Genomic DNA, 57671 nt, shown 5'->3' with positions numbered 1-57671 from the left:
TCGAGTTCTTCAATTGTGCAAACTGCTTCTGACATATAGCCTAAGCGTGGTTGGTGGATGACCATTCGGACTTGCTTGTAATCACCAATCAAGCCGAATTCGTTTAATGCACCTAGTCCATACAGCTTTAATTGCTCATTGTTTTCTGCGTCGACTTTCACACCGCGACCGTATTTCAAGTCGTGGATCTGGATTTCATCAGCAGTTAAAACAACAGCGTCACTTGTACCGAATGCATTTTCCGAATTGATGTAGTTAGAGAACTCCACACGTTGTTCCACTAACAGCTCATTGCCTTCAGCTTGTGAGCGCACAGCATCAAGATAAACTTGCACGTTCTCTGTCATTTCCAGATCGACAGTGAAGTAAGAGCTGAGCTTTACTTGCTCGTCTAAATCGCTCCAATGTGCTGCACCGTCTTTGATATAGATTTGACGATTCAGAAAATCAGTCGCGTTTTTACCTTGCTCCAAGCTCTCAGATGCAAGGAAATGGGCCGCTGTACCTAAATCCGCATGCTCAGATGTAGAGTCAGGAATATCTTTTTCTAAGATCATGCTGCCTGCGCAATGCATCCAACGGTGTGCAGCTGACGGGCTTAACTTAGCGTGTGAAGTCATGGCAAACCCCTAGTAGCTAATTGCAGCGCAATAGATGATCAGCGCACCAAAAATACTGAATGCTGCAATTGCAATTAGTTTTTCGCGCTGGGTTAATGCTTGTGGTTCTGCGAAATCGTCAGCGTTTAAACGCTTGTCTACGATCTCATCGAAACGTCCTTTTTTCATGCTGCATATCCTTCAACTAATTGCATGATTTTTGGGTAATCAGCCTCTGCAACTGCCGACATGTTTGCTGCACCAACTTGCTCTAAGATGGATGCAATGGCAGTGCGACCATGTACTTTGCCCAAACCGATCAATGCTTTTTGCACTTCGTCTTTGGTGAAGTTGGGTGTGCTTGTTTGAATCACTTCAGTTGCTGTTTCACTGACTTGTTCTGCGCTTTCTGCTTCTGCAACCTTTTCAGCGGATTCATCAGCGGCCTTTTGCGCTTCGACAGGAGCATTGGTTTTTTTGCTAGTAGTTTTTTCAGCTACTGCATTTTTAACTTCAGGTTCAGAAGTTTTTGCTGCGTACTCATCAAGGTTGAATACAAACTTTTCTAGGGCAGCGACCGTTGAAATAATCTGTGCATGTTGCGTTACACCTGCACTGATAAGTGCTGCACAAGTTTGTTGGCGGAATTCTGGAATTGCGGTTGTCATAACATTATCCTTCTTTTGTTGCGTTTGGCTCAACACATAGATAAGTTAAACGCAACCTTTAGTTGCGTCAAGCGCAATTTTTATTAAACATGCATAAAAAAGCCTGCTTAGATAGCAGGCTTTTGATTTTTATATAATTATATTTTTAATTTGGTCTTGAGCGTCTTTTTACTTTGTATGTTCTTCTGAACGAATCAACTACCTGACCAACAAAATGGCAATCTTCGTCTACTGGAATGATATTGGGTTGGAAATTCGGATTGAGTGCTTGTAGATATCTATTTCCATTTGATTCAATGACCAACTTTTTAAAAGTTGCATCATTGCCTTTGCGCACTACGATTAGATCACCTGAAATCATGTCGGAATACCAAACGGTTGGGTCGACCAGGATATAGTCGCCTTCAAAAAAGTCGGGTTCGTTGCTAACTCCTTTTACTTTTAGATAAAAGCAATCGTCGCATGGGTCTTCAGGTGCGGGCATCCACTCCGTAACCTCAGTTAAATCAACAGCCTGAACATTAGTAAAAGTTCCTGCTTGCACCCATGTCAACACAGGTAGCAAATTGTTTCTTTTTAAATGGGTCACGTTATTTTCGAGCTTTGTTTCAGCAGTTTTGAATAGTTCAGAGACAGTAGTACCAAAAGCACGCGCAATTTTTTCAAGTGTTGGAAAATCAGGGTACTGCTTGCCAGATTCGTATCTTGATACGTTGCCTTTATCGACTTCGATCATTTCAGCAAGTGTTTGTTGACTCATCTTTTTAGCACTACGCAATTGTTTAATTGCATTTCCTAGTTCGGCTTTCATAACGTGTCCCAGTTTGCAAATTTTGCATTATTGAGAAATTTTATCGTTAATATTGCGTCAAACGCAATGAATTTGTGCGCAACATGTATTGCTAATTAGTTGCGTTTAATGCAACATAGATGCGGTTATTAGTAAAAAATAAGGCGAAAACGATGACACCACTTCGTCGCATTAGAGAGATTCATAAGTATTCACTGGCAGAAGTTGCTGCTGCGGTTTCATCTGATGCAGGGAACCTTTCAAGGATTGAAAGCGGCGCACAACGTCCTTCATTGGATTTGGCCGAAAAGCTAGCCCAGTTTTTCAACGGTGAAATTAACGAAATGCAACTGCTTTACCCTGAGCGCTTTGATGTTGCGGCCCCTAAAGAGTTCGACGATTTATCTGAATCTAAAGGAACATCAGTATGAAAAAACGCGCCATTCTTTTAGCAAAAATTGACGGGGCTTCGCTTAAAAAAGCTCGATCTTTACATAAACCGCATTGCCCTAAAAATGGTGCGCGATACTTATCATTTTGGGTAGGGCACTGTTCGGGCTGCATTAAAGGGAGGGCTTAAGATGCGTGAAAAATTTGAACAATTTATCCGTGATCAAAGTGGTTTAAATGCAGATTTTGAAATTGGGTGCAATGGGCAATATAAATCTGACTTGATGCATTTCATGTTTTTAACTTGGCAATATCAAGCAAATGGGATAGATGCAGTTGAACAGAAACTTGAACGGGTTGTGCAATTGATTAGTTCTAAGCGACAAAAGTGTTGGTCCACGAGTATTGAATCGGCAAATACCTTGTATGAATTAGAACAAGAGATAGAGCAAGCGCTTAAGGATGGTGCCGAGTGAATTATTTCAAGGAACACGGCAAGAACCTCTTAGCCAATCACTACATGATCATTCCCATCAAGCAGGGCATGAAGCGCCCTGTTATGGACGAGTGGCAGAACGTACGACTCACCGCTATTGATGTACCGAAGTATGCAAATCAGGGTGTGGGCATCTTAACTGGTCAAGGGCCTTTCCCGATCTGTGCGGTTGATATTGATGTAACTGATGTTGAATTGGCAGAGAAGTTTGCAGACTGGTGCCGGGATAATCTTGGAGTGAGCTGTGAGCGAATAGGGCGAGCGCCTAAGATTTTGCTTGTGTATAGAGCAGAGGAACCGAATTGGGGAAAATCAACCTCTGCATGGTTTGCAGACCCTACAGAAGTTGATAAACCTTTTAAACAAATGCAGAAACAGCGTATCGAAATGCTTGGCCGTGGTCAACAATTCGTCGCATATCACGTGCACCCCGATACAAAAAAACCATACGAATGGGTCGATTTCTTCGGGGGTATTGCTGAATTTCCTGCAAACTCGCTGCCTGTTATTACCAAAGAGCAAGTTGCTGAAGCAGTCCAGATGTTTGAGCATATGGCTGAAGAACATGGCTTAATGCGAGTCAAAAACAGCAAGTCGCGTGTAGGTGCTTTGACGTCTAGCGAATTGGATGATGACGAAGACTTTCTGAACAATATAACTGCGACTATCGGATGGTCGCTTGATGACGCTAAAAAATATCTAGGCTATATCGATAATGAAGACTATGAAACTTGGGTTCGTGTGGGCATGTCTTTGCATCACGAGTTCAGTGCCAGTGATGATGCTTTGCAGCTTTGGAACGAGTGGTCAGCAACAGCAAGTAACTATTCTTCGTTTGAAGACATCGAGCGTAAGTGGAACAGTTTTGAGCAAACAGGCTCAAATATCATTACTGCGCATTGGTTACTCAAAGTTGGGCGCGAATCAAAGCAGGAAAAAATACGTTTAGAAAAACGCAAAGTTCTAGCCGATATTAAAAATAAAATCATTGAATGCCAAGAGACACAAGAGCTCTTGCAAGTTGTGGCCAAAGAGGCTGGCAAGATAGCAGGAACTGACGTTGCTTTGCGTGTTGAGCTTTCAGGTTTATTACAACAACGATTCAAGCAACTTTCAAAAGTCTCTATCACACAGCGCGAAATCAATATCGCTATGGGCGGCAAGAAGGTGCAAATCGCACTGGATGACGCTCAAAAGCGCCCAATGACTGAGTTCGGTAATGCTTCCAGAATGCTCGATGCTTATGGCACTGAGATTATGTATGTAGCAGAAACAAGTTGTTGGTATCGGTGGAATAGCGTTTATTGGGAACCATGCGTGAACATGGTGATTGAGCAATACGCTAAGCAATCTGTTTTGGCCTTAGGCGATGAAGCCAAAAAGATCGATGACGATGCCCAGCGTGCTGAGTTCTATCAATTCTGCGCAGCAAGTCAAAAGGCATTCATGGTTAAAAACATGGTATCGCTTGCTCAATCAGATCCGCGTGTACTTGTGCCTTTTAACGAACTAGATAGCGATATTTATTTACTTGGTTGTGCCAATGGTGCTGTTGATTTGCGTACAGGTGATTTGGTCAAGCCTAATCAGGATTTGCTGATTACCAATAGCACAGGTGTTGAGTACAACCACAAAGCGAAATGCCCATTATTTGAAGCCACGGTTCTTGATGCTTTTTTTGGCGATCAAGAAATGGCTGATTTTTTCCGCCGGCTGATGGGTTACTCAATTTTGGGCAATCCAAAAGAAAACTTGATGATCATCCCGTTCGGTGATGGTTCCAATGGTAAATCCACAATCCTTACAACTATTTTCAAGGCGCTTGGTGATTATGCCAAGACTACGCCTGCAGAAACGTTTTTGGGCGCAGGTAAGGGCAGTGCAGGCGGTGCACGTGAAGATTTACTTCGTTTACGTGGTTCGCGCTTTGTCTATGTAAATGAACCTGAAGAAAACCAAGAGTTGAAAGAGGGTCTTGTTAAGTCATTAACAGGTGGTGAGTCGGTCACTGCGCGCGGTCTCTACGCCAAGGGCTCAGTTGAGTTCAAACCAACATGGACCACGATCATGCCAACAAACCATAAACCGATTATTAAAGGCGGTGATCATGGTATTTGGCGGCGATTAATGATGGTGCCTTTTGAACGTAACTATGACGCAGACAAAACCTTAATTAAAGACACGAATAGATCCGAGAAGCTTTTGGCCGAGATTGAGGGGGTCTTAGCTTGGTTGGTGCGCGGTGCACTTGAGTATCAGCAGGACGGGTTGCGGGAACCTGGCAAAACGAAAGCTGCACGTGACGAATATAAAGACGAAATGGATCTGCTCAAAGACTGGATTAATGAGTGCTGTGAGCTTGGCACACCTGAAACAGTCTGGGATCTATCTGCAAATTTATGGGCAAGTTGGCAAGCGTACGCGGTTAAAAATGGCGAATTAAGGTACATACCGACGGCAAGAAGTTTAGGACGTCGTTTAAGTAGTAAGTTTCGAACGGCTAAAGGTGCAAACGGTGCTAGGAAAATGTTGGGCATCCGCGTGCGTGTTTCCGCAGATTTTGCGGATTTGGATACACCTAACAATTAGGTTTATGAGTTTAACAAGTAGTTTTTTGCGTATTCGCAATTTTTTACGTGTTTGTAGTGGTCGGCAGGTGGCGTTAAGGCGTTTAGGGCGTATTTTTCAGGAACTTTCTATTTATATATATAGGACTTTCCATAAAAAACATATTTAAACGCCTTAACGCCACTTTGAAAGACAAAAACGAAAAAATAACGGTTTGGCAGGAGGGCGACATGCCTGTATTAGCTTTTGTTCCTCAGTATTTGGTGAAAGACAAGGTGAAACGTAGCTCTGCGCCAAAAGTAACGGAGGATGATGTGAAAAACATACGAGAATTACATAAATCAGGCCTTTCATTGCGTCAGCTTGGGCACAAGTACGACATATCACATGAAATGGCTAGACGTATCTGCAATGGGTATTGCTATAAGGAGGTTATCTAATGGCTTTACGCGGAAAACAAAAGATATTCGTGCATGAATACCTAAAAGATTTAAATGCAACGCAAGCTGCAGTTCGTGCTGGGTATTCTGCAAAAACTGCAGGTTCAATTGGTGACGAAAACCTAAAAAAACCTGAAATACAAAAAGCCATTACTGAAGCCCAAAATGCACGTATCAAACGATTAGATGTCGATGCAGATTACGTTCTAAATCGCTTAGTGCAAATTGATCAGATGGACGTGATAGACATTATGAACGACGACCTATCACTTAAACCCATTAGCAATTGGCCTCCTATCTGGCGTCAGTACATTTCAGGTTTGGACAACATGGAAGAATTTGACGGGCGAGGAGAGGAACGTTCGCTTATCGGTTATCTGCGCAAAATAAAATGGCCTGACAAAGTTAAGAATCTTGAGTTATTAGGCAAACATATTTCTATTGGCGCATTCAAAGAGCGCATCGAACACGGGAACGATCCTGATAACCCTTTAACAGACACCAAAGCATCAAGCAAAAAGTTATCGGCGCTTGCCAAGTTGCACAAAGCGAATAAGGAGAAGAATGATGCGTGAACAATTTGAACAATCAATTTTGAGCTTTGCTTTAAAAACAATTGGTTGCACGACTGAAATAGAGCAGTGAGCGTGCAGCAAGGAGAATCAGAATGGATAAATACTTTTGGATTTTCTTAATGGTTTTGGTTGTTTGTATGACTGTTGAAAAGATATATGGCGGTTAATCATGAACAAAACCACTGACGAACAGATTCTTGTATTGCTTGCGGATATGAGCGAATCCGATATTGAGAAATATCTGTTATCGCTTGATGAAGATGAACAAGCAGAAATCAGTAAGTTACTTGCCAATGCACCTGTGTGGTTTCCATTGGAAGGCCCACAAATGGCCGCATATCTTTCACAAGCTGATGTGATCGGATACGGCGGTGCAGCTGGTGGCGGCAAGACCGATTTGATTGTGGGTTCATCACTCAATATCCATAAGCGTGTGCTTGTTGTACGGCGTGAAAAAGCACAAACAGATGGCATTGTGCAACGTACAGAGGAAATATTAGGACACAAGAACGGCTACAACTCACAAAAATCATTCTGGAATTTGGGCAATGGCAAGCTAATCGAGTTCGGCGGCTTGGATAACCTCGGCGATGAGAAGCGTTGGCAAGGTCGTGCGCATGATTTGAAAGCACTGGACGAAGCAACAGAGATCCGCGAATCACAAGCACGATTCGTTATGGGTTGGAATCGTTCTTCAGATCCAACTGTTAAATCTAAAGTGCTTATGACTTTTAACCCACCTACAACCGCTGAGGGCAGATGGGTAATTGATTACTTTGCGCCATGGATTAAGAAAGGATACCCAAACCCAGCTGCACCAGGCGAATTACGTTGGTTTGCAATGGTGAAGGGCAAAGAACAGGAAGTTGATAGCTATAAGCCATTTGTACTGATCGATGATCAAATTGTTTATGACTTCAACAAAGATGACTACAAACCTGAGCACATCATCAAACCTAAATCACGCACGTTCATCCCTGCGCGTGTGACAGATAACAAGTACTACATGGAAACAGGCTATATGAGTACTTTGCAATCCTTGCCTGAACCTTTGAGGTCACAAATGTTATACGGCGATTTCGGTGCGGGTATTGAGGATGATCCTTGGCAAGTCATCCCAACGGAATGGGTTGAAGCAGCACAAGCACGTTGGAAACCAGAGGACGAGATGCGCATTCTGTACAAAGGCGACTTTGCAATGGACTCATACGGTCTTGACGTTGCCCGCGGTGGAAAGGACAACACCATTGGATATGCGCGGCATGGGCATTGGTATAACAAAGCGAATGTGCTTGAAGGTATTCAATCCAAAGACGGTCCTGCATCTGCTTCGTTTGCAGTTGGCCATGTGCGTGATGAAGCACCAATTCACGTTGATGTCATTGGTGTTGGTGCAAGTACTTACGATTTCTTAAAGCAATCAGGATTGCACGTCATACCGGTTGATGTACGCCAATCTGCAACGGCGTTCGATCGCTCAGGTCAACTGACATTCCACAACATGCGCACACAACTCTGGTGGCAGTTACGCGAATCATTAGATCCTGCATACGGCAGCATTGTCGCATTGCCACCTGAACCCGAATTGCTTGCAGATTTAACTGCACCACGTTGGTCACTACAAGGCAAGAACATTCAAGTTGAATCACGTGAAGAAATTATTAAGCGTCTTGGTCGCAGTCCCGACTATGGATCAGCAATCATCAATGCGCAGATTGATACTCCAAAACGCAAAGTGCTACAGGCGATTTATGGCAATAACTCACGTAGAAATTACGATCCATATGATTAGTAGTGTCAACAGGAAACGAGGCATTCAGATATTTGCAAAAGCATAATGACTGAATGCAATAGACATGTGGAGAAATGCAATGTGCAGTAGCAACATTACCGATGTGATGTTCGGTGGAAACAGCGTGTTAGATAAAACCGCCAAGATTTTTGGTGTAGCGCCTAAAAAAGCAAAAGTAGAAGCACCGCCACCAACCCCAGTGCGCCAAGATTCTAAAACACCTGACACATCAGCAACGATTGATCGTATTCAGCAATCACAGAATTCAATGTCAGGCGGCATTGCAAATACGCTTTACACAGATCCTGAAGGTGTGAGCGATGAAGATTTGCGCTTAGGTAAAAAAACTCTATTAGGTCGTTAATATGAACGAAGATGCAATCAGAAAGCTAAAAAAGCGTTTTGATAAGATTTGGCAAACACGTGTCAATGACATGGACGACTATTGTGCTGAGATTGCATTGCACGTTTTGCCTGTCGCAATTAAAACAATTAAAAACCAAGAAAAACACGATCGTTCCGCGTGGCGAAAGATTGTAGATAACACAGGCAAAAACTCTTTGAAAGTGCTAGCAGCAGGAATGCTATCTGGTACTTGTTCACCCAGCCGACCATGGTTTGTGATTGAAGCTTCGGACCCTGAACTTAAAAAAGACATCATGGTTAAGCAATGGCTGAAAGAGTTGCAGGATATTTGCTATTCGACATTTGCCAAAAGCAATGTGTATAGAACTGTTCACAATTGCTATCTGCAAGAAGGTGCATTCGGCACTTGTGCTGCACTTGCACCTCGGTCTGAAGATGCTCAATTAATGGACCTTATCCCGATGTCCTTTGGTGAGTATGCAATCACAGTTGATGCATTCAATAAACCTAATGGGATATATCGCAAGTTCAAATTGACTGTAGAAAATATGATTGCGTTTTTTGGTGAAGAAAACGTATCTGATCAAGTCAAATCTGCGTATGAAAATGAAAACATCGAGCAAGAATTTGTTGTGCATCATGCGATTTATCAACGCGTAGGTGCCAAAGGCTTTGGTGCAAAAAACATGAAATATGCATCGGTCTACTATGAAGCCAATTCACAAGACAAGTTACTACGAGAAAGCGGATTACAAAGCTTTGAAGTGATTTGCGGCCGTTGGACGGTCTCAAGCAGCGATGTTTATGGTGAATCACCCGCAACAGATTGTTTTGGTGATATGCGTGCATTGCAGAAAGCACATCTGCAATTTGCAAAGGGCGTTGATTATCAAGTCAATCCGCCAGTGCTAATGCCTGATTATTTGAAAGGTCAAGAAAAAGAAACGTTACCTAATGGCATTGCGTTTTATTCCCCTAATCCAATGAACAACGTGGCGCAAGTTCAACCAATGTTGAATGTGCAGTTTGCAGTTGAAGGTGTATTTACTGAGATTCAGCAATCACAGGAACGTGTTAAACAAGCATTTTTTACGGATTTGTTTTTAATGCTGGATGCATACGACCAAGGCAAGATGACCGCAACAGAAGTATATGAGCGCAAATCAGAAAAAATGCTCATGCTTGGCCCAGTGGTTGAACGTCAGATCGATGAACTATTGCGGCCATTGGTAGAAATCTGCGTGATGCGAGTGTTAGACACTACGCCATATTTACGTGAAACAGCGCCTGAAGCTATCCAAAACTCTGAAATTAAAATTGAGTTCGTGTCAATTTTGGCATTGGCACAGCGTGCTACAGGCGCATCGAATCTGCAACAGATGCTTGCAATGGTTGGACAAATAGCTCAAGTCGATCCGCAGGTTCTCGACAAGTTTGATACTGACAAATTCCTTGATGAGTATGCAGACATCATTGGCGCATCACCAATGATTTTCCGCGACAAGAAAGCGGTTGAGCAAATACGAGCACAACGAGCACAGCAGCAACAAGCACAAATGCAGCAACAAGCGCAGATGCAGCAATCTGCAATTAACAAGCAACAAGCAGAAGCAATCCAAACCGCTAGCCAAGTCGACACGAACACCCTTGCCAATGCTGCAATTGAAGGAGGGTTGATTGATGCCTAAAACTCAATATGAGCTTGATCAAGAGCAGGAAGCGAACGACCTAAAAGAGGTTTTAAAAACTGCTCATGGTAAGCGTTTGCTGATGCGTTTGATTAATCGTGCAGGGGTTCATCAGCCTACGTACGCAACCGGCACACAACCAACAGATTTTGCATTTCTGGAAGGTCGCAGAGAGTTCGGACTGTTTCTACTTGCTGAGATTACAAAGGTCAGCACAGATGCATGGTTAGACATGCAAAAAGAACATTTTAAACAAACCCAATTGAACAATGAAAAGGTGAAACATGAGCGAGAACAACAACGCGCCATCAACAGCGACAACTGATACGACGGCTGCAACACCAAGTACAAACACTGCTACAGGAACACCTGCGGCAACTTCTACCACTGAACAACCAGGCGCGGTGCCTGCTACAGCATCAACAACCGATGGCACAGGGCAACCAGAACTAGAAGTGCTATTAGGAGGCGAACAACCGCCTGCAGCAGATCAGCCGATTTCATATACCGATTTCACAATGCCTGAAGGTTTTGAGCTTCACGGTGATGATGCAAAGGTACTTCAAGAATTGGGGCAACAGTTCAAGATGCCGCAAGAAGCAGTGCAAAAGCTTGTTGATTTAGGCGTACAGCTTCAGCAACGCCAAGCGGTTCAACAACAGCAAATGGTCAAATCATGGATTGATGCAGCACGTGCGGATACCGAATACGGCGGTGAAAAACTGCAACAAAGCCTGTTGACAGCGCAAAAGGCTTTCACCTTACCGCGTGGGGAGAAAATCTCTAAGATTCTATATAACAGCGGACTTGGCAATCATCCTGATGTAATTGGGTTTATGACTGAGGTGGGCAAGTTGCTACAACCAGACAACATTATTTCAGGTAAAGGCAATAACACTTCAACACCAAGTCTCGGACAACTTTGGTACGGCGATAATAACTAGCAGAGGGCTTAATATGTCTTTAGTCGCACAATTACAACCAACGCTCATGGATCTAGCTGCGCGCTACGGACAGACGCCCGAAAGTGCAGTTATCGAGATTCTGACAGCAAGTAACGAATTGCTCGATGACATGGTGTGGGTTGAGGCCAATGATGGCACAGGTCACAAAACAACAATTCGTACAGGCTTGCCGAAAGGTGCTTGGCGTTTACTTAACTACGGTGTGCCGTCTGAGAAATCAGCAACAGCAGCTATCCGTGATACATGCGGGTTGCTTGAATCTTATTCAGAAGTTGATAAGCAACTGTACGATATGGAACAAAACCCGCAAGAATGGCGTGCAAGTGAAGATGCCGCTTTTGTTGAAGGCATGTCGCAAACAATGGGTGAAACACTCATTTATGGCAATGCACGTGACACGCCTGCGGCATTCACAGGTTTTGCACCTCGTTTCAACGACATTGCGCAAACTAACCCCGCAAATAAGCGAAATATCCTTGATGCAGGTGGTACTGGCAATAACAATACTTCAATTTGGTTTGTGGTTTGGCACAAGGATACTGTTCACGGTATTTATCCACGTGGTACCAAAGCTGGTTTGCAAATCCGCAATTTAGGTGAATCAACTAAAGAAGACGGGGGCGGCTTAATGCATCAGGTGTTACGCTCGCACTTTGTTTGGAATGCAGGCGTAACTGTTCGCGATTGGCGTGCGGTTGTTCGTATCGCAAATATCGATGTGACAGCTTTAACAAAAGATGCAAGTGCAGGTGCGGACTTGTTTGACTTATTGGCACAAGCAGCTGAATTGTTGCCACGTAAAACCAGTGGTCGAATTGCAATCTATGCAAACCGTACTATTTCACAATTCTTACGTCGTCAAAGTGTGAATAACAAAAATGTTCGCATCACGGTTGAAGAACAAGGCGGGCGTAGCGTAACCAAGTTTGACGGTATGCCTATTCGTCGTGTTGATGCTTTACTGAACACCGAATCTCGCGTGGTTTAAGGAGTAAGTATGTTAATTGATAAATTACTCGTGCTGTCGATGGATCAAGCCATCACAGCCACTGCAACTTCGACTGACACACTTGATTTGCAGAAAGCATCAACAAGTGCCAATCGTTTGCCCGTTTTGTTGCGTGGCAAAAATCTTTTGCCTACAACTGCAACCGTAACGGTTCAATTGCAGGAATCATCTGACAATTCTTCATGGACCACTATTGAAAGTTCACGCGCTTATACAGGTGCCGAGCTTAATTCAGGGGTAATTGGTGAAGTGATGCTGCCTGTTAAGCCAAAACGATACGTTCGCTTGAACTATGTTGTTGCAAGCGGCCCATTCACTGTGGGTACTGTTTTTGCACATGTCTCAGATCATCGTGACGTGCAAGCAGCTTATCCAGTTTATGCAGGGGCTTAAGCATGGAAGGTTTAAAACAAGTTCGTGCAAACCAAAAAGGTTTCTATAAAGACCGCCTTGTTCAAGATGGTGAAATTTTTGCGGTTGGTGAAGATGAAACAGGGCTTTGGTTCGATGATATTGAACCTGCTGAAAAACCTAAAACATCAGGTCGTAGCACTTCATCGAATAAAACCGCTGAATAAATCAGGGTAAAAACTTATGAGATCAATTACTGATCTTTTCAATCTAGCCCTGTCGCATCTTGCGCAGGGCTATGTTGTTAATGATCCTACTGAAAGAACGCCACATGCAAATTTGTGTAATACCTATTATCCAATTTGCAGGCAAGACATTCTTGATGATGAACATCAATGGTCTTTTGCGGTCGCAAGTTTGCCTTTGAACATTGATGCAGGATACACAGCTGCAACCGCTTATGTGCTACCAAGTGACATGATTCGGACGTTTCAACTTGAATCTGGTACACCATATTATGTGCAAGGTGGACATCTTTTTACATCAGATCCTGCGCCAGTTTTACGATATGTCAAAGATGTAAAAGACTTGGCTTTGCTACCTCAAAAATTCAAAGTGGCTTTGTCGTATCTATTGGCTGGTCGGATTGCAGGCGCATTGATCAATGATCAAGAAAAGCAAACCATGATGTTGCAGATGTACGAGATTGAGAAGGCTAAAGCAATTAGAACTGATCTACAACAACATCGCATCGAGCGCAGACCTGACTTTGAAGGTTCGTTATATTTAGCGAGATAAGCATGCAATTATCATTTAACGGCGGCATTGTATCTTCTGAAATGTTTGGGCGCTTTGATCAAGCAAAGTACCAAACAGGCGTAGCTAAATGCTCAAATTTCGTTGTTGAACTGTATGGCGGTTTAACGTATCGAGCAGGGTTGAGATACGTCCACCACTACCATATTTCACAAGGCAAGATGCGTTTAATACCTTTTGTGTTTAGTGAAGAACAAGCAATAGTTTTGGTAATTCGTGCCGGTGCTGTAAATTTCTTTGCAGATGGCGGAATGCTATTAGATGATGACAATCAACCATTAGAACTTGTTTTGCCTTATAACGAAGAACACTTGATGCAGCTTCGTTATGCCCAGTCAGCAGATGTAATAACAATTACGCACCCGAATTATGTACCACGGAAAATAATTAGAAAAAGCGCAACTGAATGGGCAATTGAGTTCGTCACAGTATCCTTTGGTATTGGACAGCCGCAAAATCTTACAGGTGTGGCAAATAAACCTAATACAACTGGGTATGTAGAACGAGATTATGTTTATCAAGTAACAGCAATTAATGAAGATAATGAATCGCAGGCTTCGGATAAATCCCCAATTCTAAAAAACGATCTGACCCTTGCAGGAAACAACAACGTTCTATCTTGGGATGCAGTACCAGGTGCAACTCGATATAACGTTTTCAAATTGCGTTCTGGACTTGCAAGCTACATTGGTGAAACAACAGAATTAAGTTTTACGGATGATTACATTGAAACAAACGGCGCGATCACACCGCCTTTAATCCGTAGTCCATTTGAATACAACCCAACAGCAGTCGCATACTACGGCCAACGAAAAGTTTATGGCGGGGGGTATCAATCACCACAATGGTTGCGCATGTCTAGAACTGCAACGGATGATAATTTCGGTTATCACATTCCACTGCAAGAAACAGACTCAATCCAGATACGTTTTGCCGCACGCGATGGAAATGGGGTTAAGCATCTAGTACCGATTAGTGACTTGATGATTCTTACAAGCGGAGCAGTATGGAAGTTGTCATCCGATGGGGCAATGACAGCTGCAAGTGTCAGTGTACAACCACAATCGTTTGTTGGTGCAAACGATGTAACTCCTTTACAAATTGGTGGTGCTGCTATTTTTGCTTCGGACCAAACAGGACATATTCACGAGATTTCACTATCACAAGGTTATAACTCGTCTTATCAAGTGATGGATCTATCAATTATGTGTCCTCACTTGTTTGATGGGCATAAAATAATTGACTGTGCGCTTGTGCGAAACCCTCTAAATATCATGTATTTTGTACGTGATGATGGGGTTTTATTGTCATTAACATACGATGCACAACAACAAGTTTGGGCTTGGGCGGAGCAACATACTCAAGGTAAATTTATTTCTGTTGCTGCTATACCTGAAGAAGATCAAACAGCGTTGTATTGCCTTGTTGAACGCGACCAGATACGAACTGTTGAACGTATGCTTATGCGTCAGCCTATTGATATGAAAGATCAATGTTATCTCGATAGTTCTATGCAATACAAAGGCTCACCAACGAAAACAATATCGGGCTTAGATTGGTTGGAAGGGCGCTCTGTTTCAGTGTTTGCCGATGGCGGCGTAAAGCCACCTAAAACAGTAACTGGCGGCTCAATTACATTAGATCGTGAATTATCTAATGTTTGGATTGGCTTGAACTATGAAGGATTGGTCCAGACTTTGCCATTAATACCCCAAGAATCGCATCCAGCTAAACCCAAATTAGCAACACAAGTGCATCTTAGAGTTAAGGCAACACAAAATATTGAGGTCGGATCTGACCCTGAAAAGATATACATGACAGAGTTCAAACCACGAAGCTTAGAACCATATGGACAGCCTTTAAAGTTGCTTGACGGCTATGTGCAAGTACCTGTTGCCAGTACATACAATAAAGACGTACAAATCACTGTAAAACATGATAAACCTTTACCAATGAAGCTCTTGGCAATGGAGGTAGAGTTCAAATGACAATTACAAATATTGAGATTCGAAAACCTACTGACAGAGACATTCGAATCCTTGTAGAAAACATGCGTGAAGCAGACAAAGAAGAATTGCGGGCTTACTTCAGCGACAATTACGACTTTATCGTAAAAACAAGCGTTAAGTATTCACGTGATGCTTGGGCTGTGGTTGTAAACGGTAAACTGCTTTTTATTTGCGGTGTAGGTCTTACAAGCATGATTGGGAGTGTCGGATGCCCTTGGTTGTTAGGCACGGATCATATTGCAAGTTATCCAATTGAGTTTTATAAGCAAAGCAAAAAAATTCTTGATGAAATGATGCTTGATTATGAGACCTTGACCAATCATGTCTACGTAAAAAATGGCAATGCGATTCGCTACTTAAAGCGCTTAGGTTTTAAGTTTAGCGAACCTGAACCACATGGGACAAACGGCGAATTATTCTATCCGTTTGCTATGGTGGCAGCATGATGGGTGGAGGAGGTGGCGGTGGGCAAGGTAACTTGTATGCCGCAATCGCAAAAGCTGCTGTTAAAGGCGGCACAACTTATTTAAAACTGAAGGCTCAAAAACAGGCACTCGAACAGCAAGCCGAATTTGCAGATGCAAACGCAACACTTGCAGATATTCAGGCGCGTGATGCGATTGATTCAGGGCGAGTTGCAGTTACTGATTATCAACGCAATGTTTCAGCATTCAAATCTAGCCAAATCAATGCGCTTGCTGAAAATGGCATTGATGTAACGCAAGGCTCAGCGATCGATATGCTTGCAAGTACAGAAATGATTGCGCAATCCGATATCGACACAATCAAGTACAACGCGGCTATGCAGTCATGGGGTCATCGAGTAGAGCAAACTAATTTCTTGAATCAAAAAAATGTCTTAACAGCCCAAGCGAAATCAATTCGTCCACGTTTAAACGCCGAACTCTCAGCAATGAATGAGTTTGCATCAACAATGTTCGGTGGTGGTAGTGGGGGCAGCCCAATGCAGGGCGGTGAATCAATGACTGCAATGCCAAGCGGCGGAGGGAGCTATTCAAATAATAGTAATTTTGCTATGTCCCTTTATGGCAATAACCAAGGAGCATCTTGGCAAAATTACAACTGGAATTGGATGGGAAATCAATAAATGCGTATTCCACAGTTTAATCAACAAGTAAACGAACAAGGCATGCCGAACGCTCGCATACAAGGCGGCATGTCGCCTGGTGCAGCAGTTGATGTTGTGTCTAACCAGATCGACGGTATTGCTAATCTGGCAAATACTGCTGCTAACGTTTATCAGCAAGAAGTTGATCGAACTGACCGCACTCGGGTAATGGATGCACAAAACCAATTAACTGAGCTTAAATACCATCTACAGAATAATAAGATTGATGGGTACATCCATAAAAAAGGTGCAGACGTTGTTGGGTTTGGCAACGAGGATGGCACAGGCTTTGTTGATTACTACTCAAAAGCCTATCAAGATGGTGTAAGCGAGATCACTGCAAAACTGGGTAACAATCGCCAACGTGCAATGTTTAATCGTGCTGCGACTCAAGATGCCTATGCATTTAGAGGAAATCTACAAAACTATTTTGTTCGTGAAAACGATACATACCAACAAAGCGTTTATTCTGCTTCAGCAGATCGGTACATTCGAAACATTAACGAAAACCCCGCAGACTTTGCATCGATCGATGACAGCCGCGAGAACCTTAAAGCATCGCTTGGGGAGTTAATGCGCTTAGAAGGTAAATCAGCAACAGAAGCTGAAAACCTTTATCTGAAGAATGTTTCAAGTGCGCACATGGCAAATTTAAATGCCTTCATTGAGAACGGCAATTTGAAAGCAGCAACCATGTATCGAAACAAATACAACAACGAAATTTCATTAGCAGACACATTCAAAGTCGATAAAGTAATTCGTCAAAAATTAGAAGATCAACAAGTTGAATCACTTGTGAATTATGCTATTACAGGTTCACAAGAAAATAGTAACCCTGCACTTAATGCCCCCCCACAAGTATCACAGGCGATTGCACAAGAATTAAAAAGCCTTACGCCTCAACAGATGAAAGGCATAAAATACAATGATCAACGGCTTGATGTGTACACAGTACATGCAGCAAAAGAAAAAGGCATGGAGTGGGCTGCGCCTTTATTGTTAGGCATTAGATTATCTGGTGAGAAGTCAAACAACAACGAAGTATCGCCAAGAGGTGCCAAATCTGTAATGCAATTCATGCCGCCAACTTGGTCTGATTTTAATAAAAATGGTCAGCGTGATATTAACAATCCTGCGGATACTATTGACGCTTCATTAGAGTTTGTGGATTGGATTAGTAAGAAGTACAAAACAAAAGATCCTATGGTGATAGCAGCGTATTACAACGGTGGACATCCTGCAGCTGAAGCAGTCAAAAAAGGCCAATTACCACCAGCAAGTGAAACTCGTAATTATTTGGATCGCATTGATAATTGGCTCACCGATGGTTTTGGTAAATATGCCAAACAACCATCTAAAACCCGTGAGCAAGCATTTGATACTGTATGGGGCAGTAATGTATCGCAAGAAGTGAAAGGCAAGGCAGAGGTTTTATTGAATCGCCGATATGCAGCTGAAGACAAGATCAAAAAAGATAAACAAGACGAGTCATATAGCGAAATATTTAATGGCATTACAACAGGTCAATTTACTTTCGAGCAAATTCCAGTAAATGCAATTACTAATCTAGAACCAAATCAAATTAATAGTTTGCGTGCGGTTAGTAAGTCAATTTACGAAAAAGAAGCTAAAACAGATCCGACGATTTACAGCATGATTATGCTGAACAAGGATGAGTTGTTTAAAGGAAAACCGCAATCTGTGCTTCACCAATATGCGGATAAGCTGTCACCTACTGATTATAAGGAAGTGACAAAAATGTATGTCGAGGTGAATAATCCTAAAGAAACCGATAAATCTAAGGACAAGAGATACTTAGCAACTGACAGCACTGTAGCAACAGCATTGAAACCTTATCTTAATATTATTGGTATCACTGATACAAAAAATAAGACGCAACTATTACATTACAATGCTGTTAAATCAGATCTTATGCAAACGTTGTTAGAAGCAGAAGCGAGAAACGGCGGGCATTTGACATGGGATCAAATAAATAGACTGACCCTAAAAAATGTAAATAATAAAGTTCAAATAACAACTACTCGACCCTTCTTTGCTGATCAGATTGAACTGAATCGAGTCTACTCACAAGTGAAAAGTAAGAGCGATATTACCCCAACAATGTTGCAAAAACTGGATAACTTGTTTAAAAAGCAAGGTAGAAACATTAATAACGTTACTGAAGCAGAATATTTAAATGCTTATTACGCCATGATGAGAAGGGGTTTTTAAAATGAATGGTTATAAAAAAACTATTATTTTACAATGGGTTTTTATCTTTGCATTGTTAATACTAACTTTTTTTTCTTTTAAGAAAAGCAATGACCTTGCTGGGCAAATCGATTCACTGAGTAGTCTAATAGAAGATAGTAAAGGACCGACAGAAGCGGATAGCGTTTCAAGTCAAATTGCTGTGTTAGATGATCAAATCTCAGAGCAAAGAGACCAGATAAGCACTTTAAGTTCTCGCATGGATGATGCTGAAAGTGGCATTAAAAAGAATTCTAATAAAATTGATGACTTCTGTTTGATAAAAAATATCTGTATTTAAGCTGTCAACAGCAAAAGCCTTTATCCCATATAACAGCATTTAAGATTACAGAAGTCCGTAGTCTTAAGTGCTTTTATTATGTCTGATCAAAACCAAACAAACCTTACAATTGGTCAATTATTCGAAATCAACCAAGGGAAAAATGCAACACAGATTGCAGATACCGAAGCACGTGCACGAAAGGCTGCAAAGGATTTAGGTTTAGACTATAACAAGATGACTGAAACACCTGAGCAAATCGCATCAGTTGCAGATGAAGTCACAACACAAAAGAAGCTCAACGAAGTTATTTCAAGCGATCCCGTTCTTGGTAAATATGCACTAAATCCTAATCAAGCAGCGGTTTCGCTTGATGACTTTGGTTCACTAAAAAAGATCAGTGATAGCGTTTCGTTGTTTGGTTCAAGTCTTACAGATCCACGTCAACAAGTCACCTATGACGATTTACAAAATGCGATCGTTAAAGGCGCATCTACTGAACAACAAAAGCGTTTGCAAGACCTCGGTGTATTCCAAAAACCTGATACAGTAAAGCCGACAGTTAGTAACCTATTAACTGATCAGCTGAATGCGCCTTTTTTTCCGAAAGCACCTGAACAACAAATCAAAGAAGTACATGACCAAATTTTAAAAGAACAAGGTGCATATGCTGCGGCACGCTTCAATCGTTACATGGAGAATCAAAAGTTTTGGGCCAGCCAAGGCCAATTGCTACCACAGGAAGAACGTGAAGGCAGCACCAATTGGGATGCAACCAAGCGTGGTTATGCATCGCTATGGCAAACCATTGGTGCGGCTAAATATGCAGCCACTGGTGACGATAGTATGTTGCAGCGATTCACTGATTATAAAAAGCGCCTTCCACAATCCCAAGAATTAGTGACTTTACTAGATGATATGGGGCAGGCCGCAAAAACAAATGAATCAGGTTGGCTGGGTGCAACTCAAGAATTTATAAATAAAGCAGACGGCGGAACAATAACTGAATTAGCGCTTGAGCAACTCCCACCAAGCTTGATCGGCTTTGGGCTTGGTGCAGGTGCAGGGAGTGTGTTAAGTCAGACATTGACAAGGAACACTGCAAAATATGCCCCTATTTTCATGTCAATTGAGAAAGCTCAAAACTTAACCCGAGGCGCGGCATTTGTTGGCGGTGCGATTCAGGGCGGTATCGGTGCGGGTACAGCTGACGTTGCGATTTCATATGGTCAAAACATGGCTGAAGCGCGTGAAAAGTTTCTAACACGCCAAGAGCAAATTGATTATGCAGCTGCTAAGACATGGGGGTCTGCTAAATATTCAGCCTTAGGCGGTTTGTTATTGCCTGTTAGTTTTGGCGGTGCATTGCGAACTGTAGGCGGTCAAGCAGTCATCCAATCTGCAGCAGGTGTTTATTCAGTTCAAGGTGCGGCTGATGCAGTGGGTGAAAAGGCAGACCCGGTTGAAATGGCGTTAGAGGGCATGTTGGGCATGATTATGGCTGCCCCTGAAGTTGCCATAGTTTCAGCAGGTAAAGTTAAAAACCAACGTACTGCCGAATTTGCACTGGACCAATTGCGCCAGGATCAACAACAGGATGCGGTGCGGTCTAGCGCTCTTGCTGCAATCCTTAATACCTTAGTAAATCGTAACCGTGAGAGCAAAACCAATCAGCGCGATGAATCTGCAAGCCAAGATTTCTTGCGCCAAGCGATTGCGGAACATGGTGCAATTGATGAAGTCTATATCGATGGGCAGACCTTTAACCAATTATTGCGTGATCGTGATATTGCACCTGAAGATTTGTTTTCACGTGCGCCAAGTCTGCAAGATCAGTTAGGCAATGCCCAAGAATTTGATGGCACAGTGCAGATCCCAATTGATGAGTTTGTGTCGTCCATGTCGGCATTGGATGATGCAACAGATTTCGTAGAAAATGTTCGTTCACGTCCTGATATGCCAACGCTTAAAGAAGCACAAGAGAACCTGGCAAAGACTACAGAACAAATGCGCCAAGAGTCTGAAACTTACTTGGCTGAGCAAGTAAAGTTTGAAGTGGCCGAAGATTCACGGGAAATTGTTGCAACCGAGATCCAGAATCAACTTGGTAAAACAGGAACTTTTAACGCTAAATACAACCGCGCTGCAGGTGAACTGGCTTCAGCATTTTATTCTACGTTGGGGGATAAGTTAGGGATTACTGCTAAAGAAGCGTTTGACCTTCATCCGATTCGAATTGTAGACACGCCCAATAAAGATACGGGCGTTACCTTTAAACAAGCTGATATTCCTGAGCAATCAGAAAGTCTTGAATCTTTAGTTAAATCAATGCGGGAAAACCATGGAATTGAGCTCGGTTTAACTGGTAAAGGTTCAGTTATGTCTTTGCATAAAATCCTAGTGCCTGAGGCACAACGCAACCAAGGCATTGGCACCAAGGCAATGCAGGACATTATTCGATATGCTGATGCTACTAATAGAACAATAGCTTTAACGCCGAGTGCAGATTTTGGTAGTAACAAGAGTCGATTAACAAACTTCTATAAAAGACAGGGTTTTGTTGAAAACAAAGGACGCAATAAAGATTACGAAATATCAGAAACCATGTATCGAGCGCCAATGGGTAAGCGCTTTAACCAAGCCAATGGAGGGGTAAGAGGTTCGATTACATTTAGTGCTGGGCAAGATGGGTCAATAATTGTTTTAAGTAAAAATGCTGACTTCTCTACTTTTGTGCATGAACTTGGACATCATTTCTTAGAAATGAATATGGATATTGCGATGCGTCCTGATGCACCTGCACAAGTCCGTGAAGATATGGAAACAGTATTGAAATGGGCAAAGGCTGATTTCAAAGATATTGGTGAATGGGATTTTTTCACTGACGCTGAAAAAACTGAAGTACATGAAAAATTTGCTGAAACTTTTGAGCAATATGTTTTTACTGGCAAAGCGCCAAGCATTGACTTAAAGCAAGTTTTTAATCGTTTCCGTCAGTTTATGATTGCTGTTTATCGCAATGTGGAAAAATTCTTGGGTATCAATGACCGAGCAGAATTGAACAATGATATTACAGGCGTTATGGATCGTATGCTTGCATCAGAGAGTGCAATCCAAGAGGCACAAGCGGCTGCAAATTTAGAGATGCTGATTCAGCAAGATGATGCGATGCGTATGGGCATTAGTCCAAAAGATTATGACGAAATGCGACAAGACCATGAGGTAGCAACAGAACTGGCAATTAACACTCTTGAGCAGAAAACGCTGCAAAACTTATCCTGGTATCAAAAACAAAAAACTAAGTATTTACGAACACTGCAACGTGAAGCGAATAAAAAGCGTGAGTCAGTAAAACAGGAAATTGCAAAGGACGTAGCACAAGAACCGATCTATCAGGCCATGATGTTTTTGCGTCAACCATTAGATAAAGTTGAAAAGCGCGATTTAAATAATGTTCAATCTGAGAGGGATACATTGTTTGAGGCAATTGCAAAGTTAGGCGGACTCGATGTAAAAGAGATTGAATCGACTTGGGGTATTGATCAAGCTGCAAAAATAAAATCAGGCATAGGTAATAAGCCAGTTGTTCGATCCTCAAAATCTAGAGTAAGAGGCCTTTCAATTGAGGAAATGTCGGAACGTCTTGTCGAGTTTGGTTACTTGGCAAAAGATGAAAACGGCAAGTTTGATACTAGAGAATTGGAAGACCGCTTTGCAGATGAGTTGATCGGCAATAAGCAATACTCTAATGAAGTTGACCCTGCGTTGCTTGAATATGCTCAAGACATGGATATTTTGCAGCGGTATGCCGAAGGCTTGGTCACCAAAGGCAAATTGTCTTTAGATTGGATTGAGGCGAAATACGGTAAAGACAGTGAGGTATTTAACCAAGTTTCAAAAGGTGCTTACGGCATTGCCCAGCGTGGAGGTGAAAACCCCGACTTAATTGCCGAGATGTTTGGTTTTGAAAGCGGCGATTCCTTGATTCGTGACTTAATCAATTCTCCAACGCCTAAACAGCGTATCGACCAATTAACTGATGAACGCATGGCAGCGCAATATTCTGAATTCTATGATCAGCAAAGCATTACTGAAGCAGTTGAAGCTGCATTGCATAATGATATTCGCGCTCGTATGTTGGCTGCAGAAATGGCAGCTTTAAACGGTCTTATGGGGCGTAAATCAGCATTAAATGAAGCAGCCAAGGCGGTTGCTCATGACATGGTCCAAAGACAAAGAATCCGTGATATTCGCCCTCATATGCGAGCACAAGACGATGCTCGTTTAGGGCGTATGGCAAACGAAGCGTTTAAGAAAGGCGAGACAGTAGATGCGGCTCGACACAAGCGCAATCAACTCGTCCAATTCTATGCAACAAAGTACAGCTACGATGCAAAGGACCAAGTGCAACAAAGCCTGAACCTTGTGAAAAAGGTATTTGGCAATAATGAAAAATTAGCCAAGAGTCGTGATTTTGATATGGTCACTGCGGCTCGCGGAATACTGGGCAAATATGGTTTAGGTCGTGATTCATCAAACTATGAACAGCAGCTTGAATTAATCCGAAAATATGATCCGACTACCTATGCTGAAATTCAAAACATTGGTGTATTGCCTGAAAACCAAGATTTTAAAAATCTAACTCTTGAGCAATTCAGCGCAGTAATTGCAGCAGTAGAAACACTTTGGCATCGCTCCCGCGACAATAAGATTTGGCACACCACGAATGAAGCTTTTGAGCGTGAGCAGGTCCGAGAAGAATTAATTCAACAATCCAGCGGTAAGAAAAGTATTGAGAAAATCCAACAAACAATGTTGGGTCGAGATAAGGTTGCAGAATTAAAAGCGAGATTTATGGAGTTGGGTGCATCCGCCAAACGTGTTGATCAAGTTGTAACTTGGTTGGATGGTGGTCCAACAGGTAAATATCGTGAATACATTCTTAATCCGATGCAGGACGCTTTAAGTAAATACCGTATTGAAAAAGCCAAAATGTTAGATCAAGTTGTTAAAACGTATGAAGGTTTTGGCAAATTAGACAATTCAAAAATTGCAGCACCAGAATTAAACAACTACACGTTTATAGGTAAACAATCTTTACTGCACGCAATCATGCATACAGGTAATACAAGCAACAAAGAACGCTTAGTGCTTGGGTATGGTTGGGGCAGTCGCTTGGAAGATGGTTCAGTTGATTTTAGCGGTTGGGACCAATTCTTTAACCGCATGATCACAGAGGGAACTATCACCAAAACAGATATGGATACGATTCAAAAGTTTTGGGATTTGTTTGATAGCTATAAAGAAAAAGCACAAATCACACATAAAAAGATTAATGGCCGCTACTTTGATGAATTGCCAAACTCACCTGTAATGACACCTTTTGGAGAGTATAAAGGGGGCTATGTTCCTGCTGTATATGATCGTTTGCGTTCAAATGAACAAGACCGCATTCAGGACAAGAATCTAGCAGAAAACAACTTACAAGCTTTGGATATCGCCACCACTGGTGCTAATTTCACTAAATCACGTGTTGATCGTTATCACGATCAGCTTGAACTTGATTTGTCACGTTTGCCAAGCCATTTAGACAAAGAATTGCGGTACATCCATTTGGAACAGCAAGTTCGCCAAGTGGGGCGCTTGCTGTTGAATAAAGATTTCAGAAATGAGATTGAGCGCGTATTGCCTTTTGGTGTTAAGCAGATATTTAACCCATGGTTGAAAGCTGTTGCAAATCAATCTGTAGACGAGAGTTCAGGCTCACATGTGTTAGATCGAGTGTTTAGCGTATTGCGCCGAAACACGGGTATCGCAATCATGTCTGCCAACTTAAAGAACGCAGTAGAACAGTTAACTGGCTTTGCACAAGTTACCGTTGCAGTACCGCCTAAACATTTAATCAAAGTCCAAGCGGATTACTTTAGATCGATAGCATCACGCCAAGACATGGCAAGTGACATTATGGATATGTCCGATTTTATGAAAACACGTTGGGATCGAGCAGCTGACGAGTATCGATATGCAATTGATGAAATCGTATTTCAAAAGAATGCATATCAAACAGTGAAAGATTTCACGATGAAGCACGCATATTTCTTACAGACCACGATTCAACGCCCAATGGAGATTGTTACTTGGCAAGCGGCCTTCAATAATTTCACAGAAAAGGGTATGAATCAATATGATGCAGTCCATGCTGCAGATAGCGTTGTGCGTCAGTACATGATGGATATGTCACCTGAAGGCATTTCAAATATAGAACGTGGTACGCCCGCTAAGCGAATGTTCTTGATGTTCTATAACTGGTTCAACATGGTGTGGAACACGGCCAATTCAGAAGCCAAACTTGCACTTGAGTCCAGCAACGGCAGTTGGGTAAATGCGTCACCACGATTGGCTTATATCGCATTAATGATGATTTCTATCCCTGCCATGGTTTCACAGTTGTTATTTATTCTATTTGCGGGGGGCATTAAGGATTATGACAACGAGGATGACAAATGGAGCGATTTAGCTGAGCAAATGGCTTTATCACAAGTGAAAATGCTCACGGCGTTTGTGCCGTATGCCGGTAACATTGCCAATGCCGCAATCAGTAATACAGATGGGAATGTGATGAATGACCGATACACTGCCTCACCTGTATTCAGCATCGGTGAAAGTGGGCTTGCACTGATTCAACACGCAAAACGTGCTTTAGATGATGAGAAAGAAATTAACCAAGGTAAAGCAGCAAAAGACCTTTTAAACACAATGACGTTTGTTACTGGCATACCATTTTCAATTCTTGGTAAGCCAACTGGGTATTGGTTAGATATCTTTAGCGGGAAAAAAGATGAACCTAGAGATGCAGTTGATGCAGTGCGCGGAACGATAAGTGGTAAACACGCTCCGCAGGATTAAGTGTATGATAAGAGTACAAAAAATATAAAGGATTAAATAATGAAAATTGAAAAGATCTTTTTTGTACTACTCTTTGGGTTTTGCAGTACGTTCTCCTACGCAAAGCCCACACTATCTCCAACAGATGCGTCGAATACATGCTCTCCAACATTAGACGCTTTTTATAATCCGACAGGCCATTTAGCTACTACTTATCTAATATCAGAGTATGCAGGGCAAGATTTAAAGAATTCACTCATATTATCTTATTTCTCTCAATATCCCGACGAAGATAAAGAGTTTGACGCAATAGTAAATGCTGTTAAAAACAAAATCCCTTTTGCAAATGATGATTTTACATTGGCTGTTGTAACTAAGTTACACTCGTTGCATGGAGGGGGTAGCAAACAAGTTAAGCAAAGAAGACTTGCTTTAGAAGCTGCGATCAAAAAAAATTTGGAAAATCCAAACGATTTGTGGAAAGCAGGGCTGTTGATACATGCTTTTGGGGATTCATATGCCCACACTATAAACGCTTTCGAAAGTGATAAAGAAGAAGCTTTTAAACCTGAAGTTGGTCACTTGTTTCATTCAATTATTGGCGAAGACCCCGATCAAATAACAAGAAAGGAAAATCAAAAGAAATATCTAGCCTATGTTGATAAATTATTTGGGATTTTAAAAACTGATCGTGCTGATCAAGCGGCATTAAATAGCTTTATATTAAAAGTTGAAAATAGTTCATGCGTAGACGATGCTTGTTTGAAGAATGAAATATTGCGTGGGAATAAGCAGCTAATTAATAACTTTAAGATGTGTATGACTACTAAAATGAAACCTTTGACCAGGCAGCAAGTACAAAGTGTAATGGACGAAATTAAATAACCTGTTGACACCACAAGCTTTGCATCCAACTATTTAAATCTCACCTTTTCTAAAATGGCTGTATTAATACGGCCATTTTTATTGGTGGGAACAATGACTATTCCAAGTTCAGAGCGGATAAGCCAACTTTATGTGGGCAATAACAGTAATACGCGGTTTGATTTTACCTTTCGTGTTTTTGAGCAAGAAAGCGAAACTGGTATTTCTATTCGTTCTAAAGATGGGGATGAATGGAAAACGGTTCCAAAAAACGATTATTTAGTCACCCTTAATGATGAAAATCAGGGGGGATATGTAACTTTTAAAAAAGCTCCTATTTCGGATACTTATTTTTATATATTGGGCAACACACCAAACGATCAACTTTTAGATATTACGAACTATGATAATTTTTATCCTGATGCGATTGAAAAGGCATTGGATAAAATTACTGCAATTTTAATTGAATGGGGGCATTTACTAGGATCAGAGACTCAATCCAGAATATTGGCAGATATTCATTATGATCAACTTTCGCTACAACGAGATAACGAACTTAAGGATTACATTGATGCCCTAATTGGAAATATCACTGGCGGAGAATTTCCACCGATAACTGATCGATTTGTAAAGACTTGGTCAGGCAGATTACAAGTTGAAAAAAATAAAGACATTATTCATGCAAAAGACTATGGTCTGGTCGGAGATGGTTCAGATGAAACTTTGAAACTCAGGTCTATTCTGGAAAACACTAATAGCGTCATATTGTTTGAAAAAAATAAGACATACGGATTTAAGGGAACTTTAAATCTTTACGGGAATACGATTTTATTTAATTCAGCAAAACTATTAAATCTTGAAGCACATGCAAACTGGTCTGTAATCGTATACGCAAATACATGTATTTTAGATGAAATTTATTTAACTGTTCAGAACAACAATGGGATGCGCATAATTGAGTCAAATGTGAATATTAATTCTATACGAGTTGAATCCATTAATGAGTCTCCGCTTTTAGGCTGCATGCTATGCCCGCTTGTTGACACTGATTATATTACAAATATAAAGGTGAAAAACATATCAACAAAAAACTTCAATAGCCATGTTCAAGTATATCGAGTAACTAAATCAAAAGTTGATGTTATAAGTATGACAAATTATGTTGTTGGCTTATATTTCCGAGATTGCCAAGATTCGCACTTTGGTGAGGTATACGCAAGAACATTAATGTCTAGAGGTTTGGGTGTAGCCGGGCAAAATGCGATTTTATTCGAATCGGTTTTAGGGAACAATAGCACAAGAAATGTTTCATTTGACGTAGTTGATGTCGAGGATTCTGCCGAGCATGGTGTTCGTCTTGGAGGAGTATATTCAATCGACAATATTAGTTTTGGGTATGTCAGAACAAGAAATTCAGGTGCAGGATCAGCGGCAACGGGCGGTGGCGGATTTAAGATACTTGGAGGGAATAGAACTAATGATTTTAATTACCATACTAACATCAAGATCGGAACTTTAGTTAATGAAGATTGTGCTGCTACAAAGGGGCTTAATAACTTTGCAGCTTTAATTATTTCACATGCAAAGCATGTGCACATTGGCAAACACATCGTACGTGCTATTAATAAACCTGTGAGTGCAAGACGTGGAGTTCATTTAGCATCTTGTGAAGATGTCTCTATTAGTTCTCAAAGTTATAATAAGTTACTAGGCAATGCTGTTTTATTTTTTACAAATGAAGATCCAGTGATGGTTGCCCTTGATACCGTAAAAAATGTGAGGATGCTAGATTTATTTAGTGATGGTAATGAGAGTGACAAAGTTACTGCAGCGATTTATTTTTCTGGAACAGTAGTTAAAGTAAGTGATATCCATATTATTTGTCACAACCTTAAGTATAATTTTGTTGCATATTCCGTTGGCGTTACAACGGGAAGTTATGACAATATTAATTTAGACGTAGAGTTTAAGACTCTTACTGATACGACTGGGTTAGCTCCACCAATTAGATTATCTGCAAATCCAGGGGAATTTTTAGTAAATATTCGAGGCCCTTTTTTTGGTACATTTGGTTCATCGGCATCTAATGGTAGTAGATGGACTGATGCAAAAAATGATATATATTATTTAAGAAAAGCTGCCGCATGGCGACAAATAACAACGAGTTAATCATGTTAAATAAATATCAAGCTTTAGCGACTAGAGCATGGGTTAATGGAAATAAAGTAATTGTAGAGACAGAAACAATTAAGGGGCATACGTACGCTTTTTATTTCCATCACTCGAAAGGGATAGAAAAAGAGTTCTATAAAGAACGTAATGCTTTTGAATTTGATTTTATCCCTTTAGAAAACTGCATCACAACTGTGTCATTTTTTTATAAAGATATCCAAACGGGAAAGGCAGAAAGAGTTGATAAAAAGTATTCTTACAATAAAGATAGGAATACGCTATATGAATTTGAACCAAAGATAATCGAGGAAACAGATGGGCATCTGATTGAAGAATACAACATTGATTCGGATGTTACTTTTATTGTATTTAGCCCGGCGGGGTGTGATAAGAAAAGTGTTACTTTTGGGCTGTATTTCTTAATTAACAAAGGTTTTAATCTAATTTCGTGCAAACATGATGATAACTTCTTCCAAACATTAAGTTTTGAAAGGTTTAAGAACCTAGTTTCCCCCTTAATACAAGGGAAGAAAGTTTTTCTGTATGGCAGTTCACTAGGGGCCTATGCTTCTATTTACTTTGCAGGAGCTGTAAATGGTACGGCCATAGCCGCAGCTCCTAGAAATCCATATCATCCTGAACTAAGAAGTCATAAAATTAATTACGATCATCTTGAATTTACTCACTCTTGTTTAAGTAAAGTTCAACAAACAACAGAAAATGTTTATGTATTTTTAGATAAGTATGACGTTACAGATATGTATTTCTATAGCACTGTGATACAGCCTTACTATAAAAAAATATCTTTATTTAGTGTTGATTACGCTGGGCATGAGGTTTTAATCCACTTAAATAGAACTCACCAGCTGTCCGATTTAATTTCTAACATAGTCTTCAACGATAAGATTGAAATAAATCCTGAACTAGAAAGTGAATACACACTATTAGGACGGATTAGGATTTTTTATCAACTGGAACGGTATCGAGATGTTGAAATGCTATCCAATAGAATTCTATCTTCCAGTGAGTATAGTGAAACTAGCAAAAATACTGCAAATTTTTATTTAAATAAGCTTAATTCCCAAAGTGTATTGAAAGCTTAAATTTTTATGTCTTAAAAGCCCCTTGATAGGGGCTTTTTGCTGTCAACAGATTTCGATACTTCACAAGTGCACTTTCTTAAAATGGATAAAACATTTTAGGTGTAATTGCTTTGGATAAATTAACAATAAAAGAAGTTTTAGCGGGCTTAATAACATACGGTTGGATCATTGCATTATCAATGTTCGGTGGATTAGTCGCATTTATTAGAAGACTCAACCAAGCAAAAGAGCCGCAGCCACTCAACGTTGTTTTTTGGCGCTTAACTGGTGAATTAATTATCAGTGCGTTTGCTGGGATTATCACTGTCCTGTTGTGTATTTATTGGGAGATGCCACTCGTATTAATTGGGGTGCTAGCGGGTATCGCAGGGCATCTCGGTGGTAAAGCGATCGACACCTTTGTACTGATCTGGAAATCAGTAATTAGTGGAGGAAAGATCCAATGAAAATGACGACACAAGGCTTTGCTGTATTACGTGAAGCGTTTGGGAAATTAACCCAAAGTCAGGTTGAAGAAATCAATTTTATTGTTTCAGCAATGGCCCAAGACAAGTCGATCAGCTATGCGCAAGCAGCATATGTTCTTGCTACAACGTGGCATGAAACAGCAAAGACAATGTTACCCGTGGTCGAGTATGGGAAAGGTAAAAACCGTACTTATGGTACATGGTATTTGAATAGTTTAGATCAACGCTATTGTTTTAAAAATAGCAATAAGCAGGCGGCTTACCTCTGTGAAGACCATCCATATTTATATTATGGTCGTGGCTATGTGCAATTAACTTGGTATGTAAACTATGAAAAGGCATCAAAGAAACTTGGAATTGACTTGGTACAGAATCCCGAACTTGCAACCCAAAAAGAATATGCAATAAAAATTATGCTTGAGGGCATGAAAGAAGGTTGGTTCACTGGTAAAAAACTCAGTGACTACATCTATCAAAGTAAAAAAGATTATGTGAATGCACGACGTATTATCAATGGCACTGACAAAGCAAATTTGATTGCGGGTTACGCTGAAACATTTGAGTATGCTTTGAGGCGTCCCTGACATAGCTACTCATTCTTGTAAACGCTCATTACCTTCATTGGTAGTGAGCGTTTTCTTACTTTTCATTTTTAAATAGCGCATCACATTTAATTTTTATTAAAATTAATATATGGAGAAGTCTTATCTAAAATAGGATCAAAAAAGTTATCTTCAAAATACTTTTTGCTATCTTTTAGGAGTATTTTAAAATTATCAATTGATTCAGCAGATTCATTATTAAAATTGTATGTGAGCAATCCTGAGATCAACCTTTGGTAGCCATTAAATTCAAATATTGAATCGTCATTTAAATTTAGATCTTCATAGTTGAATTTATACATATCAATGCTACTTCTTAATAAATCTAATATCTCGTTATACTCTTGTTTTAAAATATTGTTTTTATCTTGAAGAGTTAGCCTTTCATTTTCATGTTCCAAAATTTTTGATGGGGACAAAGGAGCATCAGCAGGAGGGTTGCGAATATACTCATTTGTTTTTGTAAATATGATTGCGGTTTCAAAATTTTTATCGCATAACTTCTTGAGTCTTAAAAGATGTATCTGAATATTTTTAGCAAGTTCAGACCTATTAGATGAAGACTGTGTGTCTTTCCATGTTTCAAAAAGCTTAGCTGCTATTATTGCTGCACCCAAGGTTGCAAGTGCTGAAAAAAAAGAAATACATAAATCCATGGCATCTTTAAATGCGGATTCATTTTGCTGGTAGAACATAATTAAAAATATAATACAGAAAAAAATTACTGTCATTGTTACTATGTAAACACATGTATCCTTTAAAAACTTTTTAATATCTTTATCCATTATGATATAACCCAATGTATTTAATAATGATATTGTAATCTAATTATCCAACTCTCAAAAGTCCTTCCCATGTGAACGGATTATTGCTGAGATTACCACGTGACATTGACCAAGCTCGGTTAGGCATGAAGCAAGGTCCAACGCCGATTTTCTTTTTACCGAATTTTTCTTGTATTGCTTCATAAGTTTTCATTAACTTTTCTTTTTCTTCTATTTCTTGCATATCAGTTAATAAGTCATAGATATGCGATGACTTTGGTTCTAAACATGTGAACATCACGCCACATTTTTTAAACTTGATACCTGGTTTAAATACGTGCGTAACCATTATTGTTGCTGCTTTCACAAAATCAGTAACGCAATCCGTAGGCTGGGGAAATGCAAACGAAACAGATTTGTTATAAAAAGGGGTGTTTGCATCAAAAGGGTTTGATTGAGCAAATACAATCAAGCATCCGCATAGTGATTTGTCAGCACGTAATCTCTTACATGCATCTTGGGCATGAAGGGCGATAGCTTCTTTCAAATCTTGAAGTTCAGTAACTTTTTGCCCGAAGGACCTACTCGATATGATCTGCTTTTTGCTTGGTGGGGTGTCTTCAATCTCAATGCATGATACGCCTTGCAACTCACTAACAGTACGCGCCATTACTATGCTGAACAGTTTTTTCATCTGAATAGGATTGCTACAAGCTAGGTCAAACACTGTGTTGATTCCCATGTTTTGCAGTTTCTTTGTGTGCTGTCGACCTACGCCCCAAACTTCTGACACATCGATCTTTGCTAAATAATCCTCTTTATTACATAGGTCCATTCTTGCTAAGTCGCATACACCATTAAATTGCTTGTTCTTTTTAGCAATGTGGTTTGCTAACTTGGCTTCTGTTTTACTTCGGCCAATGCCAACACAAACGGGCAAGCCAAGCCATTGCCAAAGCGTATTTTTCATTTCGTGGCCATATTGCACAAAGTCTATGTAATTAGAAAACGTTGTTAAATCTAAGAATACCTCGTCAATTGAGTAGCGCTCAATCTCTGAGTTAGCAACAAATCCCGAAAGAATATTGTAAAACCGTTTAGACATTTCCTCATACATTGCGTAATTGCTAGACATAACAACAACGTCATTGCGCTCAACAATATCCCTAATTTGGAAAAGCGGTACGCCCATTTTGATCCCGATATCTTTCGATTCTTGGGAACGCGCAACGGCGCAACCGTCATTGTTTGAAAGGACTATGACAGGGCGATTATTAAGCTTTGGATTAAACACGCGTTCACAAGAAACATAGCAGTTGTTTACATCAACGAGTGCGAAAATTCGGTCTTTCATGGTTAACTTGAAAAAGTTACAAATTCAAGTTAAATGTTAGAACCTGGCTGCCGTGAATTCAAATTCAAAATATTGTGGATAAACAAGCAGACGACATTTTAAGTCGCCTATTTGGTTGCGTTTGGTCGGAAATCAATCAATTGACGCGTTTAAACTGGAGTTTTTCAAAATTATTGAAAGTAGTTTAAGAAAATTAAAAATATAAAATACAGTGCAACAAATGCGCAAAATGGTGCTTTAACTTATTGATTTATATAGTGTATAAAAGCCTCTACGGAGGCTTTTTTTATGTAAGTGAAGACTTTATTAACTACATCACATTTTCATAATGTCATAAAACAGGATTACCCATCATATAACTGAAAATTTTGCTATAATTCTCGTAGTTTGATCATTTAGCCGAATCATAACGATGTCACAAATTTTAAAATTAGATGCTTTAAAACAAGCGCAAGTTTCGACTTCGCCATATCCTTACTTTGTTGTAGAAAATTCGATCGTAGATAGCGAAGTGAAAGCTGTTATTCAGGATTTCCCAAAAATTGAACAGGGTGGAAGCTATAATATTGAAGATGTTGAAATTAAGCCTAATTTTGATCGCTTTCTAAAATCACTGGATACCAAAGAATTTCGTCAAATTTTGACTGAAAAATTTGATGTGGATGTGATGGAACATCCAATGATGATCACTTTACGTGGTTATTCACGTCAAAAAGATGGTCGTATTCATTCTGACTCAAAAACCAAACTGCTGACCATCCTGATTTATTTGAATGAATCTTGGGATGCACCGACAGGTCGTCTACGCATTTTGAATGATGAAAAGAATATGGATGACTATGTGGCAGAAATCAATGCCGGACCAGGTACTCTGGTGGCATTTAAAGTCACTGATAATGGTTGGCATGGTTATGTACCTTATGAAGGTCAGCGCCAGTCAATTCAAATTAACTTCTTAACCAGCGATAAAGCCAATGCCAAGCATCGTTTTATCCATGGTTTAAGTGCTAAGATGAAAAAATTATTTGGTTAATTTTTTCTAAGCAGAAAAAAGGAGGTTTCATGCCTCCTTTTTTTAACTTTATTTTTAGGGATCTTGAGCAACAAGCTTATGTGTGCCAACTATAAACCATTAACCGTCGAGCAAGCTCAACAGCTTGGTTTACCTTTGATTCCATTTGAATATGGGGAAGAGGTTTACCCAAGTTATACTACCCCTTTGCTATTTAAATCGGAGCAAGGGCTGGAGTGGCGGGAAGTGTTATTTGGTTTGGTGCCCAAATGGTCAGAAGATACCAATATTTCCAAGCATACTTATAATGCTCGACATGAAACCATTTTTCAGAAGCCTAGTTTTGTAGAAGCTGCGAGCAAGTGTAAGTTTGGCGTGATTCCCGTGACCGAGTTTTATGAAAGTAAGTACGTTGATAATAAGCCGCAACGTTGGGCAGTCCGTCGCAAAGATGGAAAGGCTTTTTTTATTGCGGCTTTGTATGAGATCAGAAAACTGAATGATCAGGTGATTCGTTCAGCAAGCATGCTCACGATGGATGCCATAGATCACCCAATGATGAAGGATTTCCATGAACCAGGGGATGTAAAACGTTCCGTGGTGGTTATTCCGCATGAGCGTTTAGATGAATGGCTTAGCTTAAAACAACCTCATCTGCTTTATGATTTTATGCAAGGTTTTCCAGTAGAAGAGTTTGAATGTTCACATGTTCCCAAAGCCAAAATCGTAAAAATAACACCGCAACTGAATATGTTTGATTGAGCTTAATATTTGAGTTGATGAAATTAAAAAAGGCTTCCTGTTGGAAGCCTTTTTAAAATCAGTTGCTTAGCGTGCGAGATTTTTAAACATATGGCGTAAAATTTCCATGGTTTTTTCAATTTGCAGCGGTGTTAAACCATCAAAGGATTGTTCCAAAATAACAGAGGTTAGATCATTGATTTTAGTAATCATTTCCTGACCTTTGTCTGTTAGATAGACGCGAGTGATACGACCATCTTCTTTACACGAATAAGTATCGATATAACCTTCATCTTTTAGACGATAAACGATTTTGGTTGTGGTCGACATTTTGGAAATAACCATGTCTGATAACTCAGACACACTTGCATGAGGTTTGACATGCAGTGCGATTAAAATGCGGCGGCGAGAATTGTCTAGACCATATTTTTTGAGTACGTTATCAATATTTTGAACGTATTGAGCATTTACTTGAGAAATCCAGTAAAAAGGGAAGTCTTCCAGGTTAAATGAATCGGCTGTAGGTAAAAAACGCGCATATTTTTTTGGCATCACTTATTTCCTATACTTGCACAAGAAACTACTTCGAGCAGTTCCTAGATTCCATGAAATGTCTATAATTTGCCTGTTAAAAAAATCCCTTTCCTGATTTTTTTAGCATTCCATTTTTTAACAAATCTGTCCAAAGATAACGGTGAAATTATCTTTATTCTGAATGAATAAGTCATCATAAAATTCACATAAATCAGCTATTAATGATGTACTATCCAGTCGTCTTTCCCTTAAGGTTGTTCTACAGCTTTGTATCAATGCTAATTTGTAGAATAGTCCTATTGTAGAAAAAAAATACGATTTTTGACGTGACATTTTTATAATAATTTCTGTCTAAAATGTCATAAATATACGAAATCAATATATTTATAAAATAAATAAAGCTTAAAAAAATAGCGAATACAAATATTTGTCTTGATCAGTTGGTTAAAATATAGCACATAAAAAAATCAAAAAAAGTTGAATAAATACATTCTTTATCACATTTTCCGACGAAATTTAATCATTTCTCGTTGTTAGGACACCAGAATTAATTTTTAAATCGCTCAAGAAGTCATTGTAATAGCTGCAATGATGTAATGAGAGAGAAAATAAAATGCGAGAAGGACCTTTGATTTGAGAAAAAAAGACGCATCTAAACAGGATTACAGGTTTAGATGCGTAAAGTGCAAAGCTAGAAAGAGATCATTTGATTTAGATGCGGAGTTCATTTTCCATCAGTGGCCATAGTTTCTGATGCGATTTTTTAAACATCAGCATGTGCCCAATTTGCTTGTAGCCGTGTTGTTGAGGGTTAAGCTCAATCAATTTGGTTGGCGCATTCGGGTATAAACGTAGTAGATCTTTGACATTTGTCTGCGTAGCAATTTCATCATCACTGGCGCAGAACGATGTGATTGGGCATTGAATTTCTTGGTGATAATCTTCAAAAATAGTTTTGCCAATCGCATTCATGACATAGCCAGGTTTACTGCAAAACTCAGCCCATTGTTTTGCAACATTTTTAGGTAGATTTTCTCCCATGCCAATAAATTGCGTTGCGCCATAACCTTTCAAAAAGCTAGAAACAGGGAAAATAATGTTAAACATCACAGGCGCAAGAATTTTAGTTTTACCTTTCAAGCCTTTGACATGTCCTGTTGAGCCAGCAATCGCTAAAACCTTAGCAACTTTGTTATAGTTTGAAGTAATCCCAAGTAATTGCCCACCAGCACTATGCCCAACAATAATCACTTTTTCAGCTTGAGTTCGATCTAATAATGTCTCAATTGCGGCTGGGATATCATAAATTCCCCAGTCATTTATACTGGCAGTCGAGTCTTTCAATGGACCATGTAATGACTCACCAATCCCTCTGAAATCAAAGCTTAAAACATTATAACCTTGCTGGCTGAGCCAATCTGCGAAAGCATGATAGAAATTTTTAGTAATACCTGTTGCAGGACAAATCAGAATCGGATATGGCTTGCTTTGTCCATGCGCAGGGTAGAACTGAGCGGCAAGTTGATAATCATCTTTGCAACTCATCCAAAAAGATTCATAGCGATTCATTTGAAAGACACTCTTGTATATGCATAGTTCTACTTTACACAAGTTCTAAAAAGAAACTCGTTTAAAAAATGACTTAAAAGTCAAATTTTATGTAATATAGGCGCACAAAAGGAGCAAATCAATTTCGGGGATATATATGTTGGTTTTAAATACAGCAACACAGCTTGCGATTGTATTTGGTGGGATTTTTTTATGGGTGGGGATGCTCACTGGGGTTTGGAAATACTATCAAATTAGACATTCGGAGCTAGCTCGAGCACATTATTATGTGGATATTGCTCATCGTAGTAGCTTGCTTTATGCTGCTGCCAGTTTAATTTTAGCAGCATTGAGTTTCTTTACGGTTCTGTCTGATGCTTGGGCCTTGTTTTGCGTAGTGGCAAATTTATTCTTTTTTGCGATGTCGATTTTAATTTATATTTTGCATGGGTTATTAAAAGATACAACCAATCAATTCAAACAACCGCATCAAGTGGGGAGATGGACATTACCAGCTTGGTGTATGACATTGATGATGTTAAGTTTAATTATTGTTGAGTTGGGTGCCACAGGTATTTTAGTCGTCGGAACGATTGTTCAGTTTATGCATTAAAAAAATGGATGATCACTCATCCATTTTTCCTAAAGAATTTTTTTGACGCGCTGCACTTAACTGTCGAAACTTTCGATCGACGATCGCCCACATACAAAAGGCCAGAGATACAACCAATGCATAAGCAAAATATTCGGGTTTTAAATTACCTTTAATCGTGCCTTGAAATAACAACGTAACCATTAAGGCAAGCGTTGTTGTTGCATATAAGATCGAATCATTCGCCTTCAGAGCGTTAATGAAGACTTGCTTGTTGAAATGTATTGATAACATCTCCATCCCTCCTTGTTGTGACGACAAAACCATGTGTTTTTGTCTGAATTGTTTTTTAAGTTGTACTGCTATTTTCTGAGCATTTCAATAGCAAAAGGGGGTATTTTGAAAATAAATTTATGAATGTATTGATTTATATAACTTTTAAGTATTTTTTATATTAATTTATACTATTTTTTAGTTAAATATTAGTCATTATTTTTACATTTTGAAAAAACTAGCCGTCAAGATATTTTGTTGAAATAGTAGGTTTTAAGGGAAATGAAGAAGTAAAAGCTATTGTGGGCATTTCTAAGAAAAGAAAGATTTGTCGTAAACAAAAAATGAACGTTGGATAAAAGAACATTTTCTGTATATCTAAAATCATGTTTGGGTAAAACATCATTTTAACGACAAATCATTTTAATCTTTAGATGCTGTCACTCGATCAACCAAAATGGCAAAAACGAGAACGATGAGCGATGGAAGTAACCATGCAAGGTTCTGTTCGTTCAAGGGTAAATGCTGAATGAATGTTGGTAATAGTTCAGTAAAGCCAGCTGCTTTAATCGCTTCAATAATACCGAATAGGAAAGCAACCGCAGTCACAGAGCCAACCACGATAGAAGGATTGTTCCAACGCTTCCAGAAAAAGCTCAGCATAATCACAACAATTGCAGGAGGATAAATTGCACTGAGTACAGGAACTGATACTGCAATCAGCTTGGTTAAACCTAAATTGGAAATCAACAATGAAAAGCCAGTCAGGATAAAAACAAGCAATTTATAAGACAAGCCTGTCAATTCGGTAAAATATTCAGCACATGCACAGGTAAGGCCGATTGCGGTCACCATACAAGCAAGGAAAATTAAGATCGTTAAGAAATAAGATCCGTAATCACCAAAGGCGTGTTGTACATAAGCATGCAGAATGATTGCACCATTGGCTGCATTCGGCGCAACTTCATGACTACCTAAGCCAAGTTTGAATAAACTGATATAAACAAGCGTCAGTCCAACACCCGCAATCAAGCTTGCGATAATGGCATATTTGGTAATTAATTTAGCATCAGTCACACCACGTGATTGAATCGCTTGAATAATCACAATACCGAATACCAAAGCGCCCAAGGTGTCCATGGTCAAATAACCGCTTACAAAGCCTTCAGAAACTGGACTTGCAATATAGTGATTAACAGGAGCTGAGATTAGACCTGTTGGAATAGAAAATGCGGCGATACCTAAGATTGCCAAGGCAATAATTTTCAAAGGTGCCAATACATGACCAACAGTATCGAGTAGTTTGTTTGGATACAGTGACACTGCAGTCACAAAAGCAAAATAAACCACACTATAGATAAACAGACTGCTGCCAGATGTACCAAAGTAGGGTGCAAAGCCAATTTCATAAGAAACGGTTGCGGTACGTGGCGTTGCAAACAGTGGACCTACAGATAAGTAGCAGACAATCGTCAACAATAGGCTAAAGAAACGCCCGAGCGGAGAACTGATGATCTCGATTGAGCCTTTCATACGAGATAAGGCCATAATCGTAATTACAGGCAAACCAACAGCGGTAATTAAGAAACCGAAAGCAGCAAGCCAAACATGTTCACCAGCCTGCTGAGCAACGATTGGAGGAAAGATAATATTGCCTGCGCCAATAAATAACGCGAAGGTCATAAAACCTAAAGCAATGATATCTCCTGTACGAAGTTGATTCATAAAGAGGGAGGCATAAAATAAAAGTGCGAATTTTAGAACAAAAATGCGTTCTTTTGAAACTAATTTATGTGAAATTTGGTTGATTTTTGACTAAAAAGAAATGATTAAAATCATATAATTAGTAATGGTAAAGCTAATATGTTGAAAAGCTTTCCAAAACTCGGAAAATACAGAAAGATGTGAATTTTCCCAGATAAGGTCAATCGAATTTAAATATAAAAATAAAATGGTCTTTTAGTCTTAAATAGATTGAAGATTTCAATGGGAAGGCGTACAAATATTGAAATACTTTATGCAGTCCCCATATTAATTTTTCTGCATGTGATTTTAATCTGATTGATGAATAAGGAAAATCTCGAATGAGAGCTTCTACTGTGACCATTAAAACTGAACAAGATCTGGAGAAATTAAGAATCTCGGGTCGTTTAGCGGCACAAGTGTTGGAAATGATTGGCGCTTATATCAAGCCAGGTGTTTCAACTGAATATTTAGATGATATCTGTAATGATTATATTGTGAATACATTGCAGGTGATTCCTGCCAATGTTGGCTATCATGGTTTTACCAAGACCACCTGTATTTCAGTCAATGAAGAAGTTTGTCATGCGATTCCTTCTGCAAAAAAGATTTTGCAGGAGGGTGATATTTTAAATATTGATGTTGCTGTCATTAAAGATGGTTATTTTGGCGATACCAGCCGGATGTATTTTGTGGGTGAACCCAATCCAGAAGCCAAGAAACTGGTGGAAACAACCTATGAAGCCATGTTAGCTGGCATTCATAGCGTTAAACCCGGTGCAACCCTAGGTGATATTGGGCATGCGATTCAGTCTGTTGCGCATCGTGAAGGTTATAGCATCGTCCGTGAATACTGTGGACATGGTATTGGTCGTATATACCATGAGCAACCGAATATCCTGCATTATGGCCAGAAAGGTCAAGGCATGGTCTTGAAAAAAGGCATGGTGTTTACCATTGAACCGATGGTGAATGCGGGCAAACGCTATGTGAAAGAACTCAATGATGGCTGGACTGTAGTGACACAAGATAAGTCACTATCCGCTCAATGGGAACATATGGTTGCTGTAACAGATGACGGTTTTGAATTATTAACGCCATGGCCAAATGGCACAGGACATTATCCTGCTGTTTAAGCTACTCAAAAAGAAAAGCGCGATTTGTTAATCGCGCTTTTTTCTAGTTGAACATTGGGTCAGTTGCTCGACCAAATAATCAATGAAGACTCGTACTGCAGGAAGTAAACCACGACGTGAAGGATAAACGGCATGGAAAATACCATGTGGTGCAGTCCATTCAGGTAACACAGTTACCAGTTGTCCTGACTTAACGAAATCTTGGGCAATACTGTCTGGTAGTAACGCAATTCCGCAGTTTTGTGTTGCTAACTCTGCCAACATCAGGAGATTTGATCCCATAATCACAGGATTCACTTTAATCTTTTTCTGTTGTTGATCTGGGCCCGTAAGTAAGAACTGTTGATCCAGATGCTCTTCCGACATACTAATAATACGGTGTTCGGCCAGTTGTTCTGGACTGTTAAGATGACCAAATTCATTTAAATAGGCTTGACTGGCAAAAAGACGTTGTTCAATCGCTTCAAATTGGCGTAATACAAGGTTCGGATCATCATCCAATTTAGAACGCACTCGTAAAGCCAGATCAATTCCTTCGTTAATGACATCAACACGACGGTTGCTGATCATCATCTGAACCCGAACTTCAGGATATTTTTTCAAAAAGGCCGGTAGGATTTTTGCCATCTGGTTTTGTGCGATATCAACAGGCACACTTACTTTAATCACACCACGGGGTTGGCTGCTTAAATGATTGACCACATCGTGCGCTGCTTGCGCGGCATTCATCATCACTTGCGCATGGCGGTAGACATCCATGCCGATGTCTGTAACGGCAAAGTGACGCGAGCTACGTTGAATCAGACGTACACCCAATTGTTCTTCAAGATTATAAACTCTGCGGCTGAGTTTAGATTTAGGAATGTCAGTCGCACGTTCTGCGGCACTAAAGCCACCGTGCTCTACAACGAGCGCAAAGCAATAAAAATCATCTAAATCCGTTAGCATTACGCTATAAACTCCAGCTTCTTGTCATCAAGTAAAATTCATACAATCGTAATTATTAAACATTTTGGGCCAATAAAATATCTCTAACCTGTTTATATTCGTTCAATCGCTCAAAATCTTTGACTGTTGGCGATGAAATTCGAGACAAGTCCATATTGTCAGTGATATCTGCCAATTTCACAACACGTGCTAAAGGGTTTTGTACGGTTCGTTGCGCGGCCTGTATTCGAGATTCACCGTGTTGTTTGGTCAGTGCGAGGATTGCCTCGATAATGTGTGCTTGAAATCCCAGCATTTGTAAGTCTTCGATACTGGTATTGGTATCTTCCAAGACATCATGTAAAACAGCAATGATTTTGTGTTCAATACTGGGTACATTCAGCATTACTCTGAGCGGGTGTAAAATATAGGGTGCATTGGCTTTATCAACTTGGCCTTCATGTTGTTTTGCTGCGAATGCAATGGCTTGTTCAAGTGTTGCCATCAACTGAATCCTCCTATGCAAGATAGATTAGCGCGTCATATTCTTTTAAACTAACTGAAATTTTTAACGCTTTATTATTATGTCATATCAACTCATCAACATTGTCGATGCGAGCCAAAACATTGTATGTCCTTATTGCCAGCATGCTGTCCTCGACTGGGATCAGGAGCAATATATTCAACCGTGTGAGCATACGGTATTCATGGCAATGGATTTGGGCTTTGAGTTTATCGCAGATCGTTTTGAAGAAGTTTTACCACAATCTGTCGATGAAATTCATGAAGATCCGAACATGAATATTTTTGCCAGTGTGACCCAAGCAAATTATCCTGATTTACATATTTATAAGGCTGATTTGGGGGTAGAAGGGATGTTCCGCTATGTTGGTTTTAGTCCCAACTAAAACTTTTCCAATAAAAAAGCCAATCAATTGATTGGCTTTCTGCTTTACAGCTTATGCTTCAGGAGCAGGGCTGTACTGTTCAACTAATGGCTTTAATTCGCCATTTTGGAACATTTCAAGCATGATATCGCTACCACCGATTAACTCGCCATTGATCCATAACTGTGGGAAAGTAGGCCAGTTTGCAATTTGTGGTAAAGTTGCACGAATATCTTGATTTTCCAAAATATTTACATAGGCAAATGGACGACCAATTTGGCTAAGTGCTTCTACTGCACGAGCAGAAAAACCACATTGCGGGAATTGTGGAGTGCCTTTCATGTAAAGTAAAACAGGGTGTTTCGCAATTTGATCACGAATTAACGCTACTGTATCACGCGCTTGTTCCGTCATAGATAGATCCTCTACTAATCTCCCTGCATTATACCTAAAAAAAAGCGCGGCGGAGGATTGCAAAAGATTTTTCTTATATAAATGTGACTTTAGGCTTTCAATCTACGCAAGTTTTTGCTTATATAACTTTTTTCACCACAACTAATGATAGATTGAGTTTGTTATGACTAATATCACTCTTGCTCCTGTGCAACCTGATCAACCATCACATCTTATGGCGACCTATGGCCGTCAAGCGATCAGCTTTGTACGAGGACGAGGGGCGTATTTATATACGGCAGATGGCACAGAATATTTAGATGCGCTTACAGGGATTGCGGTATGTGGCCTAGGCCATGCACATCCTGTGATTGCTGAGGCGATTGCTGAACAGGCTGCGACATTGGTACATACCAGTAATTTATTTGAAATTCCTTGGCAAACGGCGGCAGCACAAAAACTGGCTGAAGTTTCAGGCATGCAAGAAATTTTCTTTTCTAATAGCGGTGCGGAATCAAATGAAGGTGCCATCAAAATTGCACGAAAGTTTGGAGCTCAACAAGGCATTGCCAATCCTAAAATTTTAGTAGCTGAACAATCATTCCATGGTCGTACTTTGGCAACCTTATCTGCAACAGGTAATAAAAAAGTTCAGGAAGGTTTTGCACCATTGGTTGAAGGTTTTATTCGCGTACCATTTGGTGACGTTGAAGCAATTCAAGAAGCAGCCATCAACCATCCAGAAATTGTTGCGATTCTGATTGAACCAATTCAAGGTGAAGGTGGTGTGAATACAGCGCCGCAAGGTTTTAGTTATCTGGATGATGTTCGCGCTTTATGTAATCAACATAACTGGTTGATGATGCTGGATGAAATTCAAACAGGGAATGGTCGTACAGGTAAATATTTTGCTTATCAACATACCAATATTGTTCCTGATGTGATGACCACGGCCAAAGGTCTGGGGAATGGTTTCCCTATTGGCGCTGTGATGACGCAAGGCAAAGCCGTTGGTTTACTTGGTGCGGGCAGTCATGGTTCGACCTATGGCGGAACGGTCTTAGGTTCGCGTGTAGTTTATACTGTATTGGATACACTTGAGAAAGAGAAGGCAGTTGAAAATGCTGCAGTAGTCGGTGCTTATATTGTTGATCAATTAAGCGCGCAATTGACTGATTACAATGTGCAAGTACGCGGTTTTGGCATGATGATCGGTATTCAATTACCAAAAGACTGTGCTGAGCTGGTTGCAATCGCACGTGATGAATATCACTTGATTGTCAATGTTACTGCAGGTTCAGTGGTTCGTTTATTACCGCCGCTAAATATGACACAAGCACAAGCAGATGAATTGTTAAAACGTCTTGTGCCTGCCATTCAAAACTTCCTCAAAGCTTAATTAATCAATACCTAATAAAAAAGGGCAATGAATTTGCCCTTTTTTATGTCTGATTAAATCTTTAACCAGAGATATATTGTTGCAGCTGTTCAATCAGAATACGTTGATCATCCATTGCAGCTTTAACCAAATCACCAATGGAGATAAAACCGACTAGCTTCTCTTGATCAAGTACAGGTAAATGACGTAAATGACGATCAGTCATAAGGTTAAGACATTCTTCTACCGTATGGTTTAAACCGACTGAGATTACTTTTGAAGTCATAATATCAGCGACAGGCGTATTATTTGAAGAACGCTCCATCAAGGCAATTTTACGGGTATAGTCACGTTCAGAGAAAATCCCGACGACTTTCTCTTCTTCGGCAACGACTAAAGCACCGACTCCTTTATCTGCCATAATTTTAATTGCTTCAAGTACAGTCGCATTCGGTGAAATGGTGAAAATTGATTGTACTGCTTTATTCTTGATGACTTGAGCAACGATTGTCATTGTTTATCCACCTGTGTTGTATTGTCATTTTCATTTAACTTAACGGTATTTTTTTTAATTGCAAAGTCCTAATTTCTCTTCAATGATAACTTTTTCTCATGAATGCCTAAAAAGTCATCATTGTCAGGCCATGAATGACTAAGCTGTCGCCGTGGCTTGATGTGGCATAAAGAAGAAATGCTGCATTTGCTGGGTTGAAAGTTTAAATTTTCGGTGCGAAGAGTTGAATAAAGCAGGTTCAACCTGTAAACGAGTTAAGGTCGGAAGCAAGGATTCATGAAAATCTTTCGGCGTAATTTTACGTGGTGTGTAGTTTTTCCAGTGTGCTTTTGCGTAGCGATGGGCTTGAACACCGTTGAGCCAGAAAGGGAATACATGACCGTCTTGATCTGATTTGATGGCCCAACCTTGATGGTACAGACCCCAAAGAACACCACAATACATCATTGTTTTTAGAATTGAAATTTTAATCATCAACTCACGTGAGACTGGTTGGAAATGGTTAAAACGGTGCATGTTATTAAACTAATATTCTTAAACTTATGTTTTATTATAAGAAATATAGATGGCAATTATGTTTAAACAATTGATCTAAATCGTAAGCAAATATTGTTGGTATCAATAACTGTCCTAGAGCAAAGCACTTATAGTTTTGACGAAGCGCAAGTTAGACAATAGGGAAGAATGAGGTCAATAGGGTTTATACAGGTATTAAAAAACGCCACCTGAGCAAGACAAAGCGATGAAGCTTTGACGTAGCGCAAGTCAGAAATATGAAAGGATAATGTTAATACGTTTTACACAGGTATTAAAAAACGCCACCTAAGTGACGTCTCTTTAAGCTTGTAAGGTTGCCATCTTTTGCCAATATTGGGCCTTCAAGGAATCACGTTCGACTCGGAAGCCTTGATAATACAACTCTGCTAAAAATAATGCCGCTTTACCGTGACCTGCTTTAGCTACTTCCTCTAGCTCTTTTACTGCATCTTGGAAGTTTTTTTGCGATTGAATTGTATTGACCGCATTCGCATATACATGCTCTAGTTCATGGTGTGTAAATTGTTGAATCATATAATAACTCCTTATTTTAATTATGATTACCGCAAATTCTATTCAAAGATACTCTACTTTGAATTTAAGCTACTTTAACTCTGAATTATTAAAGTAATATGACAAATTGATGGAAATGTCAAATATATTTAGTATCTTTGCGTAAATAAAAGCTTACACGATTAAACATTAACCACAAATAATTTTAAGTAAAATCAAAGTGAGAATAAGAGAAAAGGAGAATAACATGTCAAATGTCATTGATGGCGTAACTGTAGACGTTCCACCATTAGAAAGTCAGATCATTGCCTTAGCTCATCATCATCGCCAATTGCTTGATGAAGCCATTTTCCATCAAGAAATCCACTTGGGTGACTACTGCTTAGCACAGCGTAAACGAGTTTATGATTTTGCCAGTCATTTAAGTCCAGAGCAAAAAGATCAGTTTTATCGGATCTATGATGGCGAATTAAAAAATATTGCAGATGATGATGAACTGCATCCTGCTGATGCCGAAAGTGGTGTAGGTATGTTTGCCATTTTTATTACCTTGGTCATCATTGCTTTTATCTTGTATTTCGCTTTTGTTCGTTCACTTATTAGTTAATCACTACAAAGTGATATACGTTCAATAAGTTGTGGAATTGTGACTTATTGAACGTTGTACTTGTTCTAAGTGAATCAGAGACATACACTACCTCTAACTCGAGGTAGGTTATGTTGTCTATAATTTCTAAGCATAAAGTGATGCAATCCAAATTAGGATTCAAATTAGACCAATTTTATAATGTTTTGGTCGGTATTATTATTTTGTCTATATTTATACTCGCGTATAACGCATTACAACGTCCGATCAATACTTTGCAATACCAAAAAATAGTTCAATACGCACAGCAAGCCAGTCATCCGAGGACACAACATTTGGCTGAAGAAGTGTTAACACATGCTTTAATTCGCCGTGTTGACTACCTCAAATTATTAAATGCGTATCAATTTGAGTCGAATCGGATTAAACAATATCCTGCGATGGCAAAAGAAGATGAATGAGATTTAAGCGACTCATTTCTATTGATAAATGAATGGCTTGCCGTGATCGGGAAAACGAAATCAATTTATGCTAGACTGACCGTCTTTTTAAAAGCTGCTTTAATCTCAAGGAATCGACATGCAACAGCAATCGAATATGCAAAATAAATTCTTGATAAATGCTGATATCGGCGATGACGATGTCACATTGCCGAGTTTGCCTGCTGTCGATGTTCCCATTATAGAGCCAGTTGTACAGCCAACAGTTGAAACGCCTGTAGTTGCATCAGTTGCCGAGCAACCTGCAGCTGTTGAAGAAGAAACCAAATCAACAGGCTTCTTTGGTCGCATGAAAGATGGTTTGACTAAAACCCGTCGTAGTTTTACCGATGGCATGGTCAATATCTTAATCGGTGGGAAAGAGATTGATGATGAATTATTGGAAGAAGTTGAAGAGCAGTTATTGGTTGCAGACATTGGTGTAGATGCGACTAAAACTATTATTGCAAACCTGACTGAACGAACAGCACGTGGTGATTTGATCTATTCACATGCGTTGTATAAAGCATTGCAAGAAGAATTGGTAGCTTTGCTTGCACCGCGTGTTAAACCCTTACATATTGATCCAAATAAATCACCGTATGTGATTCTGATGGTCGGTGTAAATGGTGTTGGTAAAACCACAACCATTGGTAAATTGGCTAAGCGTTTACAAGGTGAAGGCAAGAAAGTGATGTTGGCGGCAGGTGATACCTTCCGTGCTGCGGCAACAGAACAATTGCAAATTTGGGGTGATCGTAATGATATCCCAGTTGTGGCTCAAGGTCATGGCGCGGATAGTGCTTCAGTTATTTTTGACGCTTTTGAAAGTGCGCGTGCGAAAGGTATTGATGTCTTGATCGCAGATACTGCGGGGCGTTTGCAGAACAAAGCCAACTTGATGGAAGAGTTGAAAAAAGTAAAGCGTGTGATGCAAAAGATTGATGCAACTGCACCGCATGAGATTATGCTGATTGTGGATGCGGGCACAGGTCAAAATGCGATTAACCAAGTGCAACTGTTTGATGAAGCTGTTGGCTTAACAGGGATTACCATTACCAAGCTTGATGGTACCGCAAAAGGTGGCGTGTTATTTAATATTGCAAGTCGTACTCATGTACCGATTCGTTATATCGGTGTAGGTGAGAAAATTGATGATTTGCGTCCTTTCTCCGCAAAATCATTCGTTGCTGCATTGTTTGAAACCGATAAGTAACTCAATGGTGTTAAAAAAGACTCCACGATATGTGGAGTTTTTTATTTCCAATAGAAAATAAGACTGTTTCAAAAATAAAACGATCTGTCATGTTTTTTAGGCTATTCCTAAAAAATGCGTCGTTATACACTACATTCAATCCAAGATAACGGCCCATAGGCCACATAGGTAGGAATAACAAGATGAGCAACTTCTTAAATAGCATTAAATCACGCCGTACCATTTATGCAATTGGTAAAAATCTTACTGTTGACCAAACCAAAGTTGAAGAAACCATCCGTGAAGCTGTAAAACACAGCCCATCATCATTCAACTCGCAAACTTCACGTGTTGTGACTTTGTATGGTGAGTCTCATGTTAAATTCTGGGAAATCGTACGTGAAACTTTGCGTAAAATGGTACCAGCAGAAGCATTTGCAAATACAAGTGCAAAAATTGATAGCTTTGCAGCTGGTTTTGGTACAGCGTTATTCTATGAAGATCAAGATGTTGTAAAAGGCTTACAAGAGCAATTTGCATTATATGCTGATAACTTCCCAGTATGGTCAGAACATTCAAGTGCAATCGCTCAGTTCGCAACATGGACTGCTTTATCTGAAATTGGTGTGGGTGCATCATTACAGCACTACAACCCAATTGTTGATGCAGAAGTTGCGGAAACTTTTGATATTCCTGCAAACTGGAAATTACGCGCTCAGCTTGTATTCGGTTCAATCGAAGCAGCAGCAGGCGAAAAAACGTATATGGATGATGCAGCGCGCTTCAAAACTTTTAACTAAGTTAAAAGCAGCATCAATGAAAGAGCACTTTTGAGTGCTCTTTTTTATGTGAATTGCAATATTCACCCAAATTAAAATTGATTCAATAAAGACTTGCCAGAATAATATTCGTAAAGAACAAAAGAAAAGATCTATGAATGTTCAATCTATAGAAAATCAGCGACTGATAAAGGCAGGTCTATTCGGGGAAATTTTTCTTTAAACAAACTTGACCGTGCGTAGGATAAGCGCTATTGCTATATTATCGTGGTCAAAGTTTAAGTAGATCACGTAAATTAAAGCTCATCAAATGGTGGACTTTTTTGTTGTCTTGTTATTTTCATAATAGTTTGCTTTTATTGTAGTTCGGATTAATAGGAACTCATCATGAAAGAAGCAATAGAACAATATCGTCAAGAACGAGCAACATTAGAACATGAGATTTCAGATTTCCTTGAGAAGAAATTTGCAGAATTCAAAGACAAGACAGGTGCTGAAGTCATCCACCTTGAGGTAGAGTTTGATTCCACTGATGATGAAGATGCAGAATTCTTTATTTCGAGTGTGTTTATCGGAACTGATCTTTAATTGAATCAAGAGATAAAAACCTCCTTCGGGAGGTTTTCTTTGTTTGTGATATTTACTTTACTTTTGAAGCAAAAAATAATCAAAACAATAGCATCATCAAACGTTGTGAGTGCGCGTTATGATTTAACCGATTAATCATAAGCTTTTGTTTTTAATGTTTTATTTGAAATTATTTAGAATAAATAATAAAATATACACTTGTCTTTATTTGTTTTGTGTTGAGTGTTTTGGTGAAAAAAATAGTAATTCTTTTTATAAGTACGGTAATTTGCGGTTCGGTGTATAGTGCAGATGATATCTTCAATAAAGATAAATCACTTTTAATTCTAAATAATGAAGCACCTCATAAAGAGATCGCTAATAGTAGTGAACAATTTGATTTTTTTGAATCAATGAAGCAACAAGAACAAGATCGTATCAATCAACGCAATTATGAATTAGAGCAAGCGCATGTAGCAGAACAGCATACATCGAATATGAGCCCTCATGATAAGTCTCAATATTATTTGGAACATAGACATTTCGATGCTTTGAATGCACAAGCACATCAGCAACAGTTCAACTCAATTTTGAAGGCCAAGAACAGAGGTTTAATGTCTGAAAAAGATTATCAGCAAAAAATTGCGAAACATAACTCGGTGCCATTGGATCAGAGAAATAATCAACTTAAATTCTCAATCCCAATTGGGGAATAAGTCAGTTAACGGCAAAGCTCATCAAAAGATGGGCTTTTTTGTTGTCAGGAAGCTATATTTATTTTTAGGTCAGGTTTAATCCACCATCAGAAATTAGAATTTCTCCTGTCAGGTAATCTGAAGTTGCTAGCATTGCCACTAAATGAGCAATATCATCTGGTTCAGCCGCTTTACGCATAGGCGAACGTTCACTCCATAGCTGATGAGTAGACTTCCAATTTTTTGTTAAAGGCGTATTGACTAAACCTGGAGCAATTGCGTTTACTCGAATATCTGGAGCAAGCGATAGCGCAAGTAAGCGAGTCATATGGTTTAGTGCGGCTTTGGATGTTGCATAGGGTATAGAAGCTCCCTTTGGGCGTATGCCAGCGTGTGAGCTAATATTTATGATGCAAGCAGATCGCCCATGTTGTGCTGATTTTCTCAAAGCAACTTCTGCTTCAGCGATGAGCCTAAATGGCGCTACGACATTGACTTCATGTAATTCATGCCAGATGTCTGGTGATGCGGCCATTAAGTCATCATGCGGAATAATACAACTAACCCCCGCATTGTTGACCAGAATATCAAGCCGACCTCTCCATGATACAGCCTCATGAATAAGTCTTATCCTATCTTCATCTTTTGATAGTTCTGCTTGGATGTAAATTGCATTTCCTAATTCAGCAGCTAAGGCAAGTCCAGTTCTGGTAGAACTGCGTGAATGAATAACCAATGCATAACCATCTTTAGAAAGTCTGCGAGCTATCGCGGCACCAATTCCAGAAGTAGAGCCAGTGACCAGTGCAACAGGTAAGATATTACTTAAAGTTTTATTCAAAAAATTGTTCTCTATTAAATTGATAATTCGTTTTTGGTCGAAATATAGACTCATTAGTATATATTTTATTCGCTTATTTATAACGTATGATCTATTAAAAAGGCATATTTTATGAAAAAAACTAGGTTTATTAATTTTCCTAACTGCTTCAACTTCTATTTTTGCAGATGAGAATCATGTGCTGCGATTGTTACATTTCAGGCAATTAAAAACTCAGTTGAAGGGAAGGGTTCTTAGTCAATCTCAACAGGAACTGCTTATTTAAGCGGTTTTTTACGTTTTAGATTGAAACTTTTTCCTTTCAAATCAATATAATTTTCAAATAGATCTGAGATCAAAATGATCAATTTAGGTATAATCATAACTAGCAGCTTTGCTCATGTTTTGCAGAATTTTGCAGCAAGACAATTCTTAATGATATATTTGTTTTATAAAACAAAATGTTAGATAAAGTCATTTTCTTTTGCCATATATATGATGTATATATCTTAAATAAGCCGAATTGTTGCAATAGACAGTTTTGGTTTTTGTCATAAAATGGTCATAATCGCGGAGCATAGTGCTTACGATTTCATAAATTGTTTATATCGAGAAGAGTCTAATGTCTTTAAGAGTTGGTGTTGCTGCTTTCGGTTTATTATTAAGTAGTTCAGTTTTTTCTGCAGTCACTATTACTGCCCCTGAAGAAATCGTGATTCTTGCTGTAAATGGTCAAGAAGTAAACAGTGGATTAATTCCGTCAAAGAAGAATAACTATCAAGTTGATCCAGGTAATTTAACGGTCAATGTCCGTTATCGTGAATATTTTGAACATTTGAATGGTGAACATGACATCATTAAATCGGGTGTGGTCACTCTACAAGCTCCTGATTTGAAAGACAATCAATCCTATACGTTGGGTCTGGTAAATGCTCCTAAAGATTTTGAAGCAGCAAAAAAATATGCTGATCAACCTACTGTTGCTTTATACGATCAAAACAAAAAATTGGTGGTACAGCAAACAGGTGCAAATAATGAAGCACAGCCTTGGTTTACAGGTAGTAATTTATTAAGTCGCACTTTGGATTTAACGCAAAAGAATAAGAATAATGCTGCGAATCAGCCTGCACCTGTTTATGCAGGAACAACAGCGCAAGTAGTTGCAACTGCGCCTGTAGCAGTAACAACAGCAGCGGCAGCCGGTACAGCAAAAACCACAGATCAACAATTGGCAGAATTGTGGCAGAAAGCATCTAAAGCTGAGCGCCAAAAATTTATGGCTTGGTTAGCTGGTCAAACAAACTAATCTAAAATTTAATAACAAAGCCGATGTTATCATCGGCTTTGTTTTGTGTGGAATAAAATAAAAATGTCTTTACAGATTAGAAAAGCAAAGAATAGTGATTTGGAACAATTGGCTAAGCTGATTAATATCGCTTATAGAGAACAATCGGAACGTAGTTGGACAACTGAAAAAGCGTATGTGCAAGGCGATCGGATTGGTAAAGTTCAATTAGAACAAATATTGCAGCAACCAAATTTCGAATTATTGGTGGGTGAGCTAGGTAATGATGAGATTGTTGCCTGCATTGGATTAAGCTTGAATGCTGATTGTATAGAGATAGGTACTTTTGCGATTGATCCAAGCATACAGAATCAAGGCTATGGGCGTGAATTACTCAATTATGCTGAGTTATATATTGCTCAAAATTATCCAAAGATTCGCGATTTAGTCATGCATGTTTTGGATGTCCGAACTGAACTGTTGGCCTATTATCAGCGCCGTGGTTACCAAATAACGGGACGGAAAAGTGAATATCCAATTGAGGCTGAAGTAGGGCAACCTCTTATCCCGATTCAACTCATTGAAATGAAAAAATCTCTTTAAGGCATAAAAAGAGCCATGATAAATTGCAACAATCATGGCGCTAAGAACAGGAGGTTAAGCTTGGTTTTCAGTAGGCGATGGTGCTTGGTCAACTTTTTGCGTAGACCAAATTGAACCAACTGGTGCAACTTGTGCACGGTCTCTAGCTTGTTGATAAGAACGTATAAATATTAAAGCAAAGACTAAAGCAACGATATCAATCCAAATCAAACTACCTGTTGAATATCCTAGTCCTTGGATTGGAAACACATAGGCAAGTACAGACGTTGCAGGAATGAGCAATAAAACCACTGCAATTGCTAAGAACAGCTGAGCTAAAGCTTTTGCTGCGCCAATGATGAAGCTGTATGCAATACATGCATAAATACAAAATAGTAGCTATACATAAACACATGGTTATGACTTTGTAATTGCATTGGTATGACATAGGCCCATCGACCAATCAACATACTGGTAAAAATTGCCAACATACAGCCTAAACAAGCACCAATGCTTAAATTGGCAATAAACATGACATCTTTACGCTGTTGTGGTGCTGGTAGGTTGGGATTCTTCTGTTTACGCAGGCGTGTTTCAATCCACAGAATATTGCCTGAATAGAACAAAAACGAATGGTTCTGAAATCGAAGCCAGTGGTGAAATCCTATAGGTGCTCATAAAAAAAGGCTTTCAAATTTGGCAGCCTTTTATATAAAAATAGCAGTAGATAAAAATATTAAGTTAGATTTTATTTTACATTATGGGACTTTTTTGCATTAATTTTGGCTGAAAAAAGTCTTATTTTTTAATGTTTTTTAACGATTTAAGTATTTGTTAATACAGGTATTTATGCTGATTTTGTTAATCACTCTGAAATTAAACAGACTTGATACAGTACTCATGTTTGAGATGGTTTTATCCCTTTGCTTTATTTAAGATGATCGTGAAAATTTAAAATATTGATTTAATTGATGGAGTATTTTCCATGATTTTAAATAATGAGAAAAAAGTTTGAGGGTGGTATGTTTTGGATTATATTGTTTGTTGTTTTAATTGTGATGTATCTGCTGTTCAAAGCATATAATAGTTTGCAAGCGAAAGCAGAGTTTATTAAATCAAGTCTTTCAAATATTTCTGTATCTTTGCAAAAGAAAGTGAATCTGATTAATCAGTTAATTGATGTGGTAAAAAACTACCAAGATGGCGAGCAACTCTTGCATCTGACTATTTCTAAAGATGCAACCAAGGCAAATGAGATCGTTTCTGGGCAGCGTGAATCCCAGGTGGCTTTGATGGGAATTCAGGGTCTAGTTCAGCGTTACCCAGATCTTAAAGCAAATGAACAATATCAGAGTCTGATGCAAAGTATCAAAGCTGTTGAAGATGAGATTGGTCATCAACGCGAAACGTTTAACCATTACGTTCGAGAATACAATACCAAACGAGGTTCTATCCCAACTGTTTTTATTGCGAATGCACTCAAATTTTCCGAAGCACCCTATTTGGATTTTTCAGTTGAAAATACGGAACAACATATTCTAAAAGATTTTCATACCGATAGTGCTGAGCATTTAACAACGCTCTTGGGTTCAGCAAAAAACAGTTTAGTTGATGGTTCAAAAGCACTTGCCAATAAAGCATTCGATACAAGTAAACGCATTTTGGAGAGTGAGCAAGTTCAGAACTTAAAAGAAAGTGCAGTGTCAAAGTATCAGCAAATAACAGATACACCGAAGCAGGTAGAGCAAAATACTAAAGAGTTTTCTGATGCAAGAGCTATTGATCATTCCGAGCAGGCTCAAATTGATCAGTCTGAAAATGTTGAGCAAGCTCAAACATCGAGTAAGGCAGAATGAGTCAGTTTAAGCTTGATCAAATTTTTTAGCTTTGAGTTTCTCATAAATAAAAAAAGCTGCCAGATTAACTGGCAGCTTTTTTTATGGTCGGTGTAAGGGTTAATTTCCAATCCAGATAAAATATCCCAAAACCATGAGTGGCCAAGCGATATAAGGACTAAATAACCATTTCCATAACCAGAATCTTGGTATAAATCCGACTCCATGCACGAAACCACCAGAAATTCCAATCATTACTAACATCAGCAAGCTATGATTATAATGCCCGTTGGCATCCAACATTAGTGATGGATGTACCAGTAAAATAGTAGCAAGCGGCAATGCCAACAAAAACGAAATGGTCATTGCAAGTACTTGCGCTTTACTATTCTTCGGTGTTGTCATTGCTTCAGCCATTCTATTATTCCTCATCTAAATCTTGATGATGTTCGATATACAGTGCACTGAGTACACCTGCGAAACATGCCATCAAGACACCTAGAATCCATGCAAAATACCACATGTCATATCTCCTGATTAATACAAACTATGTGAATTTTCTTCAATATGTTTGTTGGTGATGACACCCCACATTTTGTAATACGACCAAGAGGTATAGATCAAAATGAGAGGAACGAAGATACATGCAGCAACAGTCATTACACCAAGGGTTTTATGACTAGAAACCGCATCCCACATGGTCAAGCTTGAGGTTGGATCAATGCTTGATGGTAATAAGAATGGGAACAAGGCAAAACCAGCAGTGAGAATTGCACCAACAATCATCAGACTTGTACCGGTAAAACTCACAGCCGCTTTATGTTTCGCTGCACTGACAATCACCAATAATGCACCTAAGATTGCAGCAATTGGCGCAGCCATGGTGATGGGATAGGTTGCATAGTTGTTTAACCAACCATGATTGGCATTGGTCACCACATCTTTCGCAAGTGGATTCAGTGCGGCATTGGTATTGACCGCAGTTGCATAGCTATAACCTGAGATATTGCCAAAGACTAACCATGCACCCGCAGCCAAGAAGCAAACAAGGAACACGATTGCCATGATTTTTGTTGCTTTGGCAGAACGGTTATGCAAATTGCCATCGGTACGTAGCATCAGCCAAGCGCCACCGTGTGCACATAACATCGATAGACTGACGATACCGCAAATTAGTGCAAATGGATTTAAGAGCGCAAAGAAGCTACCTGTATATTGCGAACGTAACGTGTCATCTAAGCTAAAGGGTACGCCGAGGAACAAGTTACCGAATGCGACGCCAAACACCAGTGCAGGCACAGCACCACCGATACATAAGCCCCAGTCCCAAGAATTACGCCATTGGGTATTCTCTAATTTAGAGCGATAGTCGAAACCGACGGGTCGCAGGAACAGGGCAAATAGCACCAGTAATAAGGCCCAGTACATCCCGGAGAAGGCAACGGCATAAACCATTGGCCAAGCAGCAAACAGTGCACCACCTGCTGTAATAAACCAGACTTGGTTACCATCCCAGTGTGGTGCGATGGTATTGATTGCAGCACGGCGTTCAGAGTCAGTTTTACCTACAAATGGCATCAGTGCCATTGAGCCCATATCGAAACCATCGGTAAGTGCAAAGCCGATCAGTAGTACACCAACGAGCACCCACCAGATGATTTTTAGTAGTTCATATTCGATCATGATTGAGTCTCCCCAGTTTTTGCTTCTAGTTTTTCAAAATGATATTTACCAGTATGCAAAGAACTTGGACCTAAACGAGCAAATTTGATCATTAAGTACATTTCAATAATGAGTAGCACCGTGTAGAACGCTGCAAGTGCAATAATAGAGCCCCACACATCACCAGTACTCACACTTGAAGCAGACAGATGTGTTGGTAGAATTTCACCGATTGACCATGGTTGACGACCACCTTCAGCCACATACCAACCTGTTTGAGCTGCAATCCATGGGAGCGGGAGGGCAAACAAAGCAAATTTGAGTAACCAAGGTTTATCTTCGGCATTACGTTTTGCCACAGCCCAAGTTGCGAACAGGAATAACAACAGCATGAGGAAGCCAGAAGCAACCATGGCACGGAAAGAGAAGAACAGTGCTGCGACGTTTGGAATGGTATCTTTGGTTGCAGCTTGGATGTGTTCTTCAGTCGCATCAACCACATTTGGAGAATATTTTTTCAATAACAGACCATAACCCAAGTCTTTTTGATTTTTCTCAAATGAAGCCAATAAGTCTGGAGAGCGGTCACCAGCACGAAGTTTCTCTAACTCGCTATAGGCCACCATACCGTTACGGATACGCACTTCATGTTCTTTCATCAAGTCACGTAAACCTGTTACTTCTTTATCAGTAGAACGTGTTGCAATAATCCCCATCACATAAGGAATCTTAATTGCATAGTCGGTACGCATTTCCTGCTGATTTGGGAGACCAAATAAGGTGAATGCAGCAGGTGCAGGCTCGGTATGCCATTCTGCTTCAATCGCAGCAAGTTTGGTCTTTTGAACATCACCCAACTCATAACCAGATTCATCACCAAGTAGAATCACAGATAACGTTGATGCTAAACCGAAGATTGCAGCGATGGCGAATGAGCGTCGTGCAAAAGGTAAATCACGTTTCTTTAATAAGTAATAGCTTGAGATGGCAAGTACAAAGATTGCACCAGTGACATAACCCGCAGAAACCGTATGTACAAATTTGACTTGAGCCACTGGGTTAAAGA

Annotated in this window: 61 protein-coding genes and 1 pseudogene (2 of these 62 running past the window's edge); 40 read left to right on the top strand and 22 right to left on the bottom strand. The window is 39.6% G+C overall.

Features of this window, described 5'->3' with window-relative positions; all coding sequences use genetic code 11:
* The 4 genes from F993_RS11425 to F993_RS11435 form a co-directional block, all read right to left on the bottom strand.
* Positions 1–620, bottom strand: partial view of a DUF2800 domain-containing protein gene (locus F993_RS11425; protein WP_004653829.1) — the 5' portion only. 673 nt of this gene lie to the left of the window's left edge; only the first 620 of its 1293 coding nucleotides appear in the window; it begins with the start codon at positions 618–620; its stop codon lies off the left edge, out of view.
* Between the two features lie 9 nt (positions 621–629).
* Positions 630–788, bottom strand: a complete 159-nt coding sequence (locus tag F993_RS20500; RefSeq protein ID WP_004653828.1) for a hypothetical protein — start codon at positions 786–788, stop codon at positions 630–632.
* Positions 785–1267, bottom strand: a complete 483-nt coding sequence (locus F993_RS11430) for an RlmE family RNA methyltransferase (RefSeq protein ID WP_004653826.1) — start codon at positions 1265–1267, stop codon at positions 785–787. Before F993_RS11430 ends, F993_RS20500 begins: the two co-directional genes overlap by 4 nt.
* A 145-nt stretch (positions 1268–1412) precedes the next feature.
* Entirely contained in the window at positions 1413–2078 is a 666-nt protein-coding gene (locus F993_RS11435) for a LexA family protein (RefSeq protein ID WP_004653825.1), read from the bottom strand.
* A 152-nt stretch (positions 2079–2230) separates the two neighbouring features.
* Here F993_RS11435 and F993_RS11440 point away from each other — a divergent pair, with 152 nt between their 5' ends.
* From F993_RS11440 to F993_RS11560, 25 genes are all read left to right on the top strand, one after another.
* Positions 2231–2488, top strand: coding sequence for a helix-turn-helix domain-containing protein (locus tag F993_RS11440; protein WP_004653824.1), 258 nt, complete (start codon positions 2231–2233; stop codon positions 2486–2488).
* A gap of 150 nt (positions 2489–2638) precedes the next feature.
* The gene (locus F993_RS11445) at positions 2639–2923 is read left to right on the top strand and encodes a hypothetical protein (RefSeq protein WP_004653823.1); all 285 of its coding nucleotides are present in this window, start codon (positions 2639–2641) and stop codon (positions 2921–2923) included.
* Positions 2920–5532, top strand: coding sequence for a phage/plasmid primase, P4 family (locus F993_RS11450; protein ID WP_004653822.1), 2613 nt, complete (start codon positions 2920–2922; stop codon positions 5530–5532). Before F993_RS11445 ends, F993_RS11450 begins: the two co-directional genes overlap by 4 nt.
* 209 nt (positions 5533–5741) lie before the next feature.
* A complete protein-coding gene (locus tag F993_RS11455) occupies positions 5742–5951 on the top strand; it encodes a hypothetical protein (RefSeq protein ID WP_004653821.1) in 210 nt (69 codons plus the stop codon).
* Complete coding sequence (locus tag F993_RS11460) at positions 5951–6526, top strand: terminase small subunit (RefSeq protein WP_004653820.1); 576 nt, start codon at positions 5951–5953, stop codon at positions 6524–6526. Before F993_RS11455 ends, F993_RS11460 begins: the two co-directional genes overlap by 1 nt.
* Positions 6527–6695: 169 nt before the next feature.
* A complete protein-coding gene (locus tag F993_RS11465) occupies positions 6696–8318 on the top strand; it encodes a hypothetical protein (protein ID WP_004653819.1) in 1623 nt (540 codons plus the stop codon).
* A gap of 79 nt (positions 8319–8397) precedes the next feature.
* The gene (locus tag F993_RS11470) at positions 8398–8682 is read left to right on the top strand and encodes a hypothetical protein (RefSeq protein WP_004653818.1); all 285 of its coding nucleotides are present in this window, start codon (positions 8398–8400) and stop codon (positions 8680–8682) included.
* A 1-nt stretch (position 8683) separates the two neighbouring features.
* Positions 8684–10372 carry a portal protein gene (locus F993_RS11475; protein ID WP_004653817.1) on the top strand — a complete coding sequence of 563 codons (1689 nt, stop codon included), beginning with the start codon at positions 8684–8686 and terminating at the stop codon, positions 10370–10372.
* Positions 10365–10697: a Bbp19 family protein gene (locus F993_RS11480; protein WP_004653816.1), complete on the top strand. Its 333-nt coding sequence runs from the start codon at positions 10365–10367 to the stop codon at positions 10695–10697. Before F993_RS11475 ends, F993_RS11480 begins: the two co-directional genes overlap by 8 nt.
* Positions 10657–11316 carry a hypothetical protein gene (locus F993_RS11485; RefSeq protein ID WP_004653815.1) on the top strand — a complete coding sequence of 220 codons (660 nt, stop codon included), beginning with the start codon at positions 10657–10659 and terminating at the stop codon, positions 11314–11316. The genes F993_RS11480 and F993_RS11485 overlap by 41 nt, the downstream gene beginning before the upstream one ends.
* Positions 11317–11329: 13 nt before the next feature.
* Complete coding sequence (locus F993_RS11490; protein ID WP_004653814.1) at positions 11330–12325, top strand: major capsid protein; 996 nt, start codon at positions 11330–11332, stop codon at positions 12323–12325.
* A 9-nt stretch (positions 12326–12334) separates the two neighbouring features.
* Complete coding sequence (locus tag F993_RS11495) at positions 12335–12739, top strand: Bbp16 family capsid cement protein (protein WP_004653813.1); 405 nt, start codon at positions 12335–12337, stop codon at positions 12737–12739.
* A 2-nt stretch (positions 12740–12741) separates the two neighbouring features.
* Complete coding sequence (locus F993_RS11500; RefSeq protein ID WP_004653811.1) at positions 12742–12924, top strand: hypothetical protein; 183 nt, start codon at positions 12742–12744, stop codon at positions 12922–12924.
* A 16-nt stretch (positions 12925–12940) separates the two neighbouring features.
* Positions 12941–13495 carry a phage connector family protein gene (locus F993_RS11505; RefSeq protein ID WP_004653810.1) on the top strand — a complete coding sequence of 185 codons (555 nt, stop codon included), beginning with the start codon at positions 12941–12943 and terminating at the stop codon, positions 13493–13495.
* A gap of 2 nt (positions 13496–13497) precedes the next feature.
* A complete protein-coding gene (locus F993_RS11510; RefSeq protein ID WP_004653809.1) occupies positions 13498–15501 on the top strand; it encodes a phage tail protein in 2004 nt (667 codons plus the stop codon).
* The gene (locus tag F993_RS11515; protein WP_004653808.1) at positions 15498–15968 is read left to right on the top strand and encodes a phage protein Gp13 family protein; all 471 of its coding nucleotides are present in this window, start codon (positions 15498–15500) and stop codon (positions 15966–15968) included. Before F993_RS11510 ends, F993_RS11515 begins: the two co-directional genes overlap by 4 nt.
* On the top strand, positions 15965–16630 hold the full coding sequence (locus F993_RS11520) for a hypothetical protein (RefSeq protein WP_004653807.1): 666 nt from the start codon (positions 15965–15967) through the stop codon (positions 16628–16630). Before F993_RS11515 ends, F993_RS11520 begins: the two co-directional genes overlap by 4 nt.
* Positions 16631–18883 (top strand): transglycosylase SLT domain-containing protein, encoded by a 2253-nt coding sequence (locus F993_RS11525; RefSeq protein ID WP_004653806.1) that lies wholly within the window; start codon positions 16631–16633, stop codon positions 18881–18883. It abuts the gene before it with no gap.
* A 1-nt stretch (position 18884) separates the two neighbouring features.
* Entirely contained in the window at positions 18885–19202 is a 318-nt protein-coding gene (locus tag F993_RS11530; protein WP_004653804.1) for a hypothetical protein, read from the top strand.
* Positions 19203–19280: 78 nt separating this feature from the next.
* Positions 19281–26087 (top strand): hypothetical protein, encoded by a 6807-nt coding sequence (locus F993_RS11535; protein ID WP_004653803.1) that lies wholly within the window; start codon positions 19281–19283, stop codon positions 26085–26087.
* A gap of 39 nt (positions 26088–26126) precedes the next feature.
* Positions 26127–26951, top strand: a complete 825-nt coding sequence (locus F993_RS11540; protein ID WP_004653801.1) for a hypothetical protein — start codon at positions 26127–26129, stop codon at positions 26949–26951.
* Between the two features lie 93 nt (positions 26952–27044).
* Positions 27045–29099: a hypothetical protein gene (locus tag F993_RS11545; protein WP_004653800.1), complete on the top strand. Its 2055-nt coding sequence runs from the start codon at positions 27045–27047 to the stop codon at positions 29097–29099.
* Positions 29100–29101: 2 nt separating this feature from the next.
* Positions 29102–30205, top strand: a complete 1104-nt coding sequence (locus F993_RS11550) for a hypothetical protein (protein WP_004653798.1) — start codon at positions 29102–29104, stop codon at positions 30203–30205.
* Between the two features lie 110 nt (positions 30206–30315).
* Positions 30316–30651 carry a phage holin family protein gene (locus F993_RS11555; RefSeq protein ID WP_004653797.1) on the top strand — a complete coding sequence of 112 codons (336 nt, stop codon included), beginning with the start codon at positions 30316–30318 and terminating at the stop codon, positions 30649–30651.
* Positions 30648–31256, top strand: coding sequence for a glycoside hydrolase family 19 protein (locus F993_RS11560; RefSeq protein ID WP_004653796.1), 609 nt, complete (start codon positions 30648–30650; stop codon positions 31254–31256). Before F993_RS11555 ends, F993_RS11560 begins: the two co-directional genes overlap by 4 nt.
* A gap of 86 nt (positions 31257–31342) precedes the next feature.
* Here F993_RS11560 and F993_RS19890 read toward each other — a convergent pair whose 3' ends face one another.
* Together F993_RS19890 and F993_RS11565 are read right to left on the bottom strand one after the other, a co-directional pair.
* Positions 31343–32059, bottom strand: a complete 717-nt coding sequence (locus tag F993_RS19890) for a hypothetical protein (RefSeq protein ID WP_004653795.1) — start codon at positions 32057–32059, stop codon at positions 31343–31345.
* 43 nt (positions 32060–32102) lie between these two features.
* The gene (locus tag F993_RS11565; protein ID WP_004653793.1) at positions 32103–33392 is read right to left on the bottom strand and encodes a Y-family DNA polymerase; all 1290 of its coding nucleotides are present in this window, start codon (positions 33390–33392) and stop codon (positions 32103–32105) included.
* 412 nt (positions 33393–33804) lie between these two features.
* On the opposite strand from F993_RS11565, the gene F993_RS11570 reads away from it, so the two are divergent.
* Positions 33805–34425: a 2OG-Fe(II) oxygenase gene (locus tag F993_RS11570; protein WP_004653792.1), complete on the top strand. Its 621-nt coding sequence runs from the start codon at positions 33805–33807 to the stop codon at positions 34423–34425.
* A 78-nt stretch (positions 34426–34503) separates the two neighbouring features.
* Positions 34504–35166: an SOS response-associated peptidase gene (locus F993_RS11575; protein ID WP_004653791.1), complete on the top strand. Its 663-nt coding sequence runs from the start codon at positions 34504–34506 to the stop codon at positions 35164–35166.
* A gap of 66 nt (positions 35167–35232) precedes the next feature.
* Here F993_RS11575 and F993_RS11580 read toward each other — a convergent pair whose 3' ends face one another.
* A complete protein-coding gene (locus tag F993_RS11580; RefSeq protein WP_004653790.1) occupies positions 35233–35697 on the bottom strand; it encodes a MarR family winged helix-turn-helix transcriptional regulator in 465 nt (154 codons plus the stop codon).
* 693 nt (positions 35698–36390) lie between these two features.
* Positions 36391–37248, bottom strand: coding sequence for an alpha/beta hydrolase family protein (locus tag F993_RS11585; protein WP_004653789.1), 858 nt, complete (start codon positions 37246–37248; stop codon positions 36391–36393).
* 136 nt (positions 37249–37384) lie between these two features.
* Here F993_RS11585 and F993_RS11590 point away from each other — a divergent pair, with 136 nt between their 5' ends.
* Positions 37385–37840, top strand: a complete 456-nt coding sequence (locus F993_RS11590) for a hypothetical protein (protein ID WP_004653788.1) — start codon at positions 37385–37387, stop codon at positions 37838–37840.
* A gap of 12 nt (positions 37841–37852) precedes the next feature.
* Here F993_RS11590 and F993_RS11595 read toward each other — a convergent pair whose 3' ends face one another.
* Positions 37853–38113: a hypothetical protein gene (locus tag F993_RS11595; RefSeq protein WP_004653787.1), complete on the bottom strand. Its 261-nt coding sequence runs from the start codon at positions 38111–38113 to the stop codon at positions 37853–37855.
* A gap of 402 nt (positions 38114–38515) precedes the next feature.
* Positions 38516–39817, bottom strand: a complete 1302-nt coding sequence (gene brnQ, locus F993_RS11600) for a branched-chain amino acid transport system II carrier protein (RefSeq protein ID WP_004653786.1) — start codon at positions 39815–39817, stop codon at positions 38516–38518.
* A 359-nt stretch (positions 39818–40176) separates the two neighbouring features.
* On the opposite strand from brnQ, the gene map reads away from it, so the two are divergent.
* A complete protein-coding gene (map, locus tag F993_RS11605; protein WP_004653785.1) occupies positions 40177–40971 on the top strand; it encodes a type I methionyl aminopeptidase in 795 nt (264 codons plus the stop codon).
* Between the two features lie 27 nt (positions 40972–40998).
* Here map and F993_RS11610 read toward each other — a convergent pair whose 3' ends face one another.
* On the bottom strand, positions 40999–41919 hold the full coding sequence (locus F993_RS11610; RefSeq protein ID WP_004653784.1) for a LysR family transcriptional regulator: 921 nt from the start codon (positions 41917–41919) through the stop codon (positions 40999–41001).
* A 55-nt stretch (positions 41920–41974) separates the two neighbouring features.
* Complete coding sequence (locus F993_RS11615; RefSeq protein ID WP_004653783.1) at positions 41975–42403, bottom strand: HD domain-containing protein; 429 nt, start codon at positions 42401–42403, stop codon at positions 41975–41977.
* Between the two features lie 79 nt (positions 42404–42482).
* On the opposite strand from F993_RS11615, the gene F993_RS11620 reads away from it, so the two are divergent.
* Entirely contained in the window at positions 42483–42806 is a 324-nt protein-coding gene (locus tag F993_RS11620) for a hypothetical protein (protein WP_004653781.1), read from the top strand.
* 51 nt (positions 42807–42857) lie between these two features.
* On the opposite strand, the gene grxD is transcribed toward F993_RS11620, so the two are convergent.
* Positions 42858–43199 (bottom strand): Grx4 family monothiol glutaredoxin, encoded by a 342-nt coding sequence (gene grxD / locus F993_RS11625; RefSeq protein WP_004639270.1) that lies wholly within the window; start codon positions 43197–43199, stop codon positions 42858–42860.
* 163 nt (positions 43200–43362) lie between these two features.
* Here grxD and F993_RS11630 point away from each other — a divergent pair, with 163 nt between their 5' ends.
* Positions 43363–44577 (top strand): aspartate aminotransferase family protein, encoded by a 1215-nt coding sequence (locus F993_RS11630; protein ID WP_004653780.1) that lies wholly within the window; start codon positions 43363–43365, stop codon positions 44575–44577.
* A gap of 61 nt (positions 44578–44638) precedes the next feature.
* Here the strand turns inward: F993_RS11630 and F993_RS11635 are convergent, their stop codons facing one another.
* The 3 genes from F993_RS11635 to F993_RS11645 form a co-directional block, all read right to left on the bottom strand.
* The gene (locus F993_RS11635) at positions 44639–45070 is read right to left on the bottom strand and encodes a CBS domain-containing protein (protein ID WP_004653779.1); all 432 of its coding nucleotides are present in this window, start codon (positions 45068–45070) and stop codon (positions 44639–44641) included.
* Positions 45071–45208: 138 nt separating this feature from the next.
* Positions 45209–45586, bottom strand: a complete 378-nt coding sequence (locus F993_RS11640; RefSeq protein ID WP_004653778.1) for a DUF2750 domain-containing protein — start codon at positions 45584–45586, stop codon at positions 45209–45211.
* A 321-nt stretch (positions 45587–45907) separates the two neighbouring features.
* Positions 45908–46141 (bottom strand): SEL1-like repeat protein, encoded by a 234-nt coding sequence (locus tag F993_RS11645; RefSeq protein ID WP_004653777.1) that lies wholly within the window; start codon positions 46139–46141, stop codon positions 45908–45910.
* A 226-nt stretch (positions 46142–46367) separates the two neighbouring features.
* On the opposite strand from F993_RS11645, the gene F993_RS11650 reads away from it, so the two are divergent.
* The 6 genes from F993_RS11650 (at position 46368) to F993_RS11675 (ending at position 50442) form a co-directional block, all read left to right on the top strand.
* Positions 46368–46727 carry a hypothetical protein gene (locus F993_RS11650; protein ID WP_004653776.1) on the top strand — a complete coding sequence of 120 codons (360 nt, stop codon included), beginning with the start codon at positions 46368–46370 and terminating at the stop codon, positions 46725–46727.
* Between the two features lie 110 nt (positions 46728–46837).
* Positions 46838–47167, top strand: a complete 330-nt coding sequence (locus tag F993_RS11655; protein WP_004653774.1) for a hypothetical protein — start codon at positions 46838–46840, stop codon at positions 47165–47167.
* 118 nt (positions 47168–47285) lie between these two features.
* Entirely contained in the window at positions 47286–48401 is a 1116-nt protein-coding gene (gene ftsY, locus F993_RS11660) for a signal recognition particle-docking protein FtsY (RefSeq protein ID WP_004653773.1), read from the top strand.
* A 182-nt stretch (positions 48402–48583) separates the two neighbouring features.
* Positions 48584–49180, top strand: a complete 597-nt coding sequence (locus F993_RS11665; RefSeq protein WP_004653772.1) for a nitroreductase family protein — start codon at positions 48584–48586, stop codon at positions 49178–49180.
* A 366-nt stretch (positions 49181–49546) separates the two neighbouring features.
* Positions 49547–49747 (top strand): hypothetical protein, encoded by a 201-nt coding sequence (locus F993_RS11670; protein WP_004653771.1) that lies wholly within the window; start codon positions 49547–49549, stop codon positions 49745–49747.
* Between the two features lie 230 nt (positions 49748–49977).
* Entirely contained in the window at positions 49978–50442 is a 465-nt protein-coding gene (locus F993_RS11675; RefSeq protein ID WP_004653770.1) for a hypothetical protein, read from the top strand.
* 64 nt (positions 50443–50506) lie between these two features.
* Here the strand turns inward: F993_RS11675 and F993_RS11680 are convergent, their stop codons facing one another.
* Positions 50507–51316, bottom strand: coding sequence for an SDR family NAD(P)-dependent oxidoreductase (locus tag F993_RS11680; protein ID WP_004653769.1), 810 nt, complete (start codon positions 51314–51316; stop codon positions 50507–50509).
* Positions 51317–51863: 547 nt separating this feature from the next.
* On the opposite strand from F993_RS11680, the gene F993_RS11685 reads away from it, so the two are divergent.
* Both F993_RS11685 and F993_RS11690 read left to right on the top strand, forming a co-directional pair.
* Positions 51864–52547 carry a YccT family protein gene (locus F993_RS11685; RefSeq protein ID WP_004653768.1) on the top strand — a complete coding sequence of 228 codons (684 nt, stop codon included), beginning with the start codon at positions 51864–51866 and terminating at the stop codon, positions 52545–52547.
* 63 nt (positions 52548–52610) lie between these two features.
* Positions 52611–53129, top strand: coding sequence for a GNAT family N-acetyltransferase (locus tag F993_RS11690; RefSeq protein ID WP_004653767.1), 519 nt, complete (start codon positions 52611–52613; stop codon positions 53127–53129).
* Positions 53130–53183: 54 nt separating this feature from the next.
* Here F993_RS11690 and F993_RS20735 read toward each other — a convergent pair.
* Positions 53184–53740: pseudogene (locus tag F993_RS20735) on the bottom strand (PepSY domain-containing protein); the annotation flags it as partial.
* 390 nt (positions 53741–54130) lie between these two features.
* Between F993_RS20735 and F993_RS11695 the strand changes: the two are divergent.
* The gene (locus F993_RS11695) at positions 54131–54964 is read left to right on the top strand and encodes a LemA family protein (RefSeq protein ID WP_004653764.1); all 834 of its coding nucleotides are present in this window, start codon (positions 54131–54133) and stop codon (positions 54962–54964) included.
* Between the two features lie 99 nt (positions 54965–55063).
* On the opposite strand, the gene F993_RS11700 is transcribed toward F993_RS11695, so the two are convergent.
* The 4 genes in view from F993_RS11700 to F993_RS11715 are tightly spaced (at most 14 nt apart) and all read right to left on the bottom strand, a layout consistent with a single transcriptional unit that may run on beyond the window.
* Positions 55064–55360 (bottom strand): cyd operon YbgE family protein, encoded by a 297-nt coding sequence (locus F993_RS11700; RefSeq protein WP_004653763.1) that lies wholly within the window; start codon positions 55358–55360, stop codon positions 55064–55066.
* 4 nt (positions 55361–55364) lie between these two features.
* Entirely contained in the window at positions 55365–55466 is a 102-nt protein-coding gene (gene cydX / locus F993_RS20075) for a cytochrome bd-I oxidase subunit CydX (RefSeq protein ID WP_004653762.1), read from the bottom strand.
* Between the two features lie 14 nt (positions 55467–55480).
* Entirely contained in the window at positions 55481–56626 is a 1146-nt protein-coding gene (cydB, locus tag F993_RS11710) for a cytochrome d ubiquinol oxidase subunit II (RefSeq protein ID WP_004653761.1), read from the bottom strand.
* Positions 56623–57671, bottom strand: the 3' portion of a protein-coding gene (locus F993_RS11715) for a cytochrome ubiquinol oxidase subunit I (protein WP_004653759.1). 529 nt of this gene lie beyond the right edge of the window; the window shows 1049 of its 1578 coding nt (coding positions 530–1578); the start codon falls outside the window, past its right edge — the gene reads right to left on this strand; the stop codon is at positions 56623–56625. Before F993_RS11715 ends, cydB begins: the two co-directional genes overlap by 4 nt.

The sequence above is a fragment of the Acinetobacter proteolyticus genome, from assembly GCF_000367945.1.
GTDB classification, from domain to species: Bacteria; Pseudomonadota; Gammaproteobacteria; order Pseudomonadales; family Moraxellaceae; genus Acinetobacter; species Acinetobacter proteolyticus.
Note: the sequence above shows the minus strand (reverse complement) of the source record. Positions and strands in the feature narration are given on the sequence as shown.

Excerpts from the sequence above, each read along its gene's own strand:
- F993_RS20500 (WP_004653828.1), bottom strand. The coding sequence starts at position 788 with ATGAAAAAAGGACGTTTCGATGAGATCGTAGACAAGCGTTTAAACGCT.
- F993_RS11430 (WP_004653826.1), bottom strand. The coding sequence starts at position 1,267 with ATGACAACCGCAATTCCAGAATTCCGCCAACAAACTTGTGCAGCACTT.
- F993_RS11435 (WP_004653825.1), bottom strand. The coding sequence starts at position 2,078 with ATGAAAGCCGAACTAGGAAATGCAATTAAACAATTGCGTAGTGCTAAA.
- F993_RS11440 (WP_004653824.1), top strand. The coding sequence starts at position 2,231 with ATGACACCACTTCGTCGCATTAGAGAGATTCATAAGTATTCACTGGCA.
- F993_RS11445 (WP_004653823.1), top strand. The coding sequence starts at position 2,639 with ATGCGTGAAAAATTTGAACAATTTATCCGTGATCAAAGTGGTTTAAAT.
- F993_RS11455 (WP_004653821.1), top strand. The coding sequence starts at position 5,742 with ATGCCTGTATTAGCTTTTGTTCCTCAGTATTTGGTGAAAGACAAGGTG.
- F993_RS11460 (WP_004653820.1), top strand. The coding sequence starts at position 5,951 with ATGGCTTTACGCGGAAAACAAAAGATATTCGTGCATGAATACCTAAAA.
- F993_RS11465 (WP_004653819.1), top strand. The coding sequence starts at position 6,696 with ATGAACAAAACCACTGACGAACAGATTCTTGTATTGCTTGCGGATATG.
- F993_RS11470 (WP_004653818.1), top strand. The coding sequence starts at position 8,398 with ATGTGCAGTAGCAACATTACCGATGTGATGTTCGGTGGAAACAGCGTG.
- F993_RS11475 (WP_004653817.1), top strand. The coding sequence starts at position 8,684 with ATGAACGAAGATGCAATCAGAAAGCTAAAAAAGCGTTTTGATAAGATT.
- F993_RS11480 (WP_004653816.1), top strand. The coding sequence starts at position 10,365 with ATGCCTAAAACTCAATATGAGCTTGATCAAGAGCAGGAAGCGAACGAC.
- F993_RS11485 (WP_004653815.1), top strand. The coding sequence starts at position 10,657 with ATGAGCGAGAACAACAACGCGCCATCAACAGCGACAACTGATACGACG.
- F993_RS11490 (WP_004653814.1), top strand. The coding sequence starts at position 11,330 with ATGTCTTTAGTCGCACAATTACAACCAACGCTCATGGATCTAGCTGCG.
- F993_RS11495 (WP_004653813.1), top strand. The coding sequence starts at position 12,335 with ATGTTAATTGATAAATTACTCGTGCTGTCGATGGATCAAGCCATCACA.
- F993_RS11500 (WP_004653811.1), top strand. The coding sequence starts at position 12,742 with ATGGAAGGTTTAAAACAAGTTCGTGCAAACCAAAAAGGTTTCTATAAA.
- F993_RS11505 (WP_004653810.1), top strand. The coding sequence starts at position 12,941 with ATGAGATCAATTACTGATCTTTTCAATCTAGCCCTGTCGCATCTTGCG.
- F993_RS11510 (WP_004653809.1), top strand. The coding sequence starts at position 13,498 with ATGCAATTATCATTTAACGGCGGCATTGTATCTTCTGAAATGTTTGGG.
- F993_RS11515 (WP_004653808.1), top strand. The coding sequence starts at position 15,498 with ATGACAATTACAAATATTGAGATTCGAAAACCTACTGACAGAGACATT.
- F993_RS11520 (WP_004653807.1), top strand. The coding sequence starts at position 15,965 with ATGATGGGTGGAGGAGGTGGCGGTGGGCAAGGTAACTTGTATGCCGCA.
- F993_RS11525 (WP_004653806.1), top strand. The coding sequence starts at position 16,631 with ATGCGTATTCCACAGTTTAATCAACAAGTAAACGAACAAGGCATGCCG.
- F993_RS11530 (WP_004653804.1), top strand. The coding sequence starts at position 18,885 with ATGAATGGTTATAAAAAAACTATTATTTTACAATGGGTTTTTATCTTT.
- F993_RS11535 (WP_004653803.1), top strand. The coding sequence starts at position 19,281 with ATGTCTGATCAAAACCAAACAAACCTTACAATTGGTCAATTATTCGAA.
- F993_RS11540 (WP_004653801.1), top strand. The coding sequence starts at position 26,127 with ATGAAAATTGAAAAGATCTTTTTTGTACTACTCTTTGGGTTTTGCAGT.
- F993_RS11545 (WP_004653800.1), top strand. The coding sequence starts at position 27,045 with ATGACTATTCCAAGTTCAGAGCGGATAAGCCAACTTTATGTGGGCAAT.
- F993_RS11550 (WP_004653798.1), top strand. The coding sequence starts at position 29,102 with ATGTTAAATAAATATCAAGCTTTAGCGACTAGAGCATGGGTTAATGGA.
- F993_RS11560 (WP_004653796.1), top strand. The coding sequence starts at position 30,648 with ATGAAAATGACGACACAAGGCTTTGCTGTATTACGTGAAGCGTTTGGG.
- F993_RS19890 (WP_004653795.1), bottom strand. The coding sequence starts at position 32,059 with ATGGATAAAGATATTAAAAAGTTTTTAAAGGATACATGTGTTTACATA.
- F993_RS11565 (WP_004653793.1), bottom strand. The coding sequence starts at position 33,392 with ATGAAAGACCGAATTTTCGCACTCGTTGATGTAAACAACTGCTATGTT.
- F993_RS11570 (WP_004653792.1), top strand. The coding sequence starts at position 33,805 with ATGTCACAAATTTTAAAATTAGATGCTTTAAAACAAGCGCAAGTTTCG.
- F993_RS11575 (WP_004653791.1), top strand. The coding sequence starts at position 34,504 with ATGTGTGCCAACTATAAACCATTAACCGTCGAGCAAGCTCAACAGCTT.
- F993_RS11580 (WP_004653790.1), bottom strand. The coding sequence starts at position 35,697 with ATGCCAAAAAAATATGCGCGTTTTTTACCTACAGCCGATTCATTTAAC.
- F993_RS11585 (WP_004653789.1), bottom strand. The coding sequence starts at position 37,248 with ATGAATCGCTATGAATCTTTTTGGATGAGTTGCAAAGATGATTATCAA.
- F993_RS11590 (WP_004653788.1), top strand. The coding sequence starts at position 37,385 with ATGTTGGTTTTAAATACAGCAACACAGCTTGCGATTGTATTTGGTGGG.
- F993_RS11595 (WP_004653787.1), bottom strand. The coding sequence starts at position 38,113 with ATGTTATCAATACATTTCAACAAGCAAGTCTTCATTAACGCTCTGAAG.
- brnQ (WP_004653786.1), bottom strand. The coding sequence starts at position 39,817 with ATGAATCAACTTCGTACAGGAGATATCATTGCTTTAGGTTTTATGACC.
- map (WP_004653785.1), top strand. The coding sequence starts at position 40,177 with ATGAGAGCTTCTACTGTGACCATTAAAACTGAACAAGATCTGGAGAAA.
- F993_RS11610 (WP_004653784.1), bottom strand. The coding sequence starts at position 41,919 with ATGCTAACGGATTTAGATGATTTTTATTGCTTTGCGCTCGTTGTAGAG.
- F993_RS11615 (WP_004653783.1), bottom strand. The coding sequence starts at position 42,403 with ATGGCAACACTTGAACAAGCCATTGCATTCGCAGCAAAACAACATGAA.
- F993_RS11620 (WP_004653781.1), top strand. The coding sequence starts at position 42,483 with ATGTCATATCAACTCATCAACATTGTCGATGCGAGCCAAAACATTGTA.
- grxD (WP_004639270.1), bottom strand. The coding sequence starts at position 43,199 with ATGACGGAACAAGCGCGTGATACAGTAGCGTTAATTCGTGATCAAATT.
- F993_RS11630 (WP_004653780.1), top strand. The coding sequence starts at position 43,363 with ATGACTAATATCACTCTTGCTCCTGTGCAACCTGATCAACCATCACAT.
- F993_RS11635 (WP_004653779.1), bottom strand. The coding sequence starts at position 45,070 with ATGACAATCGTTGCTCAAGTCATCAAGAATAAAGCAGTACAATCAATT.
- F993_RS11640 (WP_004653778.1), bottom strand. The coding sequence starts at position 45,586 with ATGCACCGTTTTAACCATTTCCAACCAGTCTCACGTGAGTTGATGATT.
- F993_RS11645 (WP_004653777.1), bottom strand. The coding sequence starts at position 46,141 with ATGATTCAACAATTTACACACCATGAACTAGAGCATGTATATGCGAAT.
- F993_RS11650 (WP_004653776.1), top strand. The coding sequence starts at position 46,368 with ATGTCAAATGTCATTGATGGCGTAACTGTAGACGTTCCACCATTAGAA.
- F993_RS11655 (WP_004653774.1), top strand. The coding sequence starts at position 46,838 with ATGTTGTCTATAATTTCTAAGCATAAAGTGATGCAATCCAAATTAGGA.
- ftsY (WP_004653773.1), top strand. The coding sequence starts at position 47,286 with ATGCAACAGCAATCGAATATGCAAAATAAATTCTTGATAAATGCTGAT.
- F993_RS11665 (WP_004653772.1), top strand. The coding sequence starts at position 48,584 with ATGAGCAACTTCTTAAATAGCATTAAATCACGCCGTACCATTTATGCA.
- F993_RS11670 (WP_004653771.1), top strand. The coding sequence starts at position 49,547 with ATGAAAGAAGCAATAGAACAATATCGTCAAGAACGAGCAACATTAGAA.
- F993_RS11680 (WP_004653769.1), bottom strand. The coding sequence starts at position 51,316 with ATGAGTCTATATTTCGACCAAAAACGAATTATCAATTTAATAGAGAAC.
- F993_RS11685 (WP_004653768.1), top strand. The coding sequence starts at position 51,864 with ATGTCTTTAAGAGTTGGTGTTGCTGCTTTCGGTTTATTATTAAGTAGT.
- F993_RS11690 (WP_004653767.1), top strand. The coding sequence starts at position 52,611 with ATGTCTTTACAGATTAGAAAAGCAAAGAATAGTGATTTGGAACAATTG.
- F993_RS11695 (WP_004653764.1), top strand. The coding sequence starts at position 54,131 with ATGTTTTGGATTATATTGTTTGTTGTTTTAATTGTGATGTATCTGCTG.
- F993_RS11700 (WP_004653763.1), bottom strand. The coding sequence starts at position 55,360 with ATGGCTGAAGCAATGACAACACCGAAGAATAGTAAAGCGCAAGTACTT.
- cydX (WP_004653762.1), bottom strand. The coding sequence starts at position 55,466 with ATGTGGTATTTTGCATGGATTCTAGGTGTCTTGATGGCATGTTTCGCA.
- cydB (WP_004653761.1), bottom strand. The coding sequence starts at position 56,626 with ATGATCGAATATGAACTACTAAAAATCATCTGGTGGGTGCTCGTTGGT.